Below are 57,275 nucleotides of genomic sequence, written 5' to 3'. Positions count from 1 at the left end.
CGATCGCCACTTTACCCATAACCTGTCTTAGCTTGGCTTCTTTCTCCAGGCGATCGGTGCCTTCCTTCAGCTTTTGCTCAATCCGCTCGTCGATGTTGATATCAATGCGGCTGAGGAAGAAACTGGCGACGGAGGCAATTTTGCTGATGTCTTCGCCTTTAGCAGCCCGTGCTTCTAGCCCTTCAATGTAAGCCCATGCCGTGTTGATATAGCTTTGAACTGAGAACAGCAGCGTGATGTTGACGTTGATCCCCTCGGCAATAGTGGCTTTTACTGCAGGCAGACCGGACTCAGTGCCGGGGATTTTGATCATCACGTTTTCTTTGCCGATCGCCTCGTAATAGCGCTTGGCTTCACTGGTGGTCATCTCAGAGTCGTGAGCAATTGAAGGCGGCACTTCAATGCTGACGTAGCCATCTAAGCCATTAGACGATTCGTAGACCGGACGCAGGATATCGCAAGCATTACGAATGTCATCAAAAATTAGTGACTCGTAGATCTCCTGCACCGACTTACCCGCCCGGATGCCTGCTTCAATGTCGCCGTCATAGACCGCGTTTCCGGCGATCGCCTTTTCAAAAATTGCTGGGTTAGAGGTAATTCCAGAAATTCCTTTTGTCTCAACGAGCTGCTTCAATTCGCCCGATTGAATCAAGTCACGGCTTAAGTTGTCCATCCAGATACTTTGACCGTACTGCTTGATCTCAAGTAGATGATTTGTTTCTGTCATTACAAATTCGCTCCTAATTAGATTCTTTGTATCAAACGTGATTCACTTACCCAGCGGCTCTGTTCAACGATTTCCTTCAGTTATCACAATCGAGCAGCAGCCATTTGGTCTTGCTGATCTCTTGCGCGTTCCTGAATGAAAGATTCAACCAGCGCAACGTCTTCCTTGCTGCCAATAAACAGCGGGGTGCGATCGTGAAGCTGCTTGGGGATCACATCCAGAATGTCCTGAGTACCAGTGCTGGCGCGTCCGCCTGCCTGCTCCACTAGAAAAGCTAACGGCGCAGACTCATACAGCAGCCGCAGCTTTCCTTCTGGCTTTTTCACTGTCCCTGGATAGAGAAACACCCCACCCTGAAACAAAATTCGATGAAAATCTCCCACTAGCGCTCCGCCATAGCGAGCTGTATAGCCCTCATGCCGATGCACGTAGCGAATATAATCTCGAATCGACTCATCCCACTGCCAGAAATTGCCCTCGTTCACGCTATAAACAGGGCCGTGCTCAGGAATACGAATGTCTTCACTGGAAAGAATAAATTCGCCCAAACTGGGGTCTAAGGTAAAAGCGTGAACTCCTTTGCCAATGGAGTAGACCAACATGGTGCTGGGACCGAACAGCACATAGCCTGCGGCGATTTGTCCACGTCCATCTTGCAGCAAATCTTGAGCCGTTTCGTCAAGATCCTCGCCTTCCTGCCTGCGAATCGCAAAAATTGCTCCCACATTCAGATTGATATCTACGTTGGAAGAACCATCAATCGGGTCATAAAGCAGAGTGTAGCGACCAACGGGACAGTTTTCAGGGATGTAGTAAGGCTTTTCCATCTCTTCAGAGGCTAGACGGCAAACCAAACCGCTCTGCTCAAAGACCGAAATGAAGACCTGATTAGCATAAACGTCCATCTTTTTGACGGACTCTCCTTGCACATTTACCCGTCCAGTAAAACCCAACGCATCTTCAACTAGCCCTGCTCTGGTCAGGCGACGGGCGATTAACTTAGCGGCAAGCGCAACCCGAGTCATCAATGCACTTAAATCCTGAGCTTCGGATGAAAAACTCTGAAGCTGCTGCAAAACGTGACGAGATAGAGTGGTGCAATCGCGATCGAGAGAGCGGTCTTGGGTCGGGGCCTGAGCTAACGGTTGTTCCGCATCAGCCATAAAATTCCTTCCTCCGCGTCTGCATTTGTAGTTCAAGCTGCAATCAGGCAACCAGTTGAATGCCTTCAATATTGCAATGCCTGAGTGCCCTTATCTTCTATCTTAGGAAGGCATCTCTAGAACGGGGCTGAACTTTAGACGAACTATAGAAACTTGGGGGAAAACTTACGGTTTTGCGAGATTGGGCAAGAACTTAAAAGCCTGATCGGATGAAATCTGTGATTTTTAGTAACAATATCTACCGTTTTGATCGGGGCGAGGGTGCCCACGTCCGTCTCTTACTGCTCCTAATAGGGTAGAGACGACGGCACATCGTTTGATTTTGCCGCCGCTCGTCACAGTAGACAAGGTTAAGCGCCCTAAAATATTTGCGTGACCTTTGTGATTAAATTGAGTTCTGTAAATTCCGCTAGATGGCACGAAGGTTGTGGCGTCCACATCAATTCGTACACCCGTGTTTAAATTCTGCCAGTTTGCTAAGGCTGGAAGCGTTGTAACAGGATGGATAGCCCACTGTACTGTACCGTTAACGTCTCGAAAGCTTGCTTGCCAACTGACACGATGTCGAATCGCTTCACGCTGCGCTTGACGGATGATTTGGTGAACTTGACTGCGGGCTGTGTTGACCTGGGAAGTGTGATAGAGGGCGAGGCCGGAAGGTGCGGCGATCGCTGCCAAGATTCCCATTATTGCAACCACTACTAAAAGCTCTTGCAAGGTGTGCCCTCTAGTCAGCTTCCGAGTTTGTTTTCTAGAAGCAACAGCTTCAGTTCTTTGCAGGAAACAAAGCGCAGCGCGGCGACCAACTTTCATGACAACACCCTGGTGACTGTAAGACTGCAAGCTTTACTTGCGAATCACCCTCAGCATTCCCATTCATTCTTTTTTGTAACGATGTAATTCCTACGAATCCATGACAATGGATGGCTACAGCTTTGTTAACGCCGCACTAGGGAATCGATACAGAACGCAACAGCCGCTCAACTACCGCTTTTGCCTTGCGTCCCCCGGTTGGGATTAACCGATGCGACAGAACATGAGGCGCGAGAAACTTAACATCATCCGGTATTGCGTAATCTCGGCCCTCCAAAAAAGCCAATGCCTGAGTGGTTCGGTGTAGAGCGACTGCGCCACGCGGACTCACTCCCAGCATGACTTCCTCATCCTGACGAGTTGAGCGCACCAGATCAAGAATGTATTGCTGTAAGTGGGTTTCAACTTTCACTTGAATGCAAAGATGACGAAGGGCTTTCATATCTTCCAGAGAAACGCAAGGCTGCAATTCTTGAGGAGTGACATCATGGCTGAGCCGTTGCAGCATCTGCAATTCTTCAACCTCACTGGGATAGCCCAACGAGAGAGAGATTGCAAAGCGATCCATTTGGGCCTCGGGCAATGGGAAAGTGCCCTGATACTCAATTGGGTTTTGGGTTGCAATCACAAAAAAAGGAGCAGGCACAGCACGAGAAACGCCATCTACTGTTACCTGCTGTTCTTCCATTACCTCTAATAAGGCTGACTGAGTACGGGGCGTTGCCCGATTAATTTCGTCTGCCAGCAGTATATTTGCAAACACTGGCCCTGGCAAAAATTCAAATTCACCGCGACTTGGGTTCCAAATGTTGGTACCTGTCACGTCAGTTGGCAAAAGGTCAGGAGTACATTGAATGCGCTGAAACTTGCCGTCAATTGAGCGAGCCAGAGACTTTGCCAATAGGGTCTTACCGACCCCAGGCACGTCTTCGAGCAGAGCATGTCCTCCCGATAAGAGAGCAACCATCACCAGCCGAATTGCATCCGTTTTTCCAACGATAGTGCGCCCCAGATTTTGCGTTAGTCGCTCGATGCTCTCTCTCATAAACCTGTTAGATACCCTACAATCCAAATTCCATCTATGCCTAACCTAAACGACTACTCTCTGTCCAGGATTTTTGTAATAGGTATTACTTTCGAGGAGATTGTAATTGATCAAACTCCTGAAGAGGCAGCTGGAGCGGCAGCAAGGATAGAGCGAGCGCTTGTGGAATCGGACTGAATTTGTGCCTTTAATTCTTCCAGGGAAGCAAATTTTTGTTCTGGACGCAAAAATTCTGCAAGGCTTACGGTTAACGTTTGCCCATACAGGTCGCCTGACCAGTCCAGCAGGTGGACTTCCACGGTTTGCTGAACTCCGCCTACGGTAGGGCGATGACCGAGATTCATCACACCAGGTAGCGCCTGTGCCAAGTGATTGGATGCAGAAGGGTCAGTCGGTTTAGACAAGTAAACCCAAACGCAGTAGACTCCCTGACGCGGTAAAAACTTCTCAGCAGGAAGTTTTAGGTTAGCTGTAGGAAAACCAATCGTTCTGCCTAGCTGCTGCCCTTCAACGACTTGACCAACCAGGCTGTACGGTCTGCCTAGAAGCTGATTGGCTTTGGCGAGGTTCCCTTCTTGAAGCGCCTGACGAATTGCAGAACTGCTAATTCGCTCCCCCTCCGCAGTGTGAAGGGGAACGACTTGTACCTGAATGTTGAAGGGAGTGGCGATCGCCTGCAAATCTGTTGCTGTTCCTGATCGCTTGCGTCCAAAACAAAAATCCTCCCCCACACTAACCTGCCGAGCCTGCAAATGCTGTACTAGAACCGTTTCAACAAATTGCTCAGGAGTCAAATCAGCCAGCGCTCGATCAAAAGGCAGCAAAACTAGCTGCTCAACCCCTAACTTGCTTAGATAGGATGCCTTTTCGTCCAGAGGAGTGAGCAGAGGACGGCTTTGTCCCGAAAAAAACTCTTGAGGGTGGGGGCGAAAGGTGACGACCGTAGGACGCCCTGTCTCGGGTGCAGCTAAGGCAGCAGACAAGATAGGTTGGATAACCTGCTGGTGCCCTCGGTGCACACCATCAAAATTTCCCAGAGCAACGAGAGTTGGAGATTTAGCTGTAGTCAGAGAAGAAGTGATCCACACGCTTTACATTCTGACATACATCTACTTGTTGCCCAACTTTTGAAGCAATTTTTGAAGCCAAAATGAGGCTTAGATTTGGGCAGAAACTTGCTTTTCGGGTCTAGCGATCGCCCCTGCCTCAATCGAACTATTGCTCGAACCATTGGTATGATGAGCCTCAGAGCCATTTGAATTTGCATTAGCCCCGTCCCCATTTGCATCAGTCGCAACTGCTGGAGGCGTAAGCAACAGCTCTAGACCTTCCCAGGCGACAACGCTATTTGGAAATTGCTCAGCCGTTTGCTCTTTCACCCGATCCATAAAGTCATCGCTATGCAAAGGATCGTGGTGGAAGATTACCAGCTTTTTAACGTTCGCAGCCTTCGCCACTTTGACAGCTTCTTGCCAGGTTGAATGTCCCCAGCCAACCTTACTCGACTTCTCAGAGTAATATTCCTCATCGGTGTAGGTTGCGTCGTAAATCAAAATGTCGGCTTCGTGCGCCAGCCACAGGACATTCGGATCGAGGCGATCGGGGAAATGTTCAGTATCGGTAACGTAAGCTGCCACACACCCCCGCCAGTTCACTCGATAGCCGACTGCCTCACCGGGGTGATTGAGCAGTGCGTTTTCGACGAGAATATCGTCAATCTGGACGGGCTCGCCCACCGCAATATCGTTAAATTCCAGCTCAGCCCCCATTATTTGCAGCGGCACCGGAAAGTTGGGGTGAAGCATCTGGTCGTTTAACCGCTGCTCAATAGTGGAACCGTTGGGCGCGACTGCTCCATAGATGTGAAAACGATTGCCCCTAATAAAAGCTGGGACGCAGAACGGGAACCCCTGAATGTGATCCCAATGCGAGTGGGTGAAGAACATGTACGCCTCAAGCGGCATTTCTCGGAGAAGGGTTTGCCCTAACACTCGCAGACCCGTTCCGCCGTCAAAAATGAGGCGATGACCACCAACCCGCATTTCTACACAAGACGTGTTGCCGCCATAGCGTACCGTCTCTGCCCCTGGGCAGGCAATGCTTCCTCTCACACCCCAGAAATGAACTGTAAATTGGTCTTGCATGTTAGACATGAGTATCTCTTTCTGGATTCCACCGAGTCTCAAAAGATGAGTTTCGATTCCAAGCGTCCACAACCTTAAATCCTAGTTAACCCAGATCTTGTAGACACTGCCCTGGGAACATAACCTCTGTTGCAGATTGGTAGAAAACTTTACGAAGCACCCACGCCCAAGGTTTCTAAACCAGCAGACAGGTACTTCAACCCGGTCGGACTGCTGCCTACTGCTTCTAGTTTAGACTGTTTTCTCACTATCAATCTTGAGAACTCATAATATCTACCAAATCAATCACCCGATTCAGGGATTTTTGAAAAAATTTAGCTGCCAATCCTTCAAATTTGCTAGTCCTAGCTTACACGTTAAGTTGTACTGGAGTGGTGTGACTGTGATGTAATTTTGACGAATTGCCTGTACATCAGTCATTGTTTGATTTGCCCACTCTAGATTAAGGTCAGGTACACCCGCCATTGTAGTTATCTGATCCGGTTCAGAAATTTCTTCGATTAGCTCTCCAGCCAGCCAGTAATAGGTTTTGCCTCTAGGATCGATCCGCTTTTCAAACGTATCGAAATAGCGGCGGATTCCTTGACGAGTCAGTGCAACCCCGATAATGTCTTGCTGACGAACTGCTGGAATATTGACATTGAGCAGCATAGCGGAAGGCAAGGGTTGTCTGGAGATGCGATCGACTAGGGTTTGAGCAAAATTCGCAGCAGGCTGAAAGTCTTGAGTAGAAGAACTAGCTAGACTAAAAGCGATGCTGGGAATCCCCTCTATCAGTCCTTCCATTGCAGCGGAGACTGTACCGGAATAAAGCACATCCGTTCCTAAGTTAGAGCCATGATTGATCCCTGACAAAACGATCTCAGGGGGGCTATCCATTAGTCCTCCCAGGGCTAGCTTGACGCAGTCAGAGGGGGTGCCCGAACAAGCCCAGGCTCTCACGGTTGGGTGAAAAATTGAATCGATTGCCTCTACCCGAATGGGGTCATGAATGGTCAAGCCGTGCCCAGTGGCTGAGCGTTCGCGATCGGGACAAACGACTGTAACTTGATGCCCAGCGGCTGCTAGGGTATTTGCGAGGGTACGAATGCCTTGGGCAAAGATGCCGTCGTCATTACTAATCAGCAGGTTCATGCAGTCACTTGTGATAATTAAAGAGATAGACTGAGGTATGCTGGCATCGTATCCCAGCCCTTGTCCGCATGACTATTTTGACGATTACCTTAGGCCACTACGAGCATGACCACACAGCTTAGCGAGCTTGAGTCTCAACTAGCAACTTTGCGCCAAGAAGCTCAGCAGGCGATCGCCACTGCCGAAACTCTGGAGCAACTTGAGCCACTGCGGATTAAATATCTGGGCAAAAAGGGACAGCTTCCTCAGGTATTGGGCAATATGGGCAGACTGGATGCGGCGGAGCGCCCCCGCATTGGGGCTCTGGCGAATGAAGTCAAGGAAGCGCTGCAAGCAGCCCTTGAGCAGAGACGGACAGCCCTGCAAGCAGCCCAAATTGAAGCCCAACTAGAAACTGAAACCCTGGATGTAACGATGCCAGGGGTGTACATACCGCAGGGACATATCCATCCCTTGACTAGTACGATTGAGCGATCGCTAGATGTGCTGGTGGGTTTGGGCTATACCGTAGCCCAAGGCCCGGAAATGGAAACCGACTATTACAACTTTGAAGCGCTGAACACTCCCGCTGACCATCCTGCCCGTGACATGCAGGATACCTTTTACCTACCCGATGGCAATCTGCTGCGAACCCATACCTCATCGGTGCAAATTCGCTACATGGAAGCCAACGATCCGCCCATTCGGGTAGCAGCTCCGGGACGTGTTTATCGGCGAGATACGGTTGATGCAACTCATTCTGCCGTGTTTCACCAGCTCGAAATTTTGGCTGTTGACGAAGGGCTGACTTTCACCGACCTGAAGGGCACGATCAAAATCTTCCTGGAGTCAATGTTTGGTGATGTAGAAATTCGCTTTCGTCCTAGCTTTTTCCCATTCACAGAGCCATCTGCTGAGGTGGACGTGCGGTGGCGGGGTCGTTGGCTGGAGGTGTTGGGCTGTGGCATGGTCGACCCAAACGTGCTGAAAGCTGTGGGCTATGACCCTGAAGTTTATACAGGGTTTGCGGCAGGCTTTGGCGTAGAGCGATTTGCAATGGTGCTGCACCAGTTGGATGATATTCGCCGTTTGTACACCAGTGACCTGAGATTTTTGCGACAGTTCTAGGGCGACAGTTCTAGGGCGCAGTTTGCAGGTGCGTTTGGAGGAATTGGGTGGCAGCTTGAGCATCTAGGGGTGGACTGAGCCAATAGCCTTGCATCTCTCGACAATGGAGCGATCGCAAGCAGTTCATCTGGCTCTCAGTCTCCACCCCTTCCGCCACGACTGACAGCTTGAGTCCTTGCCCTAACGCAATGATCGCCGTGATGATGGCAACATCTTCGGGATTGTCTGTCAGATCTTGAATGAAAGAGCGATCGATCTTGAGTGTATCGAGCGGAAATTTCTTCAGGTAGCTAAGCGACGAATAGCCCGTGCCGAAATCATCCATTGAGATGCGAACTCCCATTGCCCTCAGCTCATGCAGCATACCGATACTGAAGTCGATATTTCCCATAGCTGCAGTTTCAGTAATTTCTAGCTCAAGCAGTGCAGGACTGAGTTCGCTAGTCTGGAGAACTTCCATGATTTTCTCTGTGAGTTGAGGCTGTTGAAACTGGCGCACCGAAAGGTTAACAGCCATCCGAACTGGGGGTAAATTCATTGCCTGCCAAATTTTGCACTGAGCACAGGCAACTTGCAGTACCCATTCTCCAATCGGAATAATCAAGCCATTTTCTTCTGCCAAACCAATAAATTTTTGAGGAGGAATAATGCCTAAATCCGGATGCTGCCACCGCAGCAGCGCTTCCATTTGGGTGATTTGGCCTGTGCAGACGTTGATTTGAGGCTGGTAGTAGATGACAAACTCTTGCCGCTCAAGCGCACGATGCAGGCTGTTGTCTAGAATCAGCAGCTCAGACACCTCAGAACTAATCGCCGCCGTATAAAACTGGTAATTGTTGCGTCCTTGATCTTTGGCGCGATAAAGCGCAGCATCCGCGTTTTTGAGTAGCGATTGGGCATCTGTACCATCTTGGGGAGAAATCGCAATGCCAATACTGCTAGTCACATAAAGTTCGTGTCCTTCCAGGTTAAAAGCTGGCTGCATCACCTCAAGAATGCGCTGAGCAATCTGAGCAGCATCTTCAGCACAGGTCACTTGGGGCAACAGCAGAGTGAACTCATCCCCTCCCCACCGGGCAACAATATCGCTTTCCCTAATACAACTAATCAAACGCTGGGAAGAGTCTTGGAGAAGCTGGTCGCCAATTGCATGTCCCAGGGTGTCGTTAATGGTTTTGAACCGATCTAGATCGAGAAACATCACCGCGATCATGCTTTGATGCAGTTGTGCCTGAGTAATCGCTTGCTCCAGGCGATCGCCAAATAAAATGCGGTTGGGCAAGCCCGTCAGCAAGTCATGAAACGCTTGATAGCGAATCATATCTTCTGTCCAACGGCGCTGTAAAACGGCTCCGATGCTGGCAGCGATCGCCATCAAGATCGACTCTTCATTCTTTGACCACTCCCGCTCTGAGTGGCAATCATCTAGCCCAATGTAGCCCCAAAACTTTTCCTCTACGAAGATCGGCACCATCAGCATAGATAGAATTTTCTCCTGGCTCAGCAGCTTTTGCTCTGCGGGGGGGAGAAAGCGGACGATGCCGGCAATTGACTGACCCGCTGCCAGGGTTCGATACCAGCGACCTAGCCCAGAACTGATGTAGGGCAAATTTTGCCAGCGCGACTGATGCAAAATTGGAGGAATCTCTGGGCGAGTCCACTCAAACCGAGTACTTATCGCAGTTTCGCCCGTTTGAGGATGAGCATGATTCTCAAAAATATAAACCCGGTCAACCTGAGCCGCAGTGCCCAAAGCAGTAAGAGATTGGGCGATCGCCTGTTCGCAGTCTGAGTTGGTCAGCAGATAATGCGTTGCATCTGCAACACCTTGAAGCAAACTATCGCGCCGATGCAGCGCAACCTCAGCCCGTTTGCGCTCAGTAATATCCTCTACGGTGCCTTCACAGCCCAGCAGTTGTCCCTCCGCATCTCGAATCGCCCGAGCGTTTTCTAAGATCCAGATTTTGTTGCCGTCTCGCCGATATATTTCAGATTCAAACCCGCGCACGACATCCTGTTCTTGCAACAACCGGATAAATTCAGTGCGGCGATCAGGATTGACATAGAGTTGATGCTGAATATCCGTGAGGCTGTCGATTAACTGCTCCACCGAGTCATAACCGTAGATCCGAGTCAGCATTGGGTTAACCGTCAGGTACTGACCATCAATCGAAGATTGAAAAATTCCTTCAACGGCATTTTCAAAAATACTGCGATATTTTTGCTCAGCCTGTTTCAATGCCTCCTCAACTCTGCAACGCTCGGTGATGTCTTCGATCGTTCCCAGTAGCCCGATCACCTCACCTACCGCATTGCGAATTGGAATTTTGCTGACCTCTTGCCAAATTTGCTGTCCGTCCAGACAAATTTCAGATTCAACCAGACGCAATATTGGGGTGCCTGTTTCTATCACCTGACGGTCTTCCTCAACGTAGCTTGCTGCTTCCGTCAAGGAGGGAAAATCGTAATCCGTTAAGCCCACAACATCTTTGGGGTCGCTTATTCCTCGCGCCTCCGCCCATTTACGATTACAGCCCTGATAAACAAAGTTTCGATCTTTCCAGAAAATTTTTGGCAAGATATTGTCCAACAGCAAGCGCAGAAATTCTTCTTTCTCTTGAAGATTCTTTTCGGTTTGCTTGAGCTGCATCAGCATTCCCAGAGGAGCAGCGATCGCCCGCACCAGCTTCACTAACTGCCAGTCTTCCTGACGAGAATCTTGCATGAAAAACACCAGCACAGCAAGAACTCGTCCATCTGCAACGACTGGAATTCCTAAACCTGACCTTAAGCCAGCGGCGATCGCCAACTCCACCCGTGGAAAAGCAGTTTCAGTCTGCCAGGAAACATCAGAATCCCACTCTGGCTGCTGGCTACTCCAAACCCGACCTGGTAACCCAACTGTGAGTGGAAAAGTCAGCGTTTCACTAAACTTCCGAAACTGGAGGATTGCCTGAGACGTGCTGCTGCTATGCCAAATTGGGCTACAGGTCAGCACCTCTGCTTTAACATCAGGAATCCAGGCTTCTGCCAAGGCCCAATCTGTGAGCCGACAAACCTGCTGCAAAACAACTTCGAGTGCTGTTTCAAAATCGGGAGAAGCCCCAATCGAAAGCGTTAATGTTTGCAGCAAATGGGCAGTCGTAGCACCCAGATCAATCGTTCGCCTCCTTTCTTTCGCGGTCATTATCTCAACAATGAATTAGTGGCAAGGTAAGCACGAAATAGCCAAATCGATCTAACGAGAACCGTTTGGTATGGGGAAACAATATGAATCTCAGTAGGTGAATATCAGGAAATGAAGGAAGTGAATAAGTAAGGAGGATAGAGTGCAACAGATGTAACTTAAAGCGCTCAACCTACCCAATTTAGAGTTATAAAAGACTTCCCAGCCTCCTAAAGGTAGGTCTAGATAGAAAAGGACTGTAAGCTCAATGTGTTGCTCTGATAGATTGCCCAGATACACGTCTAGACAAAACTGGCACAGCACAGAGCCCTTCTCCGAATCCGGACTATTTAGAAAATAATATTTCTAAAAAGTACTCTTAAAAGTACTCCACGGACACAAACAACTCCTAACGCTGTAGGGCCCATTTGAATACAGCATTTTCTACCTCTCTTCCAGAGAATCTCTGAACGAGGACTGTTTTGAACTGTTTAGAGGGAGTTAGAGCCACTGCCGCTTCGAATATTGCCCAAATATTTCGCTAGATAGGGCGAAAAAACTTCATAAATTAGCGTTAGTGGCTGCCCGTGATGCCAAAACAGGTAGTAACGACCCCAAAAAGGACCTTTCTGCTCAAAAGCGAGTTCTAGAGCCGTTGAGTAACCATAATGAATTCCCTGCACATCGCGATGTAGCTCTGTTCGCAGGCGAGTTAGGCTTGCCCAAATGGGTAGCGATCGATTTTGCAAATATTCATCTACGTGGCTTGCTTCCCACCAGGAAGTGGCATAGGCTAACCGCTGCCCAGATGCCGTTCGTAGCCAAACCTGACGACGCAAGCGTGGACCCGGAACTCTTTGAATTAAGTCAGGGGCCTGATCTAAGTCGTTGCCAATCAGAGACATGTCAATCACGTCTACCTCGGTTGGCTCACCCGTCAATAACTGTAGGTGCCGAGTTGGTGAACCGTCACCCAAAAGCAACATTTGCCAGGCGGGTGCCAGTTGTTCATGGGGAAGTCCTCGCTGCACGACCACTTCATCTCCTTGCCATGAAGAGTCGAGCTTGTGCCACGCGGTAGAAACCGCTGTACCTCTGGTCGGTTGAAAGGCTTGAGTCAATTTTGTTTACAAAACTTTATCTTCCTATTCATCATAAATCCTCTCGCGGAGAACTTACAGATCGAAATCACAATCCGATGATCTAGCTTCCCAGTTTGCTGGCCCTGATCTTCGGAGACGTATTGAAAGTTTTGGTAATGCGGATGGCGAGACTCGAACTCGCAAGGCAAAGCCACACGCCCCTCAAACGTGCGCGTATACCAATTCCGCCACATCCGCAGGTCTGAATACCACCAGCTAACTTTTCGAATTGCTCTGACAAGCTAGCTACCGGTTCCAGCTTCTAAGCATAAACCATAAAGCTACCTCTTGTATATCGTGTCTCGCATCTATTGCTCATATTGCTCAAAAAAGTCTGTCCCGCCTTGCGATAGCTTTGGCAATAGCTGCTGAAAAGCTAGCCCTCTGTGGCTGATCGCGTGTTTGGTTTGAGGCGGCATCTCGGCAAAGGTCATTTGCTGCCCTGGCACGTAAAAGATTGGGTCGTAGCCAAACCCGCCCGTGCCACGAGGGGCATGAAGAATTTCTCCGGGACAAATGCCTTCGGTTTGCACGGCAATTGAGCCATCAGGACGGGCGATCGCCACTACACAAATAAACTGAGCCTGTCGACTTTGCGTATCCCCTAATTCAGATAACAATCGCTCAATCCGATCGGAGTCAGAGTTGCCATAGCGAGCAGAATATAACCCCGGTGCGCCATTCAAAGCATCGACCGCTAAACCAGAATCGTCGGCGATCGCCCATTCTCCCACCGCCTTTGCAACTTGTGATGCTTTCAGACAGGCATTTTCAGCAAATGTCTCCCCCGTTTCTTCGATGTCTAATTCTGCTGGCTTTAGGACTAGCTCCAAATCGAGCCTAGTCAGGTATGCCTGCATTTCCTTGAGCTTGCCAGGATTACCCGTCGCTACAACTAGTCGTGCCATAAACCTACAAAATTTTTGAATGAAGGTTGGGTGTGGGTCACTGGTCATCAGTCCTGGGTGCTCGGTTATATTCCAGCCCTACACACAACCAGCGACGAATGACAGCTTATAAAATGTATCTCACCCCACCCTAAAAGCCCATATTCTCACCATGCTTTTCCATCTCGGTGAAGTGTGATTAAAATGACAGCATATTCTTGGCTCTACCTATGGCAAACGTTACAACTCCTCTGGTACTTAGAATCACCCGTCCAACTGTGTTAAAACGCCGCATTGCTCCGTTGGATCAGCTTACGGTTAGTGAGACGGTTGACAAAGGACCCTGCCGAATTCCGCTGGAATCCTACGCGGAGTCTGTACCAGGGGAAAACCTGCAAAATCACTTCAAGATCTTTCTCGCAGGTCCATACAAAGGTTCTAGCGTTTGGTACGTGCCGAAGGAGCATTCCTTGATCGAAGGAACTGAGAATAGTCCTGCTCCGGTGCCTGAAAAGCCACCCCTGGTGCTTAGAATTACTAAACCGACCTTGTTAAAGCGGCGTCCAGTGCCCGCAGAAGCGCTAGCTGCCAACGAAAAAGTTGCCAAACCGCCCTGTCGAATTTTCTTACACTCTTACGCCTACGAGGTGCCGGGGGAGAACCTTCAGGGACATCTCAAGGTTTGCTTTGAAGGTCCAATTTTAAACAATGCTAGCGTCTGGTATATCTACAAAGGGCATTGTTTGATTGAAGGGGTTGAGCCACCCCAACCTCCCCCACCAACTTCTGGCACTTCTGGCAAAATCAATCGGGCTGGGTTGGATATGATTAAGCATTTTGAGGGGTTCAGACCCCAAGCTTATATTTGTCCGGCGGGAGTACCGACGATTGGCTATGGGTCTACGCTGGGAGTGAGAATGGGCGATCGCATCACCCAACAAGGCGGCGAAGACTTATTGCAGCGCGATCTAGTGCGGTTTGAGAGGGCAGTCAGTGACATGGTCAAAGTGCCTCTTACGTCAAATCAATTCAGTGCTTTAGTTTGCTTTGCTTTCAACGTAGGCATTGGCGCATTTCAGCGATCGACTCTGCTCAAGCTGCTTAACCAACGCAACTATCAGAGCGCAGCGGATCAACTGCTGCTTTGGAATAAAGGCGGTGGTAGGGTACTGCAAGGATTGGTGCGGCGCAGAGAGGCGGAGCGTGCCCTATTTTTGAAGAGAAATTGAAGGCATAGAAAGAGTACGTCAGCCGCCAAACTAACGGGGGAGAATATCGTCTAGCCGTAGCTGAAGATTGGGTAAAAGGGGAGAGTGAATAAGTTGACCGAGGCGATATTGCGTCTGCTGGTACTCTTCACCGATGAGCTGACAAACCGTGAAGGTGGGTTGCTTGGGCTTGCCAATGAACGCAACACCACCTAAACCGCGATAGTCTACAATCCAATATTCAGGAATTCCTAGAAGCGCGTACTCTTCAACTTTTCGGGCATAATCCGTTTCCCAGTTTGTGCTGACGATTTCGACGACGAGCTTGATCGAGCGCCCTAGCGTAATCACAGGTTCTTGTTCCCAGAGAGGCTCACTAGTCAGAACAGCTTCGTCAAGCACCACAATGTCGGGGCGACGAGCAGTGGCGATATCGGAAAAAGGGTGAATCAGGCAAGTACGAGGAATGAACCAGGGAAATTGTGCAGCTGTGATAGCGATGCCAATTTGGGTTGCTAGTTTACCGCCAACGGTTTCGTGAGGACCAGTTGGTTCCATGTCGATTAATTCTCCGTCAGCGAGTTCGTAGCGAGGGTTGTCGCCATATTGAGCGAGGAAGTCTTCAAACGTAATCGTTTTGGAGGAGATGTAAGCCACGTGAAACCCCTGCAATCAGTAAAATTCTGTAGAGTGCGTTTTAGCGCCAGCGTAACCCACTAGATCTACATTTTGTTGCATTGAATATGTAGCAGCACCAGGATTTGCTGTCGTCATAAATGAACAAGCTGTTGTCACGACAAAAGTTTTTGCCGTCACGACAGAAACTTCTGTCGTCAGGAACGGAGAATCTGTTGTCATGACAGAAACTTTTGTTGTCATGACAGAAACTTTTGTAACCATGTCAGAAACTTCTGTCATCAAGACAAAAACTTCTGCAACCATGACAGAAAATTTTTGTATGACTGCCAGAGCAGGTTATGCTTCAGTCTCCCCGTCCTTCTCCCAGACCCACTTGCGGTAAACCTCACAGGCTGCTCTTGCCTCCTCAGGGGTAGAGTTGGTGAAGTAAGGATGATAGCGAATACAGTTACAGCAAAGTTCTAGCCAGTCTCACCAAGTGCCTCCATGCCATAGTCGCATTGTGCCGTCGTTACTGTCACTGGCGATGATTTCGCCCAACGGCAAAACCACTGCAGACCAAACACTCACCCCATACTGCAAGCAATTCTACTCATGGGCAAGGTCTATTGGTTGATTTAGGACCTATTTTAGTAGGTTGCAGCTATGCCTAGCCCATATCGCATCACTAGCTCTGTGGTTAAAACTATTATTTGGAATACCTAAGAATCAAGTCTATACAGGAGCACGTACTGACTCCCAAAATTAAACTTATCCTTTCCTGATTCACACCCTACTGCAAGAAGAAGGTGAAAGAGTAGTAATGGATCAGTATTTTAATGGACAGGCAAGAGAGCTTTCCGCTCAAAGATTTCAAAGAGAATTTACAGAGTCTCCAAGACTCATTTGAACAAGTTGAGTTTAATTGTGAGCAAGATAAAAAGCTAAGTGAATCAATTAAAGAAGCAAAGGACACAGCAACGACAATAGCCACAAAATTAAATCGGGGTCAGTGAATTTCCTGACAAGTAGCTTCCTGTCCGAATAAGGGAAAGAGCCTTGTTTTGGAAATTCAAAGAATGCCATACTGCCCTTTAGATGAAGAGGATTGTACTGTTTATCTTCAGCAAGTGCCAAGCTGTCCTCTAAGGGAGCCAGAGTGTCCCTGGAATAAAAGACGCTTTCCTCGTCCTGGATTTAAGCATGAAACAGAAGAACTAGATAGTCAACTCCAAAATGCTCTTGACACATTTGATAGAGATACAGATCTAACAGAAACTATCACTCAAGTTCGACACACTATAAGCTTAAACTCTGTATCAATAGTAGATGAAGCTATTTTTTATGAAAAAGATGAATGACCTCAAACGTGGTGTGATAGCGAATCGGTCTCATGCCGCGTTTAGCGATTCGCTCATCTATTACTTTAATTTCTAAAGCTGCTTATTAATTAAAATAAATAAAATAATTAATAAGGTAATCCAAATAAAGACGTAACTCTTTAATCACATCTTCAGAAAGTTCATCTGAAAGGATGCTTTTTCTAATAAATCCAAACGCTTCTACATAAGAATTTTTGGAAAAATTTGTTTGAGTTTGAAGCTTGTAATCTATAGGTTCCCCTAAGATAAGGCTTTCCTGCAACCAGCGCACATATCCTTCAACATCCTCATAGGCTCTCTGAAAACTTTCTGCTGAATCAGTACAACTATCATCAATCATGAGTTGAGAATTTTGGTTTAGGCTATATTGAGCCATTAAATTAGTTAGAAATTCTTGATTTTTATTTAACTAACCTGCTGCTATTTCAGCAAAATACATGCGTTGCTCAAAACGTTCGGCTCGCTCTAGAAAATCCTCTACTTCTTGCTTGAGGTCAGAAATACTTTGCACATTAGTTTCTACTAGTTCAAGCTGCTCTACTGAAAGTTGTTCGGTTGCTAATCTAGCCCTTTCTGAGGATTGGCGTGAGACATTACTTCTTTCAGAGTCTTCTGCATTTGAGTTCCTTCCTTCTAGCACTTGGAGTTTGGCAGTAAGTTGCACACGTAATTCTTGAAGCTGTTCTTTGAATACATTGATTTCTGTTTCATAAGAGATTTTTTCTCGTTCATGCTCATAACTACGCTGATAAAACTCGTGAGCTGAACTACTCAGATAAGGCTTTATCTCTAACCATTTCCTAGCTATTTGAACTAATAAACGACTCGACATCAAAAAATCACTATCTTGCCTATTTCTTGCCCACTCTCGCATCTCAACCTCTATCCGATCGCACAATTGTCTTACTTCCCGGTCTGACTGTCGCCATTCGGCAAACTGCTGCCAGCCTTCCATTAGTGCTTCATGGGCAAGATCAACCCAAGCTTCCCCTGCTTCTTCTCCTGTTACCAGTAGCCGGACATCCACCAGATCGGTTAGCACTGACTGAATGGTGGTTTGTGCCTGTAGATCATCGCCTGCGAGTCCCAGCAGTTCTCGTTTGGGCTGTCGCTGTCGGGTGTCTCGTGTGCCTTCTCCGGTTCGCACTAGCTTCAGGCAGAGCCGTCTTGCCCAGTCTTGCTCTTGAGGTGTGAGGCGATCGCAAATCTGTTGAGCATAGCGATCAAGCGCTCCGATCACACCACCAAGCCGTTCATACTGCTCAATGGTGAGTCGGTGTTTATTATCAGTGGCAGGTTCCCAAAGCTTCTGTAAGGTGAACTGCAACAACGGCAGGCAGTTTTTCTCTTTAGCTACATCTCGCAAAATCAGCGCTAGCAGTCCTGGATCAATCGTGTACCCCTGAAGCTGGGCAGGTTTGGCGATCGCCTCTTCTAACCCTTCCCCCTCCAAAGGTGGAATGTAAACGGCATGATCAAGCTGCTGGATCAGCGACGTATAGTTCAAGCAAGGTTCCATGAAGTCTGCTCGCATGGTGATCACGACTGCCAACCGTTGGCTTTCTACCTGAGTCAACAGTTGAATGAAGCGGCGGCGTTCCTTCTCTTGTTCCGGTTGCTCACCACACACCGTAAACACCTCCTCAAACTGATCGACCACTAGCAACAGACGCTCCGATCCATGCAGCAGATTCACTACCGCTGACAGGTTTTCGGCATCGATCAGTTCATGCACCTGACGAATCTCTTGAGGACGACGAAACCGACTGGCAAATGATCGCTTTAGCTCTGCAATCGGCTGAAATCCCGGTTTGATCAGTGGCAAAATCTGCCAGCCAAGCTCTTCTAGCCAAGGAATTAGCCCTGCCCGCACAACAGAAGATTTGCCGCTGCCCGATGCGCCAATTAGTGCCACAAAGTTAGACTGCTCCAGCTTTTGCCGTAGCTGTTCGACGACCGTCTTTCGCCCAAAGAAGAACTGCTTCGTTTCAGCCGTGAATGCTGCTAAACCCTGATAGGGACAGGTTTTGTTAATCTCAGCCTCAATGATTTGAGAACGGTAGCTGACTAATGTGAGCGATCGCCCAATTCCCATGCGAATCGGTTCCTGTCCACTCTGCCGCAGTTCTCTGGCAATTGAGTCGAATAGGCGATCGCCCGTTACATTACCATCTTCATCCTGATTGTTTAGTGAGAGTCCCTTCAGCACTGCTTCTGTAAAGACGCTATACTCCTCACCTTCCCAAGCTTGCTCAAATCTGCGGCTTGCGGTAATGAGACAATAGTCTTGTCTTCCAGTAAAGGCAGTTAGGGTTTGCTCAGTTAGACGACGCTCCAGAAAATAGCCACTGTGGCAGCAATCTAGCAACACAACCAGGCTACTTAAATTAGAACGACGAATCAGCCGATTGAGTCTATCTAACGTGAGTTCGGGATAAGAAATCGTCAGAACCCCTGATTTTTCGTACCTCATTTCGTTGCAGTGAATCAAGCTATTGTCAGCAAGGTCCACAGATGCAATTTTTCTCAATAAACAACCTTATTGAGAAGAGCCTACAGCAATACCCTTTGCCTAAAGCCTTTTATACCAAACCTTGCAGCGTTTAGCTTAACCCGAACTCACGTTATCTAAGCTGATGCCATAGCGTTGCTCAATAATCTATCCGTTTTTCTGCTCGACCTGACAATTAGAAGCCGCCAGATATCCTTCTTGTTCTCCTAGGCTGTCCGTCGTCGTTATTCCGTGACCGCTGAAATAAATTAAGGCATCTTTACCGTCTGCTTGCTCTAGCAGAAATGTTTGCAGAGCTTGCCCTAACAATTCACCCGTGAGCAATTGCTGAGCACTAACGGCTTCGCGCTTTTCGGCTAGTAACCAATGAGCAGGCAACGGCTTAATGTTTTCAAAGTTGCCGTGTTGTTGGAGTAGCCGGGCGATCGCCTCTGCATCCTCTGCGGCTTTGCTCAGCCTGGGTAAATGGCTATACTCAGTAATTCCGACAATCAGTGCATATCGCGCCATGCAGTCAAACTTAGAGTGTCTGTGCTTCTAATGCTGATGTTTTCTTGTACAGGGAGAATTGGTTCTTGCGATCGCTAACACACTTCTTTGTATCGTAATACGGTTAAGAATTCCTGCTTTGTCCGTGGTGACTCAAGAGGCTAATCTGGAGTCGAGTCTTCGTTATAGGAAGTAGAAGTATGGGACTTTTTGATCAGATTGTGAGTGCGATCGATAATCCTAATCAACAGGCTAGTTCGTCACAGCTTGGCAGCATTATCAATACAGTGCAGCAACTGTCGAATAATCAGGGCGTTGATTCATCGCAGACTCAAACCTTGTTGTCTACTGTGGGCGGGTATGTCCGTTCAGCACTCCAACAGCAGCAGGCAGCAGGCGGACGGTCAAATGCTGAAGCGATTGTGAATCAATATAGCGGCACTTCTCCCAATGCAGCAGCGGTTCAAGCACTGTTTTCACCGGCCCAACAGCAGCAGGTAGCTCAAGCTATTTCCCAAAAAACAGGGATTAACGCTGAGACAATTTTGGCAATGCTGCCGACGCTGATTCCGATTGTGCTTCAGCTTCTGCAAAGTGGAGCAAATAAGCAGGGTTCCCAGGCAAGTGGCGGGGGTGCTAACTCGGTTTTGAGTACGTTTTTAGATAGTGATGGCGATCGCGACGTAGACATTGGCGATGCCATCTCACTAGCAAGCCAATTCCTCAATCGTCGTTGAAGAAACTGACCTGAAGAGGTGCTTTAGTCAGGCAATGGAAAAGGTTTCCAGGGAATCCATTTTGACCAGAGGCTAGCCAGAGTGCCGTCGTGGAGCAGAGTTGTCAGGGTTTGGGCGATCGCCCCATGCAGTCCAGGTTGCCTTGGACGAACGGCAATGCCAAACGGCACCTGGGTTGGAATGCTAAAGGCAATTCGCAGCGATAGGTCTTCTTCAGCAGCAACGAGTAGCACCAGTTCATCATCGATCAGGGCATCAATTTTGCCCTGACGTAATGCCTCTAGCATTTCGGGCAGAACTTTGTCGCTGCCAGGAAAAGGAACAATCTGAACATTGGGAAAGGTTTCGGCTAGAGCCAAATTTGTGCTGTCTGCCAAACCGCCAACACGCAGCCCTGCCAGATCTGTTGGAGAAGTGGCGGCACTGTCGGCTCTGACAATCACTGCTTCGTCAAAGATGCCGTAGGGCTGAGTGAAATCTGCCCAAGCTTTGCGTTCTGGCGTGACTGCCTGGTTAAACCAGACAACATCGTATTTTCCGGTTTGCAGGCTGGGGTAAAAGTCTGCCATTGGTAAATTAAACCAGACAGGTTCTAGCCCGAGCTTTTGGCAAACGGCACGAGCGACATCCGGTTCATATCCTAAGCGCTGATCGCCGTTCACACAGCTCATCGGACGAGCATCAAAATTACTGGCGGCGATCGCCAACTGCCCCGGTCGAACCGTACTGAAACCCATCTGCTCACCCCACTGCTTACTAGATCAGAATTCTTGCCTGTTGCTCTGAAGGGAAGCGTGACTGAAGCTACAATCCCTCAATTCGCATCTTGTTATAACAGGCTTCTGAAGATTTTCATCCAGGGGTAGCGCTAATGAGCCGTGAACCGATTCAGATCAGTCAGGAGCAAATCGATCGCTTTCAAGAAGACGGTTTTTTGGTGGTCGAAAATCTAATTGACGCGGATTTGGTCAAGCGGCTGGGCGATCGCCTTGATCCTCTATTTCATGGCAACTTTGAGACGGGTATTTATCCCGACGAGTGGCACTGGCGACCGGGTCTGAGCCTACCTGACGTGACTCGTGAAATCTGTAATGCCTGGAAAAGCGATCTGGCGATCGCCAGCGTTGCCCTCTCTGTCGAAATTGGGCGACTCGCCGCAACTTTAGCGGGTTGGTCCGGTGCCCGCATCGGTCAAGATAGCGTCTGGGTCAAGCCTCCCGGAGCCAAAGAAGTTTCTCTGCATCAAGACGCGACTTACATCAGCTACATCGAGCCAACCGAGATGATCACCTGCTGGATTGCGCTAGACGACACCAGCGCCGATATTGGCACGATTGAGTACGTGCCTGGTTCTCACAAATGGGGCTTAGTGACTGAGCTAGGAGAATTTCACGCACCCACAAGTCACTATCGCTCGGCAATGGAACGGGCAGCGGCAGCGGTAGGGGTGAGCAATCCTCAAGTTGTGCCGATTGAAATTTCAGCAGGAAGCTGCGTGATTCATCACGGCAAAATCTGGCACGGGTCTGGCAAAAACTATCGCAGCGATCGCGTCAGACGCAGCTTGGGCGTTCACACGCTTAGCTCTGAGGCACGGTTTCAGCCGACGGGTGCGGGCTACATTTACGGACGCTACAAGCGAGTCGGGGAAACCACGATGGATGAAAACTTCTTCCCTATTCTTTGGACTCGTGACGGTTACCGCACTGCTTTCTTATCTGACTACTGCGAAGATGCGATCGCCGCTTCTAGAACTCCCTCAGTTGTCGGTGCCCTCTTGTAGAACATCAATCAGAGGGGGAAAGAGTTCACTCCGCAAGCTGAGGGCAGTGATGCTGGGGCTACGGAGGCTAACCCAGACACTACAATCTGCATCCGATGCGGTGACGATAACTGCATCGTGACGCGCTAACCTGCAAGCGTAATGGTATAGTCGCGCTCGATGCTCAATCCCTACGGTGTGCAGCCGATAAAACAATTCGCTCCGGAAGTACATCCCGTGCTGAATCTTGTCGTTAAACCAAAACTTGAAGGGAGAGATAGCTCCTTCGTCTAAAACTGGAGGCAACACAATAGAGATTTTCTGTTTTTTCTAGCGGTGTAATCTGTGAAAGCAAAACCCGACGAGACAGTCAACCAACAGGTGAAATACTCTGACTTATGCTTGAGCAAATCCGATAGAACACAGCTTTTGCAATGAATTATTCTTATTAGTAAATGATTGTTAACAGATGTACATGTTCAGTATAAATGCCTAGTTAGGGTTTTGGGTGAAATTTTCAAATAGCTAGAAGGGATTCCTTTAAAGTTGTCGCTGTTGCCAAAGCTGATCAACGGTAACAAAGCGATAACCTGCTTGCAATAAGCGAGGAATAATTTGAGCGGCGATCGCTGCCACATCCACTCCTCCATGATGCCCATCGTGCAGCACGATTACCGATCCGTTGCAAGTTTGTTTTAACACTCGCTGAATCACAACTTCAACTCCGGGCTGCACCCAATCTTCTGGCACAACGCTCCACATCACGGGGCGGTAGTTCCATTGCCGCAGGTATGTCAGCGTTTGGGGGGTAAACAGCCCATTCGGCGGGCGAACATCTCGAATCTGCCGCTGTACGTAGGACATTTCCAGCTGGCAGGCATGGGCGATCGCCATCTGGGTTTGTTCCAGGCTTTGTTTCAGTTCAAGCGCAGATAAGCGGGGAAAGGAACGATGCGTATAGCCATGCAGACCGAGCCAGTGACCGCGCTGATAAGTGGCTCGTGCAATCTCAGGGGAATGATTGACACAAACCCCTAACCAAAAGAAACTTGCAGGAATTTGATAATGATCCAACACCTCAAGCAGTTGTGGTGTGTGTTGAGGGTGAGGGCCATCGTCAAAACTGAGGGCGATCGCTGGAGAGGTCGCGCTTCCAGCCCACAGACAACCTGGAAAAGTTGGACTTAAAACCTGATAGATAAAGGGTAAGAATGGGGCAAGAGGCATAAACCTTAGCTTACATTGCCTCAGCTTGCATAACTGGCAGAACAGTAAGTCTGACGTGCCCAAGCAGATTGAACGAGTGAAGTTAAAACATCGCTGCTGATCGGCTTGACTAGAAACCCATCGAATCCCGGATTTTCTTCTTGATGCACCCAGCTTGGCGCATTGCAGTCTGTCAGCGCCACAATGGTAGTTTCGCAAGTGTTGGCGGCATCTCGCAGGTCTTTCACCAAAGCCTGTGACCAGTTTTGTCCGTCTCCTGCCAAAATGACCAGGTAAGGAGACATCTGGCTAACTTTTGCGACAACCTGATCTATAGAACTTGCAAAGACCATAGGACAACTTAGATGCTCCAGTAACGCCTGTAGCATCTGAAGATCATCAGAGGGCCGACCTAATATTAGGACATAGTTTTGTGATGATTTCATACTAAATCCGGTACGCTATAAAAAATATAGCTTGCAGTCCGGTCATCGATTTCCTTCTAGTAAATGCATAGAAATCCCTCGGCTAATCTGTTATAGCCAAATATTCCATACTTCACAGCTTTTGTTTTTTTTAGCTATTGAGAAGATCATTTTCAAGCTATTTTTCAAAATATTTCAGAGAAGAAATATTTTTTAGAACTTAATTCAGATAAATACATTAATTGACATATATCAGGAGTTTGAAAGTAGCGAATGTTCCTGTGAGGACGCAGTATTCGAGCAAAACCTCCGGTACATTCGGACCTATCTGCTGAATGTTAGCCTCCTGAAACTATTGGGGCGACAATTTGAACTTTTCATACCTCTTCATAACCGCCACGTTACAAAAATTCTGCTTGGCGTTTAAGAAACTCTTCAAAGGATAAAATCCAAACCTGCAACTATCTATTAGGGTTATTAGGATTTCATTAAATTTACCTTTTGGAACTCATCCCATTATTAGAAGTTACATAAATATAGCGATGAATTTCCGTATTTCCTCCTAAAGGCATACGCGATAATTAGGATTGCTGATGTTTTATTTGGAGCGAAACTACTGCCATCAGAACCAATATTCCTCCCCAAATTTGCAAGACTGATAGCGTTTGCCCTAGTCCAATCCAGGCAAAAATAGCGGCGGCTAGAGGCTCCAGGGTAGCGGCGATCGCCCCTCGCTCTGACTGCACCTGTTCAATTCCCCAACAGTAGAGGGAAAAGGGAATCAACGTGCCGCCAAGACCAACAAATAAAACACTCCATAAATGATCTGGAACAAAAAGCGCCTCTGGCACTCCTTGGGTGAACTGAAACGCAATCCAAAATAGGCTTGAAACCGTGAAAGCCCGAAACATCACGCCTACAGCACCGTAGGTGGCAACAACAGATTCGCTCAGCAAGGTATAGGAAGCAAAGAACAGCGCACTCAAACAAGCCATGAATAGCCCTAAGCCGTCTAGCTCAAAGTCTCCGGCTGGCAGTTCTGCAATTAGGACAACTCCGGCGATCGCCGCAATCAATGCAATTGTCACAGATAAAGCAGGCGCTTTTCGGTTCTTAAGCATTGCCCAAACTACAATCAGCACCGGAGCCGTGTATTGGATGACAACGGCGATCGCCACTGCCAAGCGCTCAATTGCAATGTAGTAAGCAAGCGTAACCAAAGCTAACGATATCCCTAACGCCAAAATTTGCCAGTTGCCTAACTTGGGTTGAGGTTGCCATTGATGGACAATTCCCAAACCGATAGCAGCGATGACAGACCGCAACATGGCTAGCTCAAGCGGGCTGACTCCTGCTTGAAACAAACTGCTAGCGACGGTTGCAGCGATCGCCCAAAGCACTGCCGCCAAAGCAATTGCCGCGAAACCAACCGTAGACTGAGACAGCCTAAAAGCGAGAGAAGATTTTGGCATGAGCCCTAGAAATAACAGAGTAAACCAGAATCACTCTGGTGGGTGATACAGCGGTGGGAGGTGCGATCGCCCCTTGGCACACTAGGCTGAAGCAAATTAAAGAACAGTCAGGAATCCGTCCCATAACGAGCGATCGGTGAATCTCCTGGCAAATAGCCCCGTGTCAAGGAATTTCTGCAATGACCTATTCGATCAGTCAGTTCAAGACGATGCTCCACAATCTTGGCTATAGCCTCGGTCCAGACGGACTTAACGGCAATCACGGCAATCTACTTGATTTGTATACCGAAGCAGCCGTTCAAGAATTTCAGGCTCAGTTTGGCTTACCGATTACCGGAAAGGTCGATCAGCCAACCTGTGAAAGAGCCAGACAACTGATCAGCAACTTACAGCACAGCCTTAATCTGACCATCAATGCCCAACTTCCAATCAACGAATTTTATGGTCCCCGAATGATTCGAGCAGTGATGCAGTTTCAGCAGTCGCATGATATGCCGATGACAGGTATTGCTGGGTCAACGGTTCGCCAAAAGCTAAACGAAGAGGTGAAGAAACTGCTGCGACAACGAGTCTGTGTTGTAGAGGGGTGGGTGAGTGAAGGGGTAACAGGGTAAGTAGCTCTTGTAGGCTGGGTTAGCAAAGCGTAACCCGTGCTGCTAGCAAGTCTTAGCCCCTGGAGCTAACCGAGAAACTAAGCTGTACCTTCCGCCAGCTTTGCCAGCGTTTCTAAATTCGGTATTTCTAAATCTGGCTGACTGCTGGCTGGCAGCGTTGCACCAAACCCTGCTTGGTCATGGCGACGATTGACCCAGACGGTTGATAATCCCAACGCTTTGGCAGGCACGATATCGTGATAAATGCTTTGCGCGACGTGCAAAATCTTGTCACGCGGAATGCCTGTTTTCTCAAACGCAAATTCAAAATTGTGCGTTGAAGGCTTATAGCTTTTGGCTTGAAAAGCCGTAATCACAAAATCAAACGGGACGCCCAAACGTTTTGCCGTGAAGGCAAACAGATCGTCATCAATATTAGAAATAATTACCAATTTAAACTGTTGCTTTAAACGTTTTAGTGTATCAATGCTATCTGGGAAAGGCTGCCAGTTTTGAATAGAATCAGCCAAACAATTAAGCTGGTCTGAAGTCGGAACAAAGCCCAACTTCTCGCCAAACTGCTGCATCACCTGTCCAAGAACACTGCGGTAGGACTGATATTCTCCTGCTTCATTTTCTCCTTCTAACTGAGCAAAAAGCTCCAGAATTTGAGAGTCATCTATCCCAAGTTGGTATGCAGCTAGAACAGGCTTGATTGCCTCCAAAATTCCCTGTTCCCAATTAATAATAGTTCCGTAGCAATCAAACGTTAATGCTTCATACTGGCTAAAATCTAGCATCGTGACACCCCCATTATTTTGAATTCTTGGCTTCCAGTTCTTGCAGGTATTTAACTAAAGTTTCGCCATCAGCAGTACTGTGATCTTGAGCAATATGCTGGGCTAAAGCCGCATCTCCACAACAAATTGCTTTCACCATCGATTGGTGCTGGTCGGCGATTTCTGACAGATCAAATTCCAGCAGCGTATTGCAGGCAGTAATGTAAAGCCGGATCTGCTGCTCAATAATTTTGTATTGCTCTTGCAAACGTCGATGTTCTGTTAACTGAATGATGGTTTTGTGAATTGCAAAATCAAATTCATTAACTGCGTTGCGATCACCCCGTTGAGCCGCATCCACTAACTGTTGAAAAGACCGATTGAGCAGAATTGCTTTCTCTGGTGTGATCGCCAGAGCCGCCAGACGCGCCGCCAACCCTTCTAGCCCGCTCCGTAGGGTGTAAAGCTCCCAGGCATCTTGCGATCGCAGTGGTGGCACCAGCCAACCCTTGTAAGGCAGCTGTACCACCAAATTTTCGTAAGTAAGCTGCTGTAGCGCCGATCGCACCGTTCCTCGACTCAGGTCAAGCGCTTCAGCTAGTTGAGTTTCGATCAGCCGATGCCCGGGTGGAAAGGAACCACTGAGAATCTGCTGACGAATCACATCCGCAGCTTGGTGATCAAGGCTGCGTGGAGTCACGGTCAAGGAGGACGATTTGGCTTCCACAAGCAAAGTCTTAAATGCGTTCGTCTCAGGATAAAAGACTGAGTTATAGATTGTCAATTGTAGATTGTTAACAATCTACAATTGAAGAAGTAATTAGATGTTTTGGCGATCGCCGTCTAAATTTAGAACCTAGAGCCAATTTGGAGACATCTAGTTTGTTGTCCAGCTAGCGTAGGGGCTTAGCATTCGGGCAAAGTCTCCGGGTCTATTCCGGGGTTTATCTGCCGAATGCTAAGCCCCCACAGGGGGACTCTCCACTGTTACCAAATTAGAGATTAGGAACGAGAAATCCATAAGGCTCAGGAAACACTAACTATCCTTCTCGTACTTGGCTTTGCGCGACCTGCTGCTGTAATTGTGCTTCACTCAGAGCTGGTTCCTTGCAGCTCAAGCCCTGACACACCAACCCTACTGCCTGTTGAGGCAAATTGGTTTCAAGCATGTAAACCACCGCAGGACTGTACTGCCTGATCAGCGCCTCAACTTGCTCAGCAGTAGTACGAACCAGAGTGTAGTTGCGATACCAGTCGAGCGCTGTGAACAGGGTCGGACAAGCCTGGGGCGAGCGGCTCATGATGCCACCAAATGCTTGAAGTGCCTGTTCAGCCCGATCGAGATACTGCAAGTCTTCGGTTCGCAGGGCAAGTCGTACCAGGTTGGCGATCGCCACTCCATTAGCAGACGGGGTAGCGTTATCGTCAAAACTGCGTTCTCGCACAACTAAATCACTGCTAGCATCCGTGTTGTAATACCCTCCTAGTTCAACGCTCCAGAGGAAGTCGTCAAATTCTGTTTGAAGTTTGACGGCGTGAGTGAGGTAGGAGGATTGCGGGTTAGGAAGGGCTTGGGTGGCTTGATCAAGGTCGAGTAGAGCTTTGATGAATAGGGCGTAGTCTTCGGACTGAGCTAAGACTGCTGGTTTGCCGTTGTAGTTGAGCCGCTGGAAGCGATCGCCCACCCGTTGATGATTCAAAATAAAATTGGCTGCTTGACTCGCCAATTTCAAGTAATCCGGCTTTTGTAAAACCGCTGCGGCTCTTGCCAGTCCTGAGATCATCAGGCTGTTCCAGGCAACGATCATTTTGGTATCTGTCACTGAGGGAATGCGTCCTGCCCAGTTTTGGGATTTGGCTTCCTGGTTGTTTTGAGCAGGCGGGAAGGTAATTACGGTTTCCGGCAGTGCGCCATAGCGGACGGCAAACAGCTTCTTCAGAATTAGCTCTGTCGTGTCGCTGAGTTGTCCCGGTTGGCGACGTTGCAATACATTTTGTCCTTCGAAGTTGCCATCGGCAGTGACGGTGAACTGCTCTGCTAGTTCATTCAGTTCTGCTTCAACGAGCAATTCTGATAGGTCCTGGTAGTGCCAGACGTAAAACGCGCCTTCCTCTGGTTCTATATCAGAGGAAGTGACGAAGCTGTCAGCATCCTGAGCAGCGTAGAAATAGCCTTGAGGGGAAGTCATTTCTCGCTTCAGCCATTCAACGGTTTGGGCGATCGCCCGCTCAAAGGCAGGTTCCTCAAATCCAGCTCCCCAAAGGTTTGCTAGATACTCAACGACTTGCCCATTGTCGTAGAGCATCTTTTCAAAATGGGGCACTGTCCAGGTCGAGTCAACGGTGTAGCGATGAAATCCACCTGCAACGTGATCAAAAATTCCGCCTAGCGCCAGGTCTAGCCCTCGCTGCTGACAGGTTGTAGCTGCATCATATCTAGAGTCGGCAAAATGAAACCGCACGCCTCGCAAAGCCGCTTCGGCGTAGGGGATCATAGGGAAACTGTTGCCCATGCCTCTAGAGCTAAGAATTCCAGCGCTGTACTCCAACCCTAGCCGCAGCAGATCTTTTCCGAGTTCACCTGCCGCCGACTGCACCGCTGCACTCTGTAAATTTGCCAGGATTTCTGCTTTGACAGACTCTACTTTCTCCGTCTCGCTGTCATAAAAGCGGCGAATGGCTTGAAGCACCTGAAGGAATCCCGGTCGCCCGTACTTTGCCTCCAGCGGAAAGTAGGTGCCCCCATAAAAAGGCACGAGATCGACTGGAGTGAGAAATATATTTAACGGCCAACCACCTTGCCCGACCATCATTTGCAGTGCTTGCATATAGATACTGTCGAGGTCGGGACGCTCTTCCCGGTCTACCTTGATCGGTAGAAAGTTGGCATTCATGTAGTCGGCGATCGCCTCATCCGAAAACGCCTCGCCTTCCATCACCGTGCACCAGTGGCAGCTAGAGTAGCCAATGGACAAGAAGATCGGTTTGTTTTCTCCCTTTGCCGTCTCTAGGGCTTCATCGTCCCAAGACCACCAGTTAATTGGATTTTCGGCATGTTTGCGAAGGTAGAGGCTCTGTGCCTGAGCAAGACGATTTGGCATGGGGGCAGTTAGAACTCGTCAGGGGTATCTTTTCCGAGTCTAAGGAATTTGACCCAATTCAACATGCATCCAACTTTGCTTGACACTATCCCTTTAAATTAGGCATTATGGTTAACTGGTTGTTTACTTGCTCGGATCAGGTTCTTCAAAGCTTTAAAACTGGTGTTTAGCTGAGAGATATAAGCCAGTTACCTGTACGGCATCCATTAGGACGAATTTTATGGCTTACGCAATTATCGAGACGGGCGGCAAACAGTTACGGGTTGAGCCGGGTCGCTTTTACGATGTCGAACGGCTTGCAGTTGACGAAGACGAGCAGGTCACGATTGAGCAAGTTCTGTTTATTGATCAGGACGGAGATGCTTCGGTGGGTCAGCCTCTAGTTGAGGGTGCCACAGTAGAAGCAACTGTGCTACGTCATCTTCGGGATCGCAAAATCATCGTTTACAAGATGCGTCCCAAGAAGAAAACCCGCAAAAAGCAAGGACATCGTCAAGAACTAACCCGCTTGATGATTCACTCCATCAGCTTGAATGGTTCTGTCATCGCAGGTGACAGTCCAAAGGCAACTTCTTCTAAAGAGACTGCTTCTAAGAGCGCTGAAGTTGAAGCAGATGCAGCAGAGGAAGAGGCACAGGATTCAGAATCCTGATCGCCCTTTAGTCTCTGATTTGCTTCACGGGAAACTGGTTCGCCAGTTAAGCTTAAGTTAGATAAATACGTGTAGATAGCGATCGCAGGAACGATTATGGCTCATAAGAAAGGAACAGGTAGTACCCGTAACGGTCGTGACTCTAATGCTCAACGCCTGGGGGTCAAGCGCTATGGCGGACAGGTTGTCAGAGCAGGAAACATCTTAGTGCGCCAACGGGGCACTAAAGTTCATCCGGGTTCAAACGTAGGTCGAGGCAACGACGACACGCTGTTTGCTTTGATTGATGGAGTCGTCACATTTGAGCGTCGGGGTAAGAACCGCAAGAAGGTAAGCGTTTACCCAGTTGCAGTTTCCGAACCCGCAGCAGTATCAGCATAGGCTCGCGTAGTAAATACACTCGCGTAGCAAATACAATTTGATCAGGTCCGAGTCTGTCATGTCCTTTCATGGCGGACTCGGACTTTTTTATAGGTTGATGGCGATCGCTAAAATTCATTACATTTATGCAAACTATCCGGATGGGAAAGTGAAGGGCAAGAATTCAGGAATTTATGGGTGAAATCCTGAATCTTCATTTACCTCTACCCGAACAAAAATGTTTGCAAACTTTGTCAGCAGCGCTTTGCGGAACGACCTAGATGCCAATCTTGAATTTTGTGTACGCAATGCCCTAGCAACCGGAAAACTGTCTCCTGCTACCCATGCTTACATTCAGCAAGTAAGTGGCACAGCCAATTTGGCAAGGCGCGATCGCACACTTCTAGCTATCTTGAAAGATGCAATCCGAGACGGTTGTGTGCAGCAGGTAGAACCAAATACTCAACCTTAATACTCAGCCCTAGTGTTTCACTTTCCACATACAGCTTGAAATCAAATTCGTAGTGATATGAGCCACAATGGGAACCAGCAAGTTTCCTGTTTCTAGAGCGCTGATTCCCAGTACGCCCCCAATAACTGCCGCCCAAATGACGTAAGCCCACTGCTGTGAACCGCTGTAGTGAAGCACTCCAAAACAAATGCTAGAAACAAAAACCCCAAAAGAATTTAGCCCGATCGCAGGCAACATCACTCCACGAAACAGCAATTCCTCGCTTAAACCGGGCAGCAACCCCAGCCAGATCAAATCAAACCAAATTAATGGTTTAAGCACCAATTCTAGATAATAATCGGCACTCTTTTGATAGCTAGACCAGAGGCGATAAACAATCGCACTAGCGGTCGTGATCCCCAATCCTATCCCCAATCCTATCAGTAAGGCATTGACAGATAGATTTACCGCTAACAGGGAAACAGAGTCAAATAGTAGCCACAGTCGGGCGACAAGCAACAAAATGATAGCTGTCACCGCCATTGCTACCAGGATTTGCACACGGGTTAGAGACTCTACAGTTGGCTCTTGAGGAAGCTGCTCAGTCACAATAGATAGAAAAATTAAGAAAGTTGAGTGCTTACAAAGATAGAGTTTGCGAAGAACGTCTTTTCTATTTCAAATCTATTTCAAACGAAATCTATTTGAAGCAAAATCGCTCAACCCAATGACTTTACTCGCAGTACTCGCAAGATAGCGCAAGATCAGCCAGTTGGGACTCAAAACCAGGATTCAGAAAGTTTTCTTCTTAGCAATTTTTCGATCTGTTACGGGTAATAGACCTACTTTTCAAAGCAGCTCTATTGAGCCCATTTGAGGTTGTAAGGCAGCGGGGCTGATGCCAGCTCGATGGGACACCAGTACACCTAATGCTTCCAGATAAGAATTGACCTGAAGGGCTGAAATTCCTAAAGCGTCTGGATAAGACTGCATTCGAGTTTTGTTATCGTGAACTGCAATGATCTGGGCAGTGTGACTCAGACTGAGAACAGCGCTGCCACCACAGGCACTCGACGGAACAATCAGTGCATCCACCTGATCTGCCCACAGGTGATCGGGTTGAGCTAACGATTGGGCTGAAGATTTCACAAACTGTGGGGCACGACTCAGACCCACTAAAACGCAAGGTAGGAAGGTGTAACCCAACTCCTCGGCGGCTGAGCGCGGAGATAGCTTTGGGTCAAGCGGCAGAGGAGAAAGGGCCGGAGCATGGGCACAAGGGATTTGAAAGGTTCGTACTACCAGATGACTAATCACTGCCTCTGCACCTGCCAGGGGATCAACGCCCTGACCGTGACGATAGGCTTGCAGGGCTTCACTTCCTGTGTCATCGGGAAACCGAGCAACGACGGCGATCGCCTCTGCACCTGCCTGTTTGATCAACTTCTCGGTCGCCCGCAGCAGGCTATCTGGACGCTGAATCGTGCCCCAAGTTGCACCAGAGGCAGCCTGACGTAGCTCAACCCCCAATGGCATATCAGTCACAACATAATCAGTCAGAGATAGACCCAGTGTGGCTCTAGCGGCATCCGCAACCTGGAGGTGCCTTAGCCGCAATTCTGGTTCAATTTCCTGATCCAAAACCAACCCTACTCGGTTTTGATGGACGGGTCGCAATCCCCAGTTGCCTGCTGCAAACTGATCTAGCCCATACCCCTCTACATAGAAAGCGTTGGGTAAGGGCCAGTAAAGCTGTGCGCCATTGAGGACGTTAGGGTGAGTGATCAGGCGATCGCTGACCTGGGCGATCGCCCGAGCCACGGGCAGTGCATCCCCTGCGTATCCCCCAACAGATGCCCCGATCCCTGTCGGAACAATTAAAACAGTCGTATACAAACGCTGGCTCAAACAATCAGCCCTGTTGCGCTAGAGTTACATCCTCTGTCGTGACAACTGCTTCAACCCGTACCTTTTGGGTTGCTACATCTACAGCCGTCACAGCCCAACGCAGCGGCTCTCCCCGCTTTTGCAGCTCAGCCTCAATAGCTCGATGCATTTCAACAGGCGATTCTTGAATCGCAACCTCGGCGTCAATAAAATGAGTCGTCATATAGCTAGATCAACTGAATGAACTGAATTGAAAGATGAGTGAGTCAGCCGAGCCAATTATTGTCGAACGGTTACTCACTGTCAAATGTCGTTTACCATCCGTGTGCCATCGAGTAGCGATCAAACAGTTGGTCTACGACTGGTGATAGCAACTTATAGCAGCTACTTGCGCTGTTGAAACTGTCCAAACTGGAGGTGATAGACGACCTCTTCTTTTTCGGTCTCAATTTTTAGATCAGAACGAGGATAAGCTACACACAGCAGCGCATAGCCCTGCTCTCGGATCTCAGGACTGATCCCCATGCCGTCGCTTTGGTCTACCGTTCCTTCCAAAATTTGAGCCGCGCAGGTCGTACAGACTCCTGCACTGCAAGAATAGGGCAAATCTAGCCCTGAAGCCTGAGCAGCTTCCAAGATTGTTTGATTTTCGGGCACTGTCAGGGTTTTAGTTGCGCCTTGGTGGTAAATCTCGACAGTATGCGTCTTAGTCATAAATCATTAAATGGTCAGATTGAATTTTGCCTGTTGGTTGCGTCTTTTAAACTGCGGCTTCTCTATTCTTTCACGGAATTTCCAAGACTTGTCTTTATAATCCGTCCGTTAGGGTTTTAGACCTAGGGTTTTAGACTCGCATAAGCCAAGAATAGGCTGACTTAAATTTCAGCTCTTATGAACTTATAAATCTTAGATTTTTTGATAAAGAGTTCCACCAAAGAGTAGTCAAGAACGATTTGGCAGGCATATAATTCGGGCAAGTCGTAAGTAACTTTAGAGCGATTAACAGCCTATATTCTTGCTTTTTCTCTAGAAGCAGGCTTTTTTTCGCAAATTATCTCGCGTTTCAGCCAGGACTCAATACCGTGAAAGGATGAAGCCTACCTAGCTTGGTTCGCTCGAACGGTAGAGGGAGTTAGAGCTTTATTCTGCTTAAACTAATAGTTAAGTTATAAGCTCCAGCCGAGGTAGTTTAACGTCCTTCGAGTCCATTCATTCTATCGTGATGCTGCCCTACAAACATTCTAAGCTTCGTGTTCTTGTTGCTGATGACCATGAACTTGTGCGTTTTAGCCTAAAGCTGGCGCTACAAAGACAGCCTCATATTGAGTTAGTCGGTCTGGCTAGCAATGGTCAGGAGGCGATCGAGATGGTACAACAGCATCGACCCAATGTGGTAATTCTCGATCTCCAAATGCCGATTATGGATGGTCTAAGTGCCTCTAACCACATTAAAAGTCTGTATCCCAATGTCCAGATCCTTGCTTATTCATCAGTGAAAGATCCACAGGTGGAGGTGATGATTCAAACTGCTAAAATTGATGCCTTTTGTGAGAAGGCAGTACCGATTCAAGAGCTAGTTGATGTTGTTAATCAACTGGGTGAACGCGCTATTAATCGTTAACGCAGGGTCAAAAATATTAGAAAAGCACCATACTCTGCTAAATCTTTCAGCATAAGGTTTGAAGGCTAAACTTCTTCAAATTTTAAGGTAGTATCCTTGAAGCATCAGGCGCGATCGCATTACAAGGCAGAAGTTATTTTGCTTGCTCTCTATATACCTGCGCTAATTCGTTAATTGATTCAAATTGATACTGTTCCTAGCAAAGCTGCATATTTTGGAGCCTAACTCGCGTAAACGGGTTAACCTCCAAAATATGCGGCTTTAAGCTTTAAGGGGAATTGAAATAACCTGAATTACGTTAATTAAGCTCACTTTCAGGAAAAGTTCGTTTGAATTCGTCAATCAGGTCGTCGATCTCTTCAAGTGCCTGATTAACGTCAATTCTCAACGTGCCTAAGTCTGGCTGTTCTAACAATCTCAGCAGAGATTCACGCTTACTTTCAATTAGCTTGATTCTTTCACGAAGGGTTTGGGGGTCTAACATCGATACTATTCTCCGCTGATGCTGTTCTGGGAATAAGTTGGATGCTTCTTTGAAAGAAGAACCTTTGGTAAAGGGCGATCGCCACATCAGGTTCCTAAGAGATCACATCCAGTGGTCATTGTAGCTGGGTTGCATTCATCCCGTCATTCAGAGACGATGAACAAGTGCATGGCAAACAACCGCTGAATTTATCTTAGGCTGCGAACTTACTAATTATGTTGCGTCAAGTTTCTCTAGGAACGTTGGGTTTAATTGTGGGCGGTATTTTATCTGTTACGGGGTTTGTGGCCTATTTCTCAGCCAATGCCACCCTAAATCTAGTTGGCTTCTTTTACGGCATTCCAATTTTGTTAGGCGGACTGGCGCTCAAAGCTGCTGAGCTAAAGCCTGTGCCGCTTGTCACTGCCTCACCGTCCGTTGTGGCATTACGAGAACAGCAGGCTACCTCGACTCAAAATCAGATTCGCAAAGATGTGACTCGCTTTCGCTATGGGCAGGAAGCGCATCTAGATAGCTCTCTGGAGCATTTAGGACTCAGTCCCACGGATGAAGAACGGCCTGTTCTCGAACGTTTGCGAGAGGAAGACATGGCAGGAGCCTATGCGCTGATTCTAGAGTTTGAGTCGCCGCTGATTTCGTTTGAAACTTGGCAGAAAAAGCAAGACAAGATGGAGCGTTTTTTTGGGCCGGGTTTACGGGTTGAGCTAACCCAGCCAGAGGAGGAACGGGTCGATGTAGCGCTCGTTGCTGCGACAGCCGAGCCCCCACCCAGGCGTAGTCTACTTCTCTAGACGCACTACGTACCATTGGAGAAATTCGTCTGGGCCGACATCCAGTTCACAAGAGGTTTCCATCAGGTATTGAGCCTGCGCGTCTACGCTATCAAACCGCTGTAAGTCTCTAGGCAAGTCGTCCTGCCGCTGTGCCAAAACTCCTTTGAGTTTTTCAAGTAGCTCTGCTGGCGTAAAAAACTGTTCAGGCTGGTTGGTTTCCAGTACGACATACGCGTCTTCCTGATACATGATCGGATCTGGCATTTTGGCTCCTCTAAACTTCGAGGGTGTTCTTTAAAAATTTTGAGACGTGAAAACGAATCTTTCACGTCTCAAAATTTTTGTGGCTTCATCAATGCCTACTCATCTTCTGCAAAGACGTAGCGGTAGAGATCTTTGGGGTCAGGTTCGGGGCTATCCAATCCAAACTGCACCGCCTCTTCGATCGTTGCTTGAATGCGGCGATCGATTTCCTTTAGCTCGTCCTGATTAACCAAATTTTGCTCGATCAGGTGTGCAGCAAGTTTCTTGATCGGGTCGCGCGAAAACCAAAACTCTTTCTCGGCTTTAGAGCGCAGTTCGTCTGGATCTGCCAGGGAGTGTCCGCGAAAACGGTAGGTGAGCGCTTCGATCAGCGTCGGCCCTTCGCCAGCACGGGCACGAGCAACCGCCTCTTGAGCGACAGCCCGCACCGCCAAAACATCCATACCGTCTACTTCCACCCCGTGCATTCCAAACACGCTGGCTTTTTTGTAGATCTCTGGCTGGGAAGTGGCTCGTTCGTGCGCCATGCCGATCGCCCACTTGTTGTTTTCCACCACGTATAAGATCGGCAACTTCCACAAAGCCGCCATATTCAGGCATTCAAAAAATTGACCGTTGTTGGCTGCACCGTCGCCAAAAAAGCAAGCTGTCACCTGATCAGCCGTGCGATCGCCCAACGCCTCTTTTCTATATTTAGATTGAAAAGCTGCGCCTGTAGCGACAGGAATTCCCTCAGCCACAAAAGCGTAGCCGCCTAGCAGGTTGTGTTCAGCAGAAAACAGGTGCATTGACCCGCCTCGACCTTTACTACAACCCGTCACTTTGCCAAATAGCTCAGCCATGATCTCACGGGGCGGAACTCCAGCACTGAGAGCATGAACGTGTTCTCGGTAGGTGCCGCAGACGTAATCATCTGAGCGCATCGACTTGATTACACCCGTCGAGACTGCTTCCTGCCCGTTGTACAAGTGGACAAACCCAAACATTTTGCCCCGATAGTACATTTCGGCGCACTTGTCCTCAAAGGTGCGCCCTAAAACCATATCTTCGTAGAGCCGCAGTCCTTCGTCACGGGTTACAGAGGTTGAAGCAGCCGAAATAACTGGTAATGTTCGTTCTTGAACCATTGATTTACAGTATCCTCGCGGAATAGCGCATTAATTCTTTATACCCTGACGGGTGGCTGATTTTAGAATGGGGATTAGAGGCTGAGGATTAGGTGAAGAGTTGCGTGACCATCCCTTATTCGCGACATTTCTCTATCTTTCTCGATGTGCAATCTTCGTTTATATGCAATCCTCATTTATGTGCAATTTTAACTAGCCCTGCTCCCTAACCCCAAACCCCCAAGCCCCAAAAATCCAAGTTAACATCCCAACTGGGTAAAACTTATGTTAAATTTAGCCGTTTTTTGACTATGCTGAGGAGTAAATTTCTGCAAACGATGCCAGTTATGATAGTGACACTATCCTGATGGCACGTGATGCCCGTTTTAAAGGCATGTAGTGGTTGCTGATGGCTTGGATGCGATACCTTTATCTGATCGAGTTGCTCGTTGCTGGGGAAGTGGACTGTGCGAATTCCGCTCGACTATTACCGAATACTAGGCTTACCGATTCAGGCCACTGCTGAACAGTTGCGGCAGGCTCACCGCGATCGCGCGCTCCAGCTTCCTCGCCGGGAATATTCAGAGGCGGCGATCGCTGCCCGCAAGCAGCTTTTGGATGAGGCTTATGCCGTCTTGTCTGACTCCGACCAGCGGCGCGATTATGATGCAGGCTTTTTGGCAAAATCCTACGATTTGGAAGCGGGCAGAGTTGATGCGGCTGATGGGAATGTCGGGGGAACAGCGATCGCCACTGACCCTACTGCTGACCCTTACACTCCCAGCATTGAGATTCAAGACAGTGAACTGGTTGGCGCTCTGCTCATCTTGCTTGAGCTAGGCGAATATGAATTGGTGCTAAAGCTAGGTCGTCCTTACCTTAGCAGCGGCAGCGTTCCCCTTAAGAATGGACGGTTTGGCGAGCCCGATATCGTTTTAGCTGACATTGTGTTGACGGTTGCCTTCGCTTGCCTGGAACTAGGGCGAGAACAGTGGCAGCAAGGGCAATACGAAAATGCTGCAGAGTCACTTGAAACGGGACAGGAACTTTTGCTGCGAGAGGGCGTTTTTGCCAGCGTCCGGGGGGAAATGCAGTCTGACTTATTCAAGTTGCGCCCCTATCGCATCTTAGAGTTGTTAGCCCTGCCAGAGCATCACGAAACCGAGCGACGACAGGGGCTGAAGCTGCTGCGCGACATGCTGCAAGATCGAGGCGGCATTGATGGCACGGGTGACGACCAGTCAGGGCTAAACATTGACGACTTCCTGCGGTTTGTCCAGCAGTTGCGCGGTTATCTCACGGCAACTGAGCAGCAAACGCTATTTGAAGCCGAAGCACGTCGTCCTTCCGCAGTAGCCACCTACTTAGCAGTCTACGCATTGCTAGCAAGAGGATTTGCCCAACGTCAGCCCGCTTTGATTCGTCGAGCCAAGCTGATGCTCATTCGCCTGGGTGCCCGACAGGATGTGCATCTAGAGCAAGCGGTCTGTGCGCTGCTGCTGGGGCAAACTGAAGAAGCTAGCCGCGCTCTAGAACTGAGCCAGGAATATGAGTCGCTAGCCTTCATTCGCGAACATTCTCAAGGGTCCCCTGACTTACTGCCAGGGCTGTGTCTGTACGGCGAACGCTGGCTACAAAACGAAGTCTTTCCCCACTTTCGTGACCTGGCACGACAGCAAGCCTCCTTAAAGGATTACTTTGCCGATGAGCAGGTGCAGGCTTACCTGGAGGAATTGCCCAATGAGCCAGAACCCGCAAACCAGTGGACATCGGTTAAGACGGCTACTGTACCTTCCTATAGACAAACACCTGTCGGGCAGGCAGGCAGTATCTCTGATATTCGGACACGCACTGTTGGGCAAACAGTAGGGCAAACGGTAGGGCAGAATAGCATTTCGACTGCTACACCTGCGGCGACTGCGACCATCGACTCTAAAGCAGCCTACGCGGAGACAGGTACGAATGGGACAACGATGCCAGCAGCAGAGCGGGTTTCACAACTCTCACCAGACGCAAAAAACGGAAACGCCACCGCGAATGGGGGCAAGGGAGGGCGACCCCTTACGGGTATTGCTTCGCGATCGCCTTCTACCCCTAACCCTGCTGAGCGGAAGCGAGGGCTAATTTCAAATGGACTTTCATCCACTGAAGCAGAACTAACTCCAGCCCGCCGGATAGGAGGTAATCGCCGTCCCAAACTCGATCGCCTGCTATTCATCGCCGCGATTGGGCTGTTGAGTTTTGTTATTCTGGGATTTTTGCTTAGCCGAGTTTATGGCTTGCTGTTCAACCGAGGTCCCTCATTACAGGGAGAGCAGCTTCAAATCCAGATCAGTCAGCCACCCGTACCCATTCCAGAAGTAACGGCTGAAGCGCAAACGCCGAATGATCCGAATGCGCCGATGACTGAGGAAGTCGCCCAACAGGTGATTGCGACTTGGCTATCCACCAAGTCGCAGGCTCGTGGCTCAGACTATGCGATTGATCAACTCAGTCAGATCCTGACGGGAGAAGCGCTGTCTCAACAGCAATACTTTGCGGAGGAACTACGGCAAACTAGCTCATATTGGGAATATGAGCATGAGATTGTCTCAGTACAGGTTGAGGGAGCCGAACAGAGTGGAGTCGGAAGCGCAACCGAAGGCGCAACCGAAGGAGAATCTAGTGCTACACCTGATGCATCCGCGGTCGGCAGCGCCAGCCCAACCGACACCGTTCCAGCGAGTAGTGCCAGTTCAGCCGAAGCTCAGATCGTGGCAGAGGTGTCTGAGGTCGGCGAACTTTATCAGAACGGTCGGGTTAACCTCAGCCAATCCTATGACAGCACGGTGCGGGTACGTTATGACCTGGTACGCCAGCCAGAAGGATGGCGGATCGAAAGTATTGAGCAGCTTTGATTCGCGGGGCTTTTCTGAGTAAGCTACTTTGTAGCTGATATTCTGTATCTTTTACACGGCATGACAGATACCCTGTTTCAGGCTTACGTTCCGCTGCTGTTTTGGACTGGACTAGGGTTACTGTTATTTCGCTTTTTGCCTGATTCGCTGCCCCGTTTTTTGGGACGCAGCCTTTATTGGGTTGGTATTCCACTAGAAATTCTGGCTCTAGCACGGCAGACCAACTTTGCTGATCAGATTGGCTTAGCACCCCTGGCAACGATCGCCATTCTAATCTGCGGGTTAGTTTTAGCCTGGACTAGTCTTCAGATTGTCAGAAAAACTGCCTCTAACACGCGTTTGAATAGCGGTGAAACGGATGCTCCTGTACAGGAGGCGATCGCAGAAAAATCTCTACACGCGATCGCCACTTCCTCTATTACTGAACAACCCGCCGTCAATTTTTGGGAAGCGCGATCGCGTCAAGGCAGCTTCATTCTGTCATCCATGTTTGGTAATACAGGCTTTGTGGGACTGGCGATCGCCCCTGCTTTTGTCTCAGAGGATTATTTGGGCTGGATTGTGTTTTACAGCATTACCCACAATGTAGTCGGCACCTATGGAATCGGCGTGTTTCTGGCAAGCTATTTTGGGCGATCGGTGCATCAAATTAGTTGGCGCACCCTGGTTCGAGATATCTTAACCGTGCCGTCGCTCTGGGCATTCACAGTGGGATATCTGACTCGTGCGGTCGAGTTACCTTCCATCCTGGAGTCAGGGCTGCATTCCTGTATTTGGGTAATTATTCCAACCGCGCTGCTGCTGATGGGGATGCGGCTAAGCCAGCTTCAGGGGTGGAACAGTTTACGGCTAGCACTGGTGCCAGCCGTTCTTAAAGTGTTTGTAGTTCCGAGTTTAGTCGGTTTAGTCGCTACGCTAGCTGGATTGCCAGCCGAGCCACGACTGGCACTGGTGCTGATGTCAGGAATGCCAACAGCCTTTGCCGGTTTAATCTTGGCTGAGGAATATGAACTCGATCGCGATCTGATTGCGAGCATAATTGTTCTAACAACAATTATGCTGTTTGTGACGATCCCCATTTGGCTATTTTTATTTGGCGATCGCCCTATTTTCTAAAGCAATCGAAACCTTAAACGTAACGATCTATGACAGAAGTTTATCGTGATCCCGTTCAGATAAACTTTCCTAACTAAGCGATTATGCCAAGTTAGGGTCGGGTTAATCTGAAGGTATAGCAGGAGACAGAAACTCCATTTATCAAGCTACAGACCAAACACAGATCTATTTCATGCATCAGCGCTTCAGCACCATTTTGCTGAGATTAGGTTTCTGTCAGGCTATTTAATTTGCAGTTAGGTTTGCTTCGTTTCAAATAGGCAGTGAAATAAATTCCTGCCTCACTTTCTGTACCCATTTTATTTAGAACGGGAGTGAGCATCCTATGAACGAAAGAGTATTTTCTGGCTCACGAAATGTGGCGATCGTCGGTCCCTATCTCAGCGGTAAAACCACACTATTAGAGAGTTTGCTATCAGTAACGGGAGCAATTTCTCGCAAAGGCAGGGTGGTTGATGGCAACACCGTCGGAGATAGCACTGCTGAAGCCCGCGATCGCCAGATGACTGTAGAAATTAATGCCGCCAGTACTGAGTACGGCGGCATTCGTTTTACGTTCCTCGATTGTCCAGGTTCGGTTGAGTTTGCTCAAGAAACTTACAATGCTTTGATTGGTGTGGATGCAGCAGTCGTTGTGTGTGAACCCGATTGCGATCGCGTTCTCAACCTTTCCCCCCTATTTCAATTTTTAGACGATTGGGAAATCCCCCACCTGATTTTCCTCAACAAGATGGATCGCGCCCACTCCAACATTGCCGAAGTGCTTCAGGCATTGCAGTCAGTTTCCAGCCGTCCGTTGGTGCTGCACCAGTATCCAATCAAGCAGGGTGAGCAGATTACAGGCTTCATTGATTTGGTGAGCGAACAGGCTTACCAATATCATCCCGGTGCCCCTGCCGATCCAGTGCCGCTACCCGATGCACTTAAAGATCAGGAACGGGCAGCCCGTACTGAAATGCTGGAAACCCTGGCAAACTTTGACGATCACCTCTTAGAAGAACTCTTAGAAGAAATTGACCCACCTCAGGAAGAAATCTGGCAAGACCTGAAGATGGAACTGGGCGCAGACCTGATTGTGCCTGTGTTTGTCGGCATGGCAGAGCAAGATTTTGGCGTGAGGCCGCTACTGGATGCCCTACTGCGTGAAGCCCCTGCCCCCGAAGCAACCACTAAACGACGGGGCATCACGATGGCTGGAGCCAATCCATTAGCACAAGTGCTCAAAACCTACTGCACTCCCCAGGGCGGCAAGCTCTCTCTCGTCCGAGTTTGGCAGGGCACTATCAGTGATGGAGCAGTTCTTAACGGGGTACGAGTTGGCGGCATCTATCAGTTGATGGGACAGCAGCAACAAAGCCTGACCACAGCAGCACCAGGGGCGATCGTAGCGCTGGGTCGTTTGGAAGGCATTAAAACTGGGGATACGCTCAGTACTGACGCACAACTAGCCAATGCCTTGCCTAAAGCAGAACGAATTGACCCGGTCTATGCTCTGGCGCTGACTCCAGAAAAACGCAGCGACGAGGTAAAGCTGAGCAGTGCGATCAACAAACTGGTGGAGGAAGATCCCTCTCTGGTGTGGGAGCAGCACGGCGATACGCATGAGGTGATTCTCTGGGGACAAGGTGACATTCACCTGCTGGTGGCGCTCGATCGGCTACGGCGCAAGTATGGCTTGCCGCTCTCAACCCATCTGCCTCAGGTGCCCTACAAGGAAACGATTCGGCGATCGGCTGCATCGGTGCATGGTCGCTATAAGCACCAAACGGGCGGTCACGGGCAATTTGGCGATGTTTACTTGGAAATCAAGCCGCTGGAAAGAGGTGAAGGGTTTAATTTCAATGAAACGATTGTTGGTGGAGTCGTGCCTAGACAGTACATTCCCGGAGTGGAAATGGGAGTGCGGGAATATTTGACGCACGGTCCACTAGGTTTCCCAGTGGTGGATGTAGCAGTGACGTTGACGAATGGTTCCTATCACTCTGTAGACAGTTCTGAGCAGGCGTTTAAGCAAGCGGCTCGAATTGCCATGCAGGAAGGGTTACGTCGCTGTGAACCTGCTTTGCTAGAACCCGTAGTGGCGATCGCCATCTCCGTTCCTACCGACTTCACCTCCAACGTGTTGCGCCTGATCAGCACCCGTCGGGGACAAATTTTAGGCTACGAGGCTAAACTCAACTGGCGCAGTTGGGATGAAGTGTCTGCTTACCTGCCCCAAGCTGAAATGCATGATCTGATTGTGGAATTGCGATCGCTCACCCAGGGCGTTGGTTCTTTCCGCTGGCAGTTTGCCCACCTCCAGGAAGTACCCGATAAATTGATGGATCGAGTACTAGCAAAGAGTGGCAACGGCAACGGTAAGACAAATGGGAATGACAACGGTAACCACTAGTAAGGTTCAAGAGTCTTGTGGGATGGACATCCTGCTCATCCAAATCGAGCAGTTACCTTCTTATTTCTCTCGTTACCAGCCCGGAGCTTGGTAACCCAATTCAGAAGCTCCAGATTCCTTTGACTAAGAGAAACTGGAGCTTCCTCCATTAATCGGCAAGGGTTCATTCGGGCTGCGATGCTCCAACGAGCGATCGCCAAGGCAATTCAAGAAAGGAACCATTGTACAACCGTTAATGCTTGGTAGGGGCCAACGGCCGTTCGCCCTTGAATTAGGGCTGCAATGTTTTCTGAAAAAGCTGTTGCACTTTTTCCCAGGCATCAGCAGCGGCTTCAGGATTGTAGCTACCCCGCTGATCGCAAAAGAAACCATGATCAGCACCCGGATAGCGAAACACCTGATGAGCAATGCCGTGCTTCTGTAGCTCTACCTCAACCTGATCGACCTGCTCAACCGGAATGCTGGCATCTTCCATGCCAAAAAAGGCGTAAAGGGTGCCATTGATTTCAGCAGTGCGACTGACTGTCGGAGCACCCCCACCTGGGGTCATTGTGGTCACCCCTGCCCCATAAAAGGAAGCTGTTGCTTTAATATCGGGCAGCGTTGCTGCTAGGTAAGCCACATGCCCACCAAAGCAAAACCCGATACAGCCGATCGCCTCCGACTTAACTTGAGGCAGCGTCTTTAAATAGTCGATCGTTGCCTGAATGTCTGCCAGTAACTCTGTCGCTTTAGTCTTGTCTTTATATCCTCTACCGACTTGAATCGCTTCGGCAGTGTAGCCCGTTTCAAAATTGGGTTTGAGGCGTTGATAGAGAGCGGGGGCGATCGCCACATATCCTAATCGAGCAAACCGCTCCGTCACATCGCGAATGTGGCTGTTTACCCCAAAAATCTCCTGAAATACAATCACCGCCGGAAACGAACCCATTCCAACTGGCTCAGCCTGATGTGCTGAAATCTTTAAACCTTGACTTTGGACTTCCGTGTGAGAAGTCCGAATTTCTACACTGGTCATGGCATCTCCTACCTGCGTCATGGGAATCTAGAATAGAAGTGGCTCCACGTCTGCTCTCCTTGAAACAGGCGCTACTGCCTCAAAAATGAACATCCCAACCAGCAGGAATTGAGCATTACCCAAAACCACCTGTTTAGGGGGCTCAACTGGATGAGGTATTTATTCAACAACAGAGGTACGCTGGTCTACAAATCCCTTCTCCATCAGCTGCATTTTGCCGTAAATAGCTTTTGCAGCTTGAATCCACTCCTAAAATAAACCCTTTCTTACTCACAAGAATAGTAAGAAGTTAAGTAAGAATTACGATATCAAGCTTGCAGTGGTAGGGCGTTTCACTCTACTTCCCAAGCTCCTCGGAGGCTCTGCGATGGTTCAATTTCACATTCAGCCCGACAGCGAAATTCCAGCATCAACCCAACTCTACAACCAGATTCGGTTTGCGATCGCCTCACGGCAGTTTCCGCCTGGTCATCGTTTGCCCAGCACCCGCCAGTTGGCAATGCAAACCGGGCTACACCGCAACACAATCAGCAAAGTCTATCGCCAGCTTGAAGAATCAGGCGTAGTCGATGCTCAGGCAGGCTCAGGAATTTACGTGCGGGCACAAGGAGACGAAGGTGGCGCAAAATCCCGTTCTCCCATCTTGGAGCAACATCCACAAGCCCACAAGCTAGTGCAAAAAAGCCTGGATGATCTATTGACTCAAGGTTGCTCTTTGAGCCAGGCAAGAGAGTTATTTTTGGCAGAAATTGATTGGCGGCTGCGCTGTAGCGCCAGAGTGCTAGTCACAGCTCCCAGCCAAGACATCGGCGCAGGGGAACTGATGGTTAGAGAACTAGAGCAAGCCCTGAAGATTCCAGTGCAGCTTGTTCCCTTGGAAGAACTGGGTCAGATTCTAGACCAGGCTCGATCGGGGACAGTCGTCACCAGTCGCTATTTCATCGGAGAAGCAGAGGCGATCGCTGCCCCCAAGTCAGTCCGGGTCATTCCGGTAGATATTTACGATTACGGCAAAGAGCTGCACCTGCTGAGAGGCTTACCCAAAGATAGCTGCATCGGTCTGGTAAGTCTCAGTTCAGGTATTTTACGGGCAGCAGAGGTGATCCTCTACAGTCTACGAGGCGATGAATTGCTGGTCATGACTGCCCAGGCAGAAGATGCCTACAAGCTAAAAGCAGTGGTTCGCAGTGCCCAAGTCATCATCAGTGACCAGGCAAGCTTTGAGACGGTGAAAGCGGCTGTCCAGTCAAGCCGAGAGGATATCATCCGACCACCTCAGCTAATCTGCTGCGACAACTACATCGGCACAAAATCCATCAACCTGCTGAAGCGAGAGCTAGGTCTAGAGTGAAGCAAACTTGGGTGGGAGTGAGGGCGATCGCCACGCTTATCGTAGTCCTGACATTTACAGTTGCTCAGGCTCAGCAATCCTGCGACTCTAGCTATCCAAGTGTCTGCATTGCGCCTGCACCACCCGACCTGGACTGTAGCGATATTCCCCATCGTCGCTTTGAGGTACGCCTCCCGGCTCCACACAGGTTTGACAGCGACCTGGATGGAATCGGCTGTGAGCAAGACTAGGTAGGGGCGAACGGCTGTTCGCCCTCCCAAGCTAGAGAACAATTTCCTTCCTGGAAATGTTCTAAGCTAGCGTTGCTGAGCTATTGGGCAGTTTCAGAAACTCTCTCACGTGACGTAGGTAAGCTTCTGGGTCTTCCAACATTGGAAAATGGGAAGTCTCAGGCATAACAATCTGCTCTACCTTGTCGCTCAGAGCAGCCGCCTGTCTACCCATTTCTGCTGGAATAATCTGGTCATATTGCCCTGAGATAATTAGCGTCGGTACGGTTAAACGAGCAAACTCTTGAGGCATTACCTCAGTCGCCTTTTTGCTCACCGCCGTGTAGACTGTCCCGATCGCTGCCTCGTAGTCTGCCATCAGAAAGTCTTCCAAGAAAGCGCGGCTAACTACATCAGGCAAAGAGCGATGCAGAAAACGCGCCATAAACAGGCGGTTCACAAATGGAATTTTAGCTAGCCAAGACGGGCGAAAACTAACAACATATCCGCCGAATTTATAGAAAGCGTTAAACGCTTTTTCGTCATACTCAAAGATACCGCTACAAGTCAGAATGGCTCGCTCAACCCGCTCTGGATAAAGGTTGAGGAAGAAAACGGCAACCGATGAACCCGTTGAATGAGCGTTGAGAAAAACTCGCTCAAGCCCCAAAGCATCCAGCAACAAAGCCAGGTCTTCTGCGTAACTTTCTAGCTCATAGCCCAGATCTGTCACTGATGGAACAGAGGGAGAAGGCAGGCGCGATCGCCCAAACCCTCGCATGTCGTACAGTAAGCAGTCAAACTGTTCGACCAACTTTTGGGCTGTACTTTCCCAATAGCGCCCCGAACCCGCCCAGCCGTGAATAAAAACCATCACAGGCTTAGTCGAAGCAGCAGTCCGTTCTGATTTGGTAATCCACTCGTAGTAGTGTGCAACCCCACGAATCTCGATATAAGACATTTTGAAATTTTGAACTGATCCTCATCCTCTATTCAAACAGGTTTGAGGCTCAGTATGACGTTCTAATGAGGTTCTATGCTGACTCTGGTTTGGGCAGAGAGGAAGGATGCAGCAACAGCTCAGCGGTGGAGCGTTTTTCGACCATCTCGCGAGTGATCGTACATCGAGTTACGTCCTTGCGAGAGGGCAGTTCGTACATCACTTCCAGCATCAGTTCTTCGACGATGCCGCGTAGCGCTCTGGCTCCGGTTTTACGACGATAGGCTTCTTTGGCGATCGCCTTCACCGCTTCAATCTTAAACTCCAGATGCACATTGTCCATCTTCAGCAGCTTTTGATACTGCTTCACCAGAGCATTTCGGGGCTCAGTCAAGATTGCAGCCAAAGCTTCCTCATCCAGCGGATCAACTACCGCTACGACGGGGACTCGTCCAATAAACTCTGGGATCATGCCAAACTTAACCAGATCTTCCGGTTCAAGATGCTGAAGCACATCTGCCGCTCGTTTCTCTTTGGGCTGGCTTTCACCCGGCTGAATAAAGCCCATCGACTTTTTGCCGATCCGCTGTTCAACGGCTTTGTCTAATCCAACAAAGGCACCGCCACAGATAAACAGAATGTTACTCGTATCAATCTGAATGCAGTCCTGATAAGGATGCTTGCGTCCACCTTGAGGAGGCACATTGGCGATCGTGCCTTCCAGCATCTTCAGCAACGCCTGCTGTACCCCTTCACCAGAGACATCACGAGTAATTGAAGGATTCTCACTCTTGCGGGCAATCTTATCAATTTCATCAATGTAGATAATGCCACGCTGCGCTTCTTCCACGTCCAGATCAGCGACCTGTAGCAGACGCAGGAGAATATTTTCTACATCTTCACCGACATATCCAGCTTCGGTCAGCGTTGTAGCATCTGCAACCGCAAAAGGAACATCGAGAATTTCTGCCAACGTCTGCGCCAAAAGCGTCTTTCCGCAGCCCGTCGGACCAATCAATAAAATGTTAGATTTTTGCAGCTCTACAGAATCATCTGCTTTGCTGCTGCCCTTTGTTTGAACAAAGCTAAGCCGTTTGTAATGGTTGTAAACTGCAACGGATAAAACCTTCTTAGCTTCATCCTGACCAATTACATGCTCGTCTAAATGCTTTTTGATCTCTCTGGGCTTAGGAATTTGATTGAGAGAAATGTTAGCTGAACGGGCCTGCCGCTTTTCGGGCTGCTGTTCCCTTCGCGGAGTAGGTTGAGGAACCGCTGAACTGGAGTCAAACAGTTCCTCATCCAGAATCTCGTTACAGAGATCTACGCACTCATCGCAAATGTAGACTCCTGGACCAGCAATCAATTTGCGGACTTGCTCCTGCGACTTACCACAGAAGGAACATTTGAGATGAGAGTCGTATTTAGACATAGTCGCCTCTTATTTCAATGCAGTAACAGTCTCTCTCGCTGCAGGCAGGTTCTGCCGAGAGATAACTTGATCGATTAGACCGTAGTCTTTAGCCTCTGCTGCTGACATGAAAAAGTCGCGTTCCGTATCAGCCTCAATTTTGTCGAAGGGTTGACCCGTGTGATGAGCCAACAACTCATTGAGCTTGCGCTTATGGTAAAGGATTTCCCTTGCCTGGATCTCGATGTCAACTGCTTGCCCCTGTGCTCCACCAAGAGGTTGGTGAATCATAATGCGAGAACTGGGAAGCGATAGACGCTTGCCTGCTGCACCGCCTGTCAGGAGAAATGCGCCCATACTGGCAGCCAGACCAAAACAGATCGTAACAACGTCAGGGCGAACTTGCTGCATCGTGTCATAAATCGCCATACCTGCAGTTACAGAACCACCCGGAGAGTTGATATAGAGTTGAATATCTTTCTCGGGATCTTCAGCATCCAGGAACAGCAGTTGCGCCACGATGGAATCAGCAACCTCGTCATTGACCTGAGTTCCTAGAAACACGATGCGCTCTCGCAGCAGTCGTGAATAGATGTCAAACGCCCGTTCACCTCGACCAGATTGCTCGACCACCATCGGAATCACAGAATCGATTTCTGGTGATCGAGTGCTGGTTAAAAGAGGATCGGAGAACTGAGATACAAGCATATAGAAGTAAGGCAGCGGTAGGTGATGTGATCAACACTAGGCAAATGAACGAGCAGAAATCGGACTTAGAGGGGTTCGATCGCCAGGTCGCCTATATTCGCCATTATGCCTCAACTAACCTGGGACTGACTGGAAAATCGGCAGAGGCGATTCAAAGGCTATTTAGATTTTGCTTTAGAAGCCTTGCCTGTTTTACCTGCTGCACCTTCGTCCTCAGCTGCTGAGTCAGTATTTGTTGCGGCTTCTTCCGCTTCTGCCTCGTCTGTTACGACTTCAGCAGTTGTATCCACGGTTGTCGGACTGCCTGAAACAGCTCTTTCTTCAGACTGCTCATCAGATGATTCTGCATCTGATTCTAGTGCGGTTTGCGCTGCTTCTAGGGTATCCGCATCTGCATCTGATTCAAGCGTCTCAGGAGGCGTTAATGACCCTTCTGGAACCAGCTCAACGGTAGCATTCTCTTCTAGCCAGGACAGAATCTTCTCTCTCAGCAAGTCATCTTCGACCGACTGCCGAAGCCGATCCATATCAATGTCTTGAGTCTGGTCAGCATATTGCTCCAGGATCTCATCGACCTTTGCTACTACCTCTGCTTCCTCAACCTTAATAGACTCGCGCTTGGCGACTTCTCCCAAAGCAAGCGTTCGCTGAATGCGAGCGATCGCATCAGGGCGCGATCGCTCCCGTAACTGCGGAATCACTTCCTTCGTCATCAGTCGCTTAACGTCTAATCCCTGATTGCTCAACTGCATCGCAGTCTGAGTGATCATGTAATCCACTTCCTGCTTCGTCAGAGTTTCAGGAATTTCAACTTCAATGTGCTTGACTAACTCATCAAGCAACGCCTGCTCTTTGTTTGCCTTGGTCTTTTGCTCAGCTTCCTGCTTGAACCGAGATTCCAGAGATTCTCGCCACTCAGTCAGGGTTTCAAAATCGCTTACATCCTGAGCAAAATCATCATCCAGCTCGGGCAATTCTTTCTCTTTCAGTTCCTTCAGGGTGATAGTAAACACCGCTGCTTTACCCGCCAAATCTTGCTGCGGATAGTCGTCAGGGAAGGTAACAGAAACATCCTTTGTCTCTTCCAGGCTCATACCAATGATGCCATCTACAAAGCCTGCAATGAATTTGCCTTCCACAAGCTCAATTTGGAAATCTTCAGCACTGCCACCCGGAATTTCAGCAGATTCGGCTTCGACTTCCTCGCCCGTCAGCCGCCCTTTGAAATCAACAACTGCTACGTCTCCGGTTTGCGCTGCCCGTCCATCTACAGGCACTAGCGTTGCAGATTGGTTACGGTAATTTTCTAGTACCTCATCAACCCGCTCTGAGGCATAAGTTACTTCTTCTGCCTTGACTTGCAGCCCTTTGTACTGGCTAAGTGTCACTTCTGGCGGTACATCTACCACTGCAGAGAAAACGAGAGCAGAACCTGGCTCAAATTGGCTGACCAACTCTTCAAACGAGGAACGAAGTTGGAAATTGCCGAGCGCCTCAATTTTTTCCTGCTCGATTGCCTGCTTGAGGCTATTTTCAATCAACTCCTCAATTGCAGCGGCTTTGAGTCGGCTAGAGCCAAATCGTTGAACTAAGACCTGGCGCGGCACTTTACCTTTACGGAACCCAGGAATGTTTGCAGCACGGGTGAACTCTTGCAGGGTTTTTTCGTAAGCCTGCTTTGACATTTCGGGGGGAATTTCAATCTCTAGACCAACCTGGCTAGCGGGAAGCTTTTCCTGAGTAACTTTCATCGAACCTCTTATGGCACAGTTGCAAGGATGCTGAAAACAGTTCAGCGCTGCTGCAATTAGCTATGTTAGCTGATCCTGAACAGACATAAATGTCGCAGGGACAAATCTCATTAACTCATTACACCTTAACTCTAGTAGCATCCTCACTTCTGTCATCAGGGTACTCTGCCAAAAAATTTCAATTACCAGGGAAATCCACTTACATTTATTCACATTTGTTAAGACTGATGCTCGATCCGCTATGATTCAGAAAATATTTTACTTTCTGATGCCCTTTCAAAGGGTTGATTTTTAGAAATAAAATTTTACAAAAGCCTTCTTCAGCTTGAATCGCTTCTACCTTGTCAAAAATTTTTATCTTTAAGAATCTTGCGGGTTACTTACTGTCGGTCTACAAAGCAGTAAAGCTTTTTCTCAGAATTTGTACAGGTACCTGCAATTCAGTAAGCACTTCGAGATCTAGACCGTTCGCATCATTTCGCCTTGAACAGGCTTGAACTGCAGATTCTTTTCTAAAAGCTTGGAATTACAGCTACATCACTTGGAGGAAGTTAACTTGCCACAAACTTATCGAGTTGCAATTTTGGGGGCAACTGGAGCGGTCGGAACTGAACTGTTGCAACTATTGGAAAGCCGCAACTTTCCGATCGCCCACCTGAAACTATTAGCCTCTCCCCGCTCTGCCGGACAAAAACTGTCCTTTAAGGGAGAAGAGCTAGAGGTTGAGGCAGTAAGCGATCGCGCTTTTGATGGGGTTGATCTAGTTTTGGCCTCAGCCGGAGGCTCTATTTCTAAAGCTTGGGCAGAGAAGGCGATCGCCGCTGGAGCAGTAATGATCGACAACTCTAGTGCCTTTCGGATGCAGCCTGACGTACCCCTGGTTGTGCCAGAGGTCAACCCAGCAGCAGTTGCCTCCCATCAGGGCATTATTGCCAACCCCAATTGCAGCACCATTTTGATGAACGTCGCCGTCTACCCGCTACATCAGGTTCAACCTGTGCGGCGAATTGTTGTCTCGACCTACCAGTCCGCAAGTGGAGCCGGCGCACGCGCCATGGAGGAGGTCAAGCAGCAAGCTCAAGCAATCTTGCGGGGAGAGGAGCCTGTTACCGAAATTTTTCCGTATCCTCTCGCTTTCAACTTGTTTCCTCACAATACGCCGATTAACCAGCAGGGCTATTGTGAAGAAGAGATGAAGATGGTCAACGAAACTCGAAAAATCTTCGATGCCCCAGATTTACGGGTGACTGCTACCTGCATTCGGGTACCCGTTTTGCGAGCCCATTCGGAAGCGATTAATCTAGAATTTGACCAACCTTTTAGCGTTGCTGAGGCAAGAGAAATTCTGAGCCAAGCACCAGGTGTCAAACTAGTAGAAGATTGGCAGGCAAATTACTTCCCGATGCCAGCAGAAGCATCAGGGAAAGATGACGTTTTGGTCGGACGTATCCGGCAAGATATCTCCCATCCCTGTGCATTAGAGCTTTGGCTCAGCGGCGACCAGATCCGCAAAGGAGCAGCGCTCAATGCAGTGCAAATTGCCGAACTTTTAGTCGCTCAAAACCTGCTGCCGTCGGTGCAGCGCGAATTTGTAGGGTTTAGGGGATAGGAGTTGGGGTTTGGAGATGTTTCTACTTGAGTTCCCTTGTAAATCTCCTGCCCTGAATACCCCAATAGTTGAGGAGTGAGTCTGAGTGTGAGCAATTTTGGTAGGGTTTTGACGGCGATGATTACGCCGTTTAAGGCAGATGGCAGCGTGGACTATGCTGTAGCTGAAGCGTTGGCAGCGCATCTGGTAAACCACGGCACAGATAGTTTAGTGATATGTGGCACCACGGGCGAGTCACCTACGCTAAGCTGGGACGAAGAGTATGAGTTGTTTAAGGTTGTTCAACAAGCAACCGCAGGAAAAGCTAAGATAATAGCAGGGACGGGTTCAAATTCTACTCAAGAAGCGATCGCAGCTACCCAAAAAGCAGATAAGCTAGGTCTGGATGGGTCATTGCAAGTTGTTCCTTACTACAACAAGCCACCGCAAGCTGGGTTATATCAACACTTTCGGGCGATCGCTGAGGCAACCCCTGATTTGCCAATTATTTTGTACAATATCCCCGGTCGGACTGGACAAAATCTCCTTCCTGAAACCGTCGCTCGTCTGGCTGAAATCCCAAATATCATTGCAGTCAAGGAAGCGAGCGGAAATCTCGACCAGGTTAGCCAGGTACGGCGATTGACACCCGCAGAATTTAGCATTTACAGTGGCGATGACTCCCTTACCTTGCCGATGTTGGCAGTTGGCGGACAAGGGGTGATCAGTGTTGCTAGCCACTTGGTGGGCGACCTACTCCAGCAGATGATCCAATCCTTCGCAAACGGTCAAAGTCAAACTGCAATTCAAATTCATCTGCAACTTTTCCCTCTGTTTAAGGTTCTCTTTGCTACGACCAATCCCATTCCTGTAAAAGCTGCACTGAGGCTACAGGGCTGGCAGGTTGGCACTACCCGTCTACCGTTAGACGATGATTCGAATGAGATTGAGTCGCTGCTTCAGCCGGTGATGCATGAGCTGGCTCTATTGCAGGCTGATCGACGAACTAGTCAAATTGCCTAATCAAGTTTTCCGACAACTAAATAGCCCCGCTTAATTGTCATAGATACAGAGACTAGCTCATCATCCGGCTTGTCTACACCACTGTTGAACCTTAGCAACTGAGTCGTTTTGTGCAACTTAATGCACCGTCAGTATCGCTAATTCCTATACAAATTTCAGCGTCATACAAATTCTTCAAAACCTGTTCTTAAGGACCTACATGAGTCAAACCGAATCTTCAACAGCCCTTAAAATTATTCCTCTGGGCGGCCTACATGAAATTGGCAAAAACACCTGCGTATTTGAAATCAACGATGAAATCGTTTTGCTCGATGCAGGGCTGGCATTTCCGACAGATGGAATGCATGGGGTGAACATTGTTCTGCCTGACATGACCTATTTGCGTGAAAATCGCCACAAGATTAAGGGCATGATTGTCACCCACGGTCATGAGGACCACATTGGTGGCATTCCGTTTCACCTCAAGCAGTTTGACGTGCCGGTGATCTATGGACCTCGGCTAGCAATGGCTTTGCTAGAAGGCAAGTTAGAAGAAGCAGGAGTCAGCGATCGCACCGAGCTAAGAACAGTTCGCCCACGCGACATGGTGCGAATTGGTAATTCCTTCTTTGTTGAGTACATTCGCAACACTCACTCGATCGCTGACAGCTTCACGGTCGCTCTACACACCCCCGTCGGTGTAGTCATTCACACAGGAGACTTTAAGATTGACCACACCCCCGTTGATGGCGAGTTTTTCGACTTTCAAAGGCTCGCCGAGCATGGTGAAAAGGGTGTCCTTTGCCTCATCAGCGACTCAACTAACTCTGAAATACCCGGCAGCACTCCTTCTGAGCGATCGGTATTTCCCAACCTCGATCGTGTCTTTAATCAAGCAAAGGGACGGCTGCTGGTCACGACCTTTGCCTCATCCGTGCATCGCGTCAACATGATTTTGGAATTGGCGAAGAAGCATAAGCGGGTCGTCTCTGTTATCGGTCGCTCGATGCTGAATGTGATTGCTCATGCCCGCAACCTTGGCTATATCAAGTGTGAAGATGACCTGTTTGTGCCGCTCAACATGGTCAACAAGCTGCCTGACGATCAGGTGCTAATCCTCACGACTGGCTCTCAAGGTGAGCCAATGGCTGCGATGACGCGCATCGCTAATCAGGAGCACCGTCAGGTGAAGATCCGTAAGGGCGACACGGTTGTCTTCTCTGCTAACCCAATTCCTGGCAACACAATCGCAGTAGTCAACACCATTGACAAGCTGATGATGCAGGGAGCCAACGTTGTCTATGGTCGCGACAAAGGCATTCACGTCTCCGGTCATGGTGCGCAGGAAGACCAGAAGCTGATGATTGCGCTCACCCGTCCTAAATTCTTCTTGCCAGTTCACGGTGAGCATCGGATGCTGGTCAAGCATTCGGAGACCGCTCAGAGCATGGGCATTCCAGCAGAGAATATGGTCATTATCAACAACGGCGACGTTGTAGAGCTAACTCCTGAGAGCATTGGCATTGGTGGCAAGGTTCCCTCTGGCATCGAATTGGTAGATGCTTCCCGTTCTGGCGTGGTGCATGAACGTGTTCTTAAAGAGCGTCAGCAGCTAGCCGAAGATGGGATCGTCACCGTAGCGGCGGCTGTCGGCTGGGAAGGTAAGCTAATTGCGAGACCGGAAGTTCACCTACGGGGCGTGGTTACTTCTGTAGAAAAGTCCCGACTGGAGAAGGCGATCGTGCAGACGATTGAGGCTCTGTTGAGCGATCGCTGGAAAGAATTTATTCACAGCTTTGGCGATGGCGAAATCGACGTAGACTGGACAAAACTTCAGGCACAGATCGAAACCGAACTGCGACGACTGCTTCGCAAAGAGCTTCAGAGCAACCCACTTCTTGTATTTCTGATGCAAAGCCCAACTGCATCCTCTAGACCAGCCAAACGAGAAAGAGAAACCGCCAAAGTCGCTTCATAGCGAACCTAATACCGGACAAATACTAGATAAAAGAGGTGGGGCAAAGCTCCACCTCCTTTTTTGTCCTAATTTGGAGTGATTGGCACTATGCCTACTAGGCAACACTCCATCAAGCCTTCGTGAGCTTCCTGAGATTCCCTTCTCTAGCCAGTAAAAGATGGGTGATATCACTCACTCAAAATCAGTTTGAGTTGGGCATGATGATCGCGTCACCCACAGGAATCCCAATTCCGTCTCTCCATTGGAATTAAGGAAGGCACAATGAAGGAATCAAACTCTTCTACTCAAAGCAGTCCTGAGCAAAGCATTTTTCTTCCAGGTTGGGTTTGGCTACCCGAAGCCGATTCTAGTCAGTCACAACACTCTACTCATGCAACCGAGATCTCCGCTCCTACTACAGAACTACTGCCAAACGCCAACAATAAGATTGACCTGTTCAAACCACTGAGGCAGTGGCTCGACCAGATCAAAATTCAGAATTCTAAACTAGCGCACCTGATTTGCAAACTGATCCCCGCCCAGTGCCCTTTTGAACGTGATGTTGTGTTGTTTGGGCGTAAGCTCCTACATATTCCACCCATGTGTAAACTCAACCCAGTTTATGAGCAGGTGGTGAGTCTGCGCTTCCGTGCGTTGTGCTACCTAGCTGACGAATGTGGTGAAGACGTAACACCGTATTGCTGAAATAGGATTGAGTTAAAGGACGCTTGAAGATTCTGTATCACCGCTGGTTTGCTCTGCACTAGGTAGCTCTAAACAGTAACCCGCCCCGTAAACCGTTTTTATGTAGCGGGGATGGCGGGGATCAGGCTCCAATTTTGTTCTTAGATGTCGAACATGAACTCGAATGGTTTCAATATCATCATCTGGGTCATAGCCCCAAACTTCCCTCAAAATTTCGCTAGGAGACACCGTTTGTCCGTGGCGCTGAAGCAAGCAGTGTAACAGTTCAAATTCCAGGTGTGTTAGCTTGACAGTTTTGTCAAACCAAATCGCCTCAAGTCTTTCAGGCACTAAGGTAAGAGAACCATAGCTAAGAATCTCACTATGCTTAGCAGCCTGGGGAATGCGATCGGTTCGTCGCAGCAGCGCTCTAACCCGTGCCAGCATCTCCTCAACTTCAAAAGGCTTGGTCAAGTAGTCATCTGCGCCCGCATTAAACCCTTCAACTTTATCTCGGGTCTGTCCCAGCGCGGTCAACATTAACACAGGGATGTCAGCAGTACGCTCATCACGACGGAGACGTTGGCAGACTGTAAAACCATCTACTTTAGGCAGCATCAGATCTAGCATGATCAAGTCTGGCAGGAGCTGTAGCGCTAAGGCCTGACCTTTAATGCCATCTGATGCTTGACTGACATCATAACCAGCCATTTCCAGGTTGACTGCGACTAATTCTGAAATTGCAGGGTCATCGTCGATGACGAGTATCCGAGGCATCATTAAATAATTGCGATGGGTGGTTTTTTGTAAACTGATCCAGAGACTTATGTAGGAAAAAGAAGATTCCTGTACAGATTATAAGCAAGGATTCTAAATTCTTTCTAAGGAATATGGACCTAACTTAAAAGTTTTGATTTTCTAATAGAACGTCAATTCGGCTTAAGCAAACGCAGGCAGAGCAGTGTCAATGAGCAGGGAGGGCTTCTTGGGTTGGTGGCAGTAGGCGATCAAGCCACAGACTAAGTTTACCAGGCAGTT

General features: G+C 48.9%; 57 protein-coding genes and 1 tRNA gene (1 of these 58 running past the window's edge). 21 read left to right on the top strand and 37 right to left on the bottom strand.

Annotation, left to right across the window (positions count from 1 at the left end):
- The 7 genes from tal to surE all read right to left on the bottom strand — a co-directional run.
- Window positions 1-730 carry the 5' portion of a transaldolase gene (gene tal / locus H6F88_RS28310; protein WP_190646153.1) on the bottom strand. It extends 422 nt beyond the left edge of the window, so 730 of the gene's 1,152 nt are visible here — the first part of the coding sequence; the start codon lies at window positions 728-730; the stop codon falls past the left edge of the window.
- 83 nt (window positions 731-813) lie between these two features.
- Window positions 814-1,893 (bottom strand): class 1 fructose-bisphosphatase, encoded by a 1,080-nt coding sequence (gene fbp / locus H6F88_RS28305; protein WP_190646152.1) that lies wholly within the window; start codon window positions 1,891-1,893, stop codon window positions 814-816.
- A 225-nt stretch (window positions 1,894-2,118) separates the two neighbouring features.
- The gene (locus H6F88_RS28300; RefSeq protein ID WP_190646151.1) at window positions 2,119-2,706 is read right to left on the bottom strand and encodes a type II secretion system protein; all 588 of its coding nucleotides are present in this window, start codon (window positions 2,704-2,706) and stop codon (window positions 2,119-2,121) included.
- Between the two features lie 136 nt (window positions 2,707-2,842).
- The gene (locus H6F88_RS28295) at window positions 2,843-3,751 is read right to left on the bottom strand and encodes a MoxR family ATPase (protein WP_190646150.1); all 909 of its coding nucleotides are present in this window, start codon (window positions 3,749-3,751) and stop codon (window positions 2,843-2,845) included.
- Between the two features lie 110 nt (window positions 3,752-3,861).
- Entirely contained in the window at window positions 3,862-4,839 is a 978-nt protein-coding gene (locus H6F88_RS28290) for a bifunctional riboflavin kinase/FAD synthetase (RefSeq protein ID WP_190646149.1), read from the bottom strand.
- Between the two features lie 69 nt (window positions 4,840-4,908).
- Window positions 4,909-5,904, bottom strand: coding sequence for an MBL fold metallo-hydrolase (locus H6F88_RS28285; RefSeq protein ID WP_190646148.1), 996 nt, complete (start codon window positions 5,902-5,904; stop codon window positions 4,909-4,911).
- Window positions 5,905-6,189: 285 nt separating this feature from the next.
- Window positions 6,190-7,029 (bottom strand): 5'/3'-nucleotidase SurE, encoded by an 840-nt coding sequence (gene surE / locus H6F88_RS28280; protein WP_190646147.1) that lies wholly within the window; start codon window positions 7,027-7,029, stop codon window positions 6,190-6,192.
- 105 nt (window positions 7,030-7,134) lie between these two features.
- On the opposite strand from surE, the gene pheS reads away from it, so the two are divergent.
- Window positions 7,135-8,136, top strand: a complete 1,002-nt coding sequence (gene pheS / locus H6F88_RS28275; protein ID WP_190646146.1) for a phenylalanine--tRNA ligase subunit alpha — start codon at window positions 7,135-7,137, stop codon at window positions 8,134-8,136.
- A 10-nt stretch (window positions 8,137-8,146) separates the two neighbouring features.
- Here pheS and H6F88_RS28270 read toward each other — a convergent pair whose 3' ends face one another.
- The 4 genes from H6F88_RS28270 to rdgB all read right to left on the bottom strand — a co-directional run bounded on the left by H6F88_RS28270 (window position 8,147) and on the right by rdgB (window position 13,352).
- A complete protein-coding gene (locus H6F88_RS28270; RefSeq protein WP_190646145.1) occupies window positions 8,147-11,323 on the bottom strand; it encodes an EAL domain-containing protein in 3,177 nt (1,058 codons plus the stop codon).
- Between the two features lie 470 nt (window positions 11,324-11,793).
- Window positions 11,794-12,423: a chorismate lyase gene (locus tag H6F88_RS28265; RefSeq protein ID WP_190646144.1), complete on the bottom strand. Its 630-nt coding sequence runs from the start codon at window positions 12,421-12,423 to the stop codon at window positions 11,794-11,796.
- A 138-nt stretch (window positions 12,424-12,561) separates the two neighbouring features.
- A tRNA-Leu gene (locus H6F88_RS28260) sits at window positions 12,562-12,642 on the bottom strand.
- A 110-nt stretch (window positions 12,643-12,752) separates the two neighbouring features.
- Window positions 12,753-13,352, bottom strand: coding sequence for an RdgB/HAM1 family non-canonical purine NTP pyrophosphatase (gene rdgB, locus H6F88_RS28255; RefSeq protein WP_190646143.1), 600 nt, complete (start codon window positions 13,350-13,352; stop codon window positions 12,753-12,755).
- Between the two features lie 209 nt (window positions 13,353-13,561).
- On the opposite strand from rdgB, the gene H6F88_RS32875 reads away from it, so the two are divergent.
- On the top strand, window positions 13,562-14,560 hold the full coding sequence (locus H6F88_RS32875) for a lysozyme (RefSeq protein ID WP_199333839.1): 999 nt from the start codon (window positions 13,562-13,564) through the stop codon (window positions 14,558-14,560).
- A 30-nt stretch (window positions 14,561-14,590) separates the two neighbouring features.
- On the opposite strand, the gene H6F88_RS28245 is transcribed toward H6F88_RS32875, so the two are convergent.
- A complete protein-coding gene (locus H6F88_RS28245) occupies window positions 14,591-15,196 on the bottom strand; it encodes a Uma2 family endonuclease (protein ID WP_190646142.1) in 606 nt (201 codons plus the stop codon).
- A 15-nt stretch (window positions 15,197-15,211) separates the two neighbouring features.
- Window positions 15,212-15,481 (bottom strand): hypothetical protein, encoded by a 270-nt coding sequence (locus H6F88_RS28240; RefSeq protein ID WP_190646141.1) that lies wholly within the window; start codon window positions 15,479-15,481, stop codon window positions 15,212-15,214.
- A gap of 740 nt (window positions 15,482-16,221) precedes the next feature.
- Between H6F88_RS28240 and H6F88_RS28235 the strand changes: the two genes are divergently transcribed.
- A complete protein-coding gene (locus H6F88_RS28235; RefSeq protein ID WP_190646140.1) occupies window positions 16,222-16,518 on the top strand; it encodes a hypothetical protein in 297 nt (98 codons plus the stop codon).
- An 85-nt stretch (window positions 16,519-16,603) separates the two neighbouring features.
- Here the strand turns inward: H6F88_RS28235 and H6F88_RS28230 are convergent, their stop codons facing one another.
- The 3 genes from H6F88_RS28230 to H6F88_RS28220 all read right to left on the bottom strand — a co-directional run bounded on the left by H6F88_RS28230 (window position 16,604) and on the right by H6F88_RS28220 (window position 19,561).
- Window positions 16,604-16,915: a hypothetical protein gene (locus H6F88_RS28230; RefSeq protein WP_190646139.1), complete on the bottom strand. Its 312-nt coding sequence runs from the start codon at window positions 16,913-16,915 to the stop codon at window positions 16,604-16,606.
- Window positions 16,916-16,948: 33 nt separating this feature from the next.
- Entirely contained in the window at window positions 16,949-19,012 is a 2,064-nt protein-coding gene (locus H6F88_RS28225; protein WP_190646138.1) for a hypothetical protein, read from the bottom strand.
- 186 nt (window positions 19,013-19,198) lie between these two features.
- Window positions 19,199-19,561, bottom strand: a complete 363-nt coding sequence (locus H6F88_RS28220) for a caspase family protein (RefSeq protein WP_190646137.1) — start codon at window positions 19,559-19,561, stop codon at window positions 19,199-19,201.
- Window positions 19,562-19,740: 179 nt separating this feature from the next.
- On the opposite strand from H6F88_RS28220, the gene H6F88_RS28215 reads away from it, so the two are divergent.
- On the top strand, window positions 19,741-20,277 hold the full coding sequence (locus H6F88_RS28215; protein ID WP_190646136.1) for a DUF937 domain-containing protein: 537 nt from the start codon (window positions 19,741-19,743) through the stop codon (window positions 20,275-20,277).
- Between the two features lie 23 nt (window positions 20,278-20,300).
- Here the strand turns inward: H6F88_RS28215 and H6F88_RS28210 are convergent, their stop codons facing one another.
- Window positions 20,301-21,014, bottom strand: coding sequence for an ABC transporter substrate-binding protein (locus tag H6F88_RS28210; protein ID WP_190646135.1), 714 nt, complete (start codon window positions 21,012-21,014; stop codon window positions 20,301-20,303).
- 134 nt (window positions 21,015-21,148) lie between these two features.
- Here H6F88_RS28210 and H6F88_RS28205 point away from each other — a divergent pair, with 134 nt between their 5' ends.
- The gene (locus H6F88_RS28205) at window positions 21,149-22,060 is read left to right on the top strand and encodes a phytanoyl-CoA dioxygenase family protein (RefSeq protein ID WP_190646134.1); all 912 of its coding nucleotides are present in this window, start codon (window positions 21,149-21,151) and stop codon (window positions 22,058-22,060) included.
- On the opposite strand, the gene H6F88_RS28200 is transcribed toward H6F88_RS28205, so the two are convergent.
- From H6F88_RS28200 to H6F88_RS28185, 4 genes are all read right to left on the bottom strand, one after another.
- Window positions 22,037-22,348, bottom strand: coding sequence for a hypothetical protein (locus H6F88_RS28200; protein ID WP_190646133.1), 312 nt, complete (start codon window positions 22,346-22,348; stop codon window positions 22,037-22,039). The genes H6F88_RS28205 and H6F88_RS28200 overlap by 24 nt on opposite strands.
- A gap of 231 nt (window positions 22,349-22,579) precedes the next feature.
- Window positions 22,580-23,266, bottom strand: coding sequence for a polysaccharide deacetylase family protein (locus H6F88_RS28195; protein ID WP_190646132.1), 687 nt, complete (start codon window positions 23,264-23,266; stop codon window positions 22,580-22,582).
- 20 nt (window positions 23,267-23,286) lie between these two features.
- Window positions 23,287-23,598, bottom strand: coding sequence for a response regulator transcription factor (locus H6F88_RS28190; protein WP_190646131.1), 312 nt, complete (start codon window positions 23,596-23,598; stop codon window positions 23,287-23,289).
- A gap of 653 nt (window positions 23,599-24,251) precedes the next feature.
- On the bottom strand, window positions 24,252-25,142 hold the full coding sequence (locus H6F88_RS28185) for an EamA family transporter (protein ID WP_190646130.1): 891 nt from the start codon (window positions 25,140-25,142) through the stop codon (window positions 24,252-24,254).
- A 179-nt stretch (window positions 25,143-25,321) separates the two neighbouring features.
- Here H6F88_RS28185 and H6F88_RS28180 point away from each other — a divergent pair, with 179 nt between their 5' ends.
- Window positions 25,322-25,756 (top strand): peptidoglycan-binding protein, encoded by a 435-nt coding sequence (locus tag H6F88_RS28180; protein WP_190646129.1) that lies wholly within the window; start codon window positions 25,322-25,324, stop codon window positions 25,754-25,756.
- A 77-nt stretch (window positions 25,757-25,833) separates the two neighbouring features.
- On the opposite strand, the gene H6F88_RS28175 is transcribed toward H6F88_RS28180, so the two are convergent.
- From H6F88_RS28175 to H6F88_RS28165, 3 genes are all read right to left on the bottom strand, one after another.
- The gene (locus H6F88_RS28175; protein WP_190646128.1) at window positions 25,834-26,535 is read right to left on the bottom strand and encodes a haloacid dehalogenase type II; all 702 of its coding nucleotides are present in this window, start codon (window positions 26,533-26,535) and stop codon (window positions 25,834-25,836) included.
- Between the two features lie 13 nt (window positions 26,536-26,548).
- Window positions 26,549-27,241 carry a GntR family transcriptional regulator gene (locus H6F88_RS28170; protein WP_199333837.1) on the bottom strand — a complete coding sequence of 231 codons (693 nt, stop codon included), beginning with the start codon at window positions 27,239-27,241 and terminating at the stop codon, window positions 26,549-26,551.
- Window positions 27,242-27,554: 313 nt separating this feature from the next.
- Entirely contained in the window at window positions 27,555-29,615 is a 2,061-nt protein-coding gene (locus H6F88_RS28165) for a thioredoxin domain-containing protein (protein ID WP_190646127.1), read from the bottom strand.
- A gap of 220 nt (window positions 29,616-29,835) precedes the next feature.
- On the opposite strand from H6F88_RS28165, the gene rplU reads away from it, so the two are divergent.
- The 4 genes from rplU to H6F88_RS28150 all read left to right on the top strand — a co-directional run bounded on the left by rplU (window position 29,836) and on the right by H6F88_RS28150 (window position 31,099).
- Entirely contained in the window at window positions 29,836-30,267 is a 432-nt protein-coding gene (gene rplU, locus H6F88_RS28160; RefSeq protein ID WP_190646126.1) for a 50S ribosomal protein L21, read from the top strand.
- 96 nt (window positions 30,268-30,363) lie between these two features.
- Window positions 30,364-30,648 (top strand): 50S ribosomal protein L27, encoded by a 285-nt coding sequence (gene rpmA, locus H6F88_RS28155; protein ID WP_190646125.1) that lies wholly within the window; start codon window positions 30,364-30,366, stop codon window positions 30,646-30,648.
- 58 nt (window positions 30,649-30,706) lie between these two features.
- Window positions 30,707-30,829, top strand: a complete 123-nt coding sequence (locus H6F88_RS34205; RefSeq protein WP_277882244.1) for a hypothetical protein — start codon at window positions 30,707-30,709, stop codon at window positions 30,827-30,829.
- A gap of 36 nt (window positions 30,830-30,865) precedes the next feature.
- Window positions 30,866-31,099, top strand: coding sequence for a hypothetical protein (locus H6F88_RS28150; RefSeq protein WP_190646124.1), 234 nt, complete (start codon window positions 30,866-30,868; stop codon window positions 31,097-31,099).
- Between the two features lie 9 nt (window positions 31,100-31,108).
- Here H6F88_RS28150 and H6F88_RS28145 read toward each other — a convergent pair whose 3' ends face one another.
- From H6F88_RS28145 to H6F88_RS28130, 4 genes are all read right to left on the bottom strand, one after another.
- Window positions 31,109-31,687 (bottom strand): CPBP family glutamic-type intramembrane protease, encoded by a 579-nt coding sequence (locus H6F88_RS28145; RefSeq protein WP_190646123.1) that lies wholly within the window; start codon window positions 31,685-31,687, stop codon window positions 31,109-31,111.
- Between the two features lie 240 nt (window positions 31,688-31,927).
- The gene (locus H6F88_RS28140; protein ID WP_190646122.1) at window positions 31,928-32,986 is read right to left on the bottom strand and encodes a DUF3326 domain-containing protein; all 1,059 of its coding nucleotides are present in this window, start codon (window positions 32,984-32,986) and stop codon (window positions 31,928-31,930) included.
- A gap of 4 nt (window positions 32,987-32,990) precedes the next feature.
- The gene (locus H6F88_RS28135) at window positions 32,991-33,188 is read right to left on the bottom strand and encodes a hypothetical protein (RefSeq protein ID WP_190646121.1); all 198 of its coding nucleotides are present in this window, start codon (window positions 33,186-33,188) and stop codon (window positions 32,991-32,993) included.
- Window positions 33,189-33,349: 161 nt separating this feature from the next.
- A complete protein-coding gene (locus H6F88_RS28130; protein ID WP_190646120.1) occupies window positions 33,350-33,679 on the bottom strand; it encodes a 2Fe-2S iron-sulfur cluster-binding protein in 330 nt (109 codons plus the stop codon).
- Window positions 33,680-34,187: 508 nt separating this feature from the next.
- Here H6F88_RS28130 and H6F88_RS28125 point away from each other — a divergent pair.
- Window positions 34,188-34,586, top strand: a complete 399-nt coding sequence (locus H6F88_RS28125) for a response regulator transcription factor (RefSeq protein ID WP_190646119.1) — start codon at window positions 34,188-34,190, stop codon at window positions 34,584-34,586.
- A gap of 298 nt (window positions 34,587-34,884) precedes the next feature.
- Here H6F88_RS28125 and H6F88_RS28120 read toward each other — a convergent pair whose 3' ends face one another.
- Entirely contained in the window at window positions 34,885-35,070 is a 186-nt protein-coding gene (locus H6F88_RS28120) for a hypothetical protein (protein ID WP_190646118.1), read from the bottom strand.
- Between the two features lie 215 nt (window positions 35,071-35,285).
- On the opposite strand from H6F88_RS28120, the gene H6F88_RS28115 reads away from it, so the two are divergent.
- Entirely contained in the window at window positions 35,286-35,861 is a 576-nt protein-coding gene (locus tag H6F88_RS28115; RefSeq protein ID WP_190646117.1) for a DUF2854 domain-containing protein, read from the top strand.
- On the opposite strand, the gene H6F88_RS28110 is transcribed toward H6F88_RS28115, so the two are convergent.
- Together H6F88_RS28110 and pdhA are read right to left on the bottom strand one after the other, a co-directional pair.
- Window positions 35,850-36,107: a chlororespiratory reduction protein 7 gene (locus tag H6F88_RS28110; RefSeq protein ID WP_190646116.1), complete on the bottom strand. Its 258-nt coding sequence runs from the start codon at window positions 36,105-36,107 to the stop codon at window positions 35,850-35,852. The two genes, H6F88_RS28115 and H6F88_RS28110, sit on opposite strands and share 12 nt — an antisense overlap.
- Window positions 36,108-36,202: 95 nt before the next feature.
- A complete protein-coding gene (gene pdhA, locus H6F88_RS28105) occupies window positions 36,203-37,234 on the bottom strand; it encodes a pyruvate dehydrogenase (acetyl-transferring) E1 component subunit alpha (RefSeq protein ID WP_190646115.1) in 1,032 nt (343 codons plus the stop codon).
- A gap of 446 nt (window positions 37,235-37,680) precedes the next feature.
- Between pdhA and H6F88_RS28100 the strand changes: the two genes are divergently transcribed.
- From H6F88_RS28100 to H6F88_RS28090, 3 genes are all read left to right on the top strand, one after another.
- Window positions 37,681-40,110, top strand: coding sequence for an IMS domain-containing protein (locus H6F88_RS28100; RefSeq protein WP_190646114.1), 2,430 nt, complete (start codon window positions 37,681-37,683; stop codon window positions 40,108-40,110).
- Between the two features lie 60 nt (window positions 40,111-40,170).
- A complete protein-coding gene (locus H6F88_RS28095; RefSeq protein WP_190646113.1) occupies window positions 40,171-41,226 on the top strand; it encodes an AEC family transporter in 1,056 nt (351 codons plus the stop codon).
- A gap of 325 nt (window positions 41,227-41,551) precedes the next feature.
- Complete coding sequence (locus tag H6F88_RS28090; protein WP_190646112.1) at window positions 41,552-43,618, top strand: elongation factor G; 2,067 nt, start codon at window positions 41,552-41,554, stop codon at window positions 43,616-43,618.
- A 271-nt stretch (window positions 43,619-43,889) separates the two neighbouring features.
- On the opposite strand, the gene H6F88_RS28085 is transcribed toward H6F88_RS28090, so the two are convergent.
- Window positions 43,890-44,636, bottom strand: a complete 747-nt coding sequence (locus tag H6F88_RS28085; protein ID WP_190646328.1) for a dienelactone hydrolase family protein — start codon at window positions 44,634-44,636, stop codon at window positions 43,890-43,892.
- 367 nt (window positions 44,637-45,003) lie between these two features.
- Between H6F88_RS28085 and H6F88_RS28080 the strand changes: the two genes are divergently transcribed.
- Both H6F88_RS28080 and H6F88_RS28075 read left to right on the top strand, forming a co-directional pair.
- Complete coding sequence (locus H6F88_RS28080; protein ID WP_190646111.1) at window positions 45,004-45,987, top strand: GntR family transcriptional regulator; 984 nt, start codon at window positions 45,004-45,006, stop codon at window positions 45,985-45,987.
- Entirely contained in the window at window positions 45,984-46,217 is a 234-nt protein-coding gene (locus tag H6F88_RS28075) for a hypothetical protein (protein ID WP_199314036.1), read from the top strand. Before H6F88_RS28080 ends, H6F88_RS28075 begins: the two co-directional genes overlap by 4 nt.
- A gap of 61 nt (window positions 46,218-46,278) precedes the next feature.
- Here H6F88_RS28075 and H6F88_RS28070 read toward each other — a convergent pair whose 3' ends face one another.
- The 4 genes from H6F88_RS28070 to tig all read right to left on the bottom strand — a co-directional run bounded on the left by H6F88_RS28070 (window position 46,279) and on the right by tig (window position 51,006).
- Window positions 46,279-47,157: an alpha/beta hydrolase gene (locus tag H6F88_RS28070; protein WP_190646110.1), complete on the bottom strand. Its 879-nt coding sequence runs from the start codon at window positions 47,155-47,157 to the stop codon at window positions 46,279-46,281.
- 73 nt (window positions 47,158-47,230) lie between these two features.
- Complete coding sequence (gene clpX, locus H6F88_RS28065) at window positions 47,231-48,568, bottom strand: ATP-dependent protease ATP-binding subunit ClpX (RefSeq protein WP_190646109.1); 1,338 nt, start codon at window positions 48,566-48,568, stop codon at window positions 47,231-47,233.
- A gap of 9 nt (window positions 48,569-48,577) precedes the next feature.
- A complete protein-coding gene (gene clpP, locus H6F88_RS28060) occupies window positions 48,578-49,255 on the bottom strand; it encodes an ATP-dependent Clp endopeptidase proteolytic subunit ClpP (RefSeq protein ID WP_190646108.1) in 678 nt (225 codons plus the stop codon).
- Window positions 49,256-49,413: 158 nt separating this feature from the next.
- Window positions 49,414-51,006 carry a trigger factor gene (tig, locus tag H6F88_RS28055; protein ID WP_190646107.1) on the bottom strand — a complete coding sequence of 531 codons (1,593 nt, stop codon included), beginning with the start codon at window positions 51,004-51,006 and terminating at the stop codon, window positions 49,414-49,416.
- 556 nt (window positions 51,007-51,562) lie between these two features.
- On the opposite strand from tig, the gene H6F88_RS28050 reads away from it, so the two are divergent.
- The 4 genes from H6F88_RS28050 (at window position 51,563) to H6F88_RS28035 (ending at window position 56,258) form a co-directional block, all read left to right on the top strand.
- A complete protein-coding gene (locus H6F88_RS28050) occupies window positions 51,563-52,615 on the top strand; it encodes an aspartate-semialdehyde dehydrogenase (protein ID WP_190646326.1) in 1,053 nt (350 codons plus the stop codon).
- An 87-nt stretch (window positions 52,616-52,702) separates the two neighbouring features.
- Window positions 52,703-53,617, top strand: a complete 915-nt coding sequence (gene dapA, locus H6F88_RS28045) for a 4-hydroxy-tetrahydrodipicolinate synthase (RefSeq protein ID WP_190646106.1) — start codon at window positions 52,703-52,705, stop codon at window positions 53,615-53,617.
- Window positions 53,618-53,816: 199 nt separating this feature from the next.
- Window positions 53,817-55,574, top strand: a complete 1,758-nt coding sequence (locus tag H6F88_RS28040; RefSeq protein ID WP_190646105.1) for a ribonuclease J — start codon at window positions 53,817-53,819, stop codon at window positions 55,572-55,574.
- A 405-nt stretch (window positions 55,575-55,979) separates the two neighbouring features.
- Entirely contained in the window at window positions 55,980-56,258 is a 279-nt protein-coding gene (locus H6F88_RS28035; RefSeq protein WP_347277759.1) for a Mo-dependent nitrogenase C-terminal domain-containing protein, read from the top strand.
- A 12-nt stretch (window positions 56,259-56,270) separates the two neighbouring features.
- Here H6F88_RS28035 and H6F88_RS28030 read toward each other — a convergent pair whose 3' ends face one another.
- The gene (locus tag H6F88_RS28030; RefSeq protein ID WP_190646325.1) at window positions 56,271-57,014 is read right to left on the bottom strand and encodes a response regulator transcription factor; all 744 of its coding nucleotides are present in this window, start codon (window positions 57,012-57,014) and stop codon (window positions 56,271-56,273) included.
- Between the last annotated feature and the right edge of the window lie 261 nt (window positions 57,015-57,275).

Origin of the sequence: Oculatella sp. FACHB-28 (assembly GCF_014696015.1) — a bacterium.
Lineage (GTDB): Bacteria > Cyanobacteriota > Cyanobacteriia > Elainellales > Elainellaceae > JAAUTN01.
This window is presented reverse-complemented; position numbering and strand designations above follow the sequence as displayed.

Coding starts and splice junctions, on each gene's coding strand:
- H6F88_RS28125 (WP_190646119.1), top strand. CDS start 34,188: ATGCTGCCCTACAAACATTCTAAGCTTCGTGTTCTTGTTGCTGATGAC.
- H6F88_RS28185 (WP_190646130.1), bottom strand. CDS start 25,142: ATGCCAAAATCTTCTCTCGCTTTTAGGCTGTCTCAGTCTACGGTTGGT.
- H6F88_RS28195 (WP_190646132.1), bottom strand. CDS start 23,266: ATGCCTCTTGCCCCATTCTTACCCTTTATCTATCAGGTTTTAAGTCCA.
- rdgB (WP_190646143.1), bottom strand. CDS start 13,352: ATGGCACGACTAGTTGTAGCGACGGGTAATCCTGGCAAGCTCAAGGAA.
- rplU (WP_190646126.1), top strand. CDS start 29,836: ATGGCTTACGCAATTATCGAGACGGGCGGCAAACAGTTACGGGTTGAG.
- pdhA (WP_190646115.1), bottom strand. CDS start 37,234: ATGGTTCAAGAACGAACATTACCAGTTATTTCGGCTGCTTCAACCTCT.
- H6F88_RS28215 (WP_190646136.1), top strand. CDS start 19,741: ATGGGACTTTTTGATCAGATTGTGAGTGCGATCGATAATCCTAATCAA.
- H6F88_RS28070 (WP_190646110.1), bottom strand. CDS start 47,157: ATGTCTTATATCGAGATTCGTGGGGTTGCACACTACTACGAGTGGATT.
- tig (WP_190646107.1), bottom strand. CDS start 51,006: ATGAAAGTTACTCAGGAAAAGCTTCCCGCTAGCCAGGTTGGTCTAGAG.
- H6F88_RS28225 (WP_190646138.1), bottom strand. CDS start 19,012: ATGAGGTACGAAAAATCAGGGGTTCTGACGATTTCTTATCCCGAACTC.
- H6F88_RS28300 (WP_190646151.1), bottom strand. CDS start 2,706: ATGAAAGTTGGTCGCCGCGCTGCGCTTTGTTTCCTGCAAAGAACTGAA.
- clpP (WP_190646108.1), bottom strand. CDS start 49,255: ATGCTTGTATCTCAGTTCTCCGATCCTCTTTTAACCAGCACTCGATCA.
- H6F88_RS28110 (WP_190646116.1), bottom strand. CDS start 36,107: ATGCCAGATCCGATCATGTATCAGGAAGACGCGTATGTCGTACTGGAA.
- H6F88_RS34205 (WP_277882244.1), top strand. CDS start 30,707: ATGTCCTTTCATGGCGGACTCGGACTTTTTTATAGGTTGATGGCGATC.
- clpX (WP_190646109.1), bottom strand. CDS start 48,568: ATGTCTAAATACGACTCTCATCTCAAATGTTCCTTCTGTGGTAAGTCG.
- H6F88_RS28205 (WP_190646134.1), top strand. CDS start 21,149: ATGAGCCGTGAACCGATTCAGATCAGTCAGGAGCAAATCGATCGCTTT.
- H6F88_RS28040 (WP_190646105.1), top strand. CDS start 53,817: ATGAGTCAAACCGAATCTTCAACAGCCCTTAAAATTATTCCTCTGGGC.
- H6F88_RS28270 (WP_190646145.1), bottom strand. CDS start 11,323: ATGACCGCGAAAGAAAGGAGGCGAACGATTGATCTGGGTGCTACGACT.
- H6F88_RS28115 (WP_190646117.1), top strand. CDS start 35,286: ATGTTGCGTCAAGTTTCTCTAGGAACGTTGGGTTTAATTGTGGGCGGT.
- H6F88_RS28220 (WP_190646137.1), bottom strand. CDS start 19,561: ATGGCGCGATATGCACTGATTGTCGGAATTACTGAGTATAGCCATTTA.
- rpmA (WP_190646125.1), top strand. CDS start 30,364: ATGGCTCATAAGAAAGGAACAGGTAGTACCCGTAACGGTCGTGACTCT.
- H6F88_RS28175 (WP_190646128.1), bottom strand. CDS start 26,535: ATGCTAGATTTTAGCCAGTATGAAGCATTAACGTTTGATTGCTACGGA.
- H6F88_RS28165 (WP_190646127.1), bottom strand. CDS start 29,615: ATGCCAAATCGTCTTGCTCAGGCACAGAGCCTCTACCTTCGCAAACAT.
- H6F88_RS28285 (WP_190646148.1), bottom strand. CDS start 5,904: ATGTCTAACATGCAAGACCAATTTACAGTTCATTTCTGGGGTGTGAGA.
- H6F88_RS28240 (WP_190646141.1), bottom strand. CDS start 15,481: ATGGTTGCAGAAGTTTTTGTCTTGATGACAGAAGTTTCTGACATGGTT.
- H6F88_RS28095 (WP_190646113.1), top strand. CDS start 40,171: ATGACAGATACCCTGTTTCAGGCTTACGTTCCGCTGCTGTTTTGGACT.
- fbp (WP_190646152.1), bottom strand. CDS start 1,893: ATGGCTGATGCGGAACAACCGTTAGCTCAGGCCCCGACCCAAGACCGC.
- H6F88_RS32875 (WP_199333839.1), top strand. CDS start 13,562: ATGGCAAACGTTACAACTCCTCTGGTACTTAGAATCACCCGTCCAACT.
- H6F88_RS28210 (WP_190646135.1), bottom strand. CDS start 21,014: ATGGGTTTCAGTACGGTTCGACCGGGGCAGTTGGCGATCGCCGCCAGT.
- H6F88_RS28150 (WP_190646124.1), top strand. CDS start 30,866: ATGTTTGCAAACTTTGTCAGCAGCGCTTTGCGGAACGACCTAGATGCC.
- surE (WP_190646147.1), bottom strand. CDS start 7,029: ATGAACCTGCTGATTAGTAATGACGACGGCATCTTTGCCCAAGGCATT.
- H6F88_RS28295 (WP_190646150.1), bottom strand. CDS start 3,751: ATGAGAGAGAGCATCGAGCGACTAACGCAAAATCTGGGGCGCACTATC.
- H6F88_RS28080 (WP_190646111.1), top strand. CDS start 45,004: ATGGTTCAATTTCACATTCAGCCCGACAGCGAAATTCCAGCATCAACC.
- H6F88_RS28230 (WP_190646139.1), bottom strand. CDS start 16,915: ATGGCTCAATATAGCCTAAACCAAAATTCTCAACTCATGATTGATGAT.
- H6F88_RS28180 (WP_190646129.1), top strand. CDS start 25,322: ATGACCTATTCGATCAGTCAGTTCAAGACGATGCTCCACAATCTTGGC.
- H6F88_RS28135 (WP_190646121.1), bottom strand. CDS start 33,188: ATGACGACTCATTTTATTGACGCCGAGGTTGCGATTCAAGAATCGCCT.
- H6F88_RS28120 (WP_190646118.1), bottom strand. CDS start 35,070: ATGTTAGACCCCCAAACCCTTCGTGAAAGAATCAAGCTAATTGAAAGT.
- H6F88_RS28030 (WP_190646325.1), bottom strand. CDS start 57,014: ATGCCTCGGATACTCGTCATCGACGATGACCCTGCAATTTCAGAATTA.
- H6F88_RS28085 (WP_190646328.1), bottom strand. CDS start 44,636: ATGACCAGTGTAGAAATTCGGACTTCTCACACGGAAGTCCAAAGTCAA.
- pheS (WP_190646146.1), top strand. CDS start 7,135: ATGACCACACAGCTTAGCGAGCTTGAGTCTCAACTAGCAACTTTGCGC.
- H6F88_RS28090 (WP_190646112.1), top strand. CDS start 41,552: ATGAACGAAAGAGTATTTTCTGGCTCACGAAATGTGGCGATCGTCGGT.
- H6F88_RS28130 (WP_190646120.1), bottom strand. CDS start 33,679: ATGACTAAGACGCATACTGTCGAGATTTACCACCAAGGCGCAACTAAA.
- H6F88_RS28190 (WP_190646131.1), bottom strand. CDS start 23,598: ATGGTCTTTGCAAGTTCTATAGATCAGGTTGTCGCAAAAGTTAGCCAG.